Origin of the sequence: Methylocaldum sp. GT1TLB, assembly GCF_051027445.1 — a bacterium.
GTDB lineage: Bacteria > Pseudomonadota > Gammaproteobacteria > Methylococcales > Methylococcaceae > Methylocaldum.
In genome coordinates this window covers 1-57,671 of record NZ_CP194898.1, presented here as the reverse complement: position 1 = coordinate 57,671, position 57,671 = coordinate 1, and the positions used below count along the sequence as shown (strand labels likewise).

Annotated in this window: 51 protein-coding genes, 1 pseudogene and 2 CRISPR repeat arrays (1 of these 54 running past the window's edge); of the genes and pseudogenes, 41 read left to right on the top strand and 11 right to left on the bottom strand. The window is 59.4% G+C overall.

The window, feature by feature from the left end:
* From ACR2R1_RS00260 to ACR2R1_RS00250, 3 genes are all read right to left on the bottom strand, one after another.
* Positions 1-2,357, bottom strand: the 5' portion of a protein-coding gene (locus tag ACR2R1_RS00260; protein WP_434112143.1) for a discoidin domain-containing protein. The gene continues 811 nt to the left of window position 1, outside the view; the window shows 2,357 of its 3,168 coding nt (coding positions 1-2,357); its start codon is at positions 2,355-2,357; the stop codon falls past the left edge of the window.
* A gap of 42 nt (positions 2,358-2,399) precedes the next feature.
* Positions 2,400-4,115 (bottom strand): ABC transporter ATP-binding protein/permease, encoded by a 1,716-nt coding sequence (locus tag ACR2R1_RS00255; RefSeq protein WP_077729254.1) that lies wholly within the window; start codon positions 4,113-4,115, stop codon positions 2,400-2,402.
* 412 nt (positions 4,116-4,527) lie between these two features.
* Positions 4,528-4,989, bottom strand: coding sequence for a hypothetical protein (locus tag ACR2R1_RS00250; RefSeq protein WP_077729255.1), 462 nt, complete (start codon positions 4,987-4,989; stop codon positions 4,528-4,530).
* Positions 4,990-5,532: 543 nt separating this feature from the next.
* Between ACR2R1_RS00250 and rpoD the strand changes: the two genes are divergently transcribed.
* Positions 5,533-7,335 (top strand): RNA polymerase sigma factor RpoD, encoded by a 1,803-nt coding sequence (gene rpoD / locus ACR2R1_RS00245; RefSeq protein WP_280858449.1) that lies wholly within the window; start codon positions 5,533-5,535, stop codon positions 7,333-7,335.
* Between the two features lie 221 nt (positions 7,336-7,556).
* Here rpoD and ACR2R1_RS00240 read toward each other — a convergent pair whose 3' ends face one another.
* Positions 7,557-7,739, bottom strand: a complete 183-nt coding sequence (locus ACR2R1_RS00240) for a hypothetical protein (protein ID WP_434112139.1) — start codon at positions 7,737-7,739, stop codon at positions 7,557-7,559.
* Between the two features lie 54 nt (positions 7,740-7,793).
* On the opposite strand from ACR2R1_RS00240, the gene ACR2R1_RS00235 reads away from it, so the two are divergent.
* From ACR2R1_RS00235 to cas2 (ACR2R1_RS00130), 22 genes and pseudogenes are all read left to right on the top strand, one after another.
* A complete protein-coding gene (locus tag ACR2R1_RS00235) occupies positions 7,794-8,102 on the top strand; it encodes a GYD domain-containing protein (RefSeq protein ID WP_077732654.1) in 309 nt (102 codons plus the stop codon).
* A 320-nt stretch (positions 8,103-8,422) separates the two neighbouring features.
* The gene (locus tag ACR2R1_RS00230) at positions 8,423-8,878 is read left to right on the top strand and encodes an archease (RefSeq protein WP_347258395.1); all 456 of its coding nucleotides are present in this window, start codon (positions 8,423-8,425) and stop codon (positions 8,876-8,878) included.
* A 25-nt stretch (positions 8,879-8,903) separates the two neighbouring features.
* A complete protein-coding gene (locus ACR2R1_RS00225) occupies positions 8,904-10,334 on the top strand; it encodes an RtcB family protein (protein ID WP_077732655.1) in 1,431 nt (476 codons plus the stop codon).
* 445 nt (positions 10,335-10,779) lie between these two features.
* Entirely contained in the window at positions 10,780-13,605 is a 2,826-nt protein-coding gene (acnA, locus tag ACR2R1_RS00220) for an aconitate hydratase AcnA (RefSeq protein WP_434112137.1), read from the top strand.
* Between the two features lie 348 nt (positions 13,606-13,953).
* On the top strand, positions 13,954-14,916 hold the full coding sequence (cas6, locus tag ACR2R1_RS00215) for a CRISPR system precrRNA processing endoribonuclease RAMP protein Cas6 (protein ID WP_434112135.1): 963 nt from the start codon (positions 13,954-13,956) through the stop codon (positions 14,914-14,916).
* A gap of 78 nt (positions 14,917-14,994) precedes the next feature.
* Positions 14,995-16,104 (top strand): CRISPR-associated ring nuclease Csm6, encoded by a 1,110-nt coding sequence (gene csm6, locus ACR2R1_RS00210; protein WP_434112133.1) that lies wholly within the window; start codon positions 14,995-14,997, stop codon positions 16,102-16,104.
* Between the two features lie 16 nt (positions 16,105-16,120).
* Positions 16,121-18,784, top strand: a complete 2,664-nt coding sequence (cas10, locus tag ACR2R1_RS00205) for a type III-A CRISPR-associated protein Cas10/Csm1 (protein ID WP_210023805.1) — start codon at positions 16,121-16,123, stop codon at positions 18,782-18,784.
* 12 nt (positions 18,785-18,796) lie between these two features.
* Positions 18,797-19,291, top strand: coding sequence for a type III-A CRISPR-associated protein Csm2 (gene csm2 / locus ACR2R1_RS00200; protein ID WP_077732660.1), 495 nt, complete (start codon positions 18,797-18,799; stop codon positions 19,289-19,291).
* A gap of 15 nt (positions 19,292-19,306) precedes the next feature.
* Entirely contained in the window at positions 19,307-20,023 is a 717-nt protein-coding gene (gene csm3, locus ACR2R1_RS00195) for a type III-A CRISPR-associated RAMP protein Csm3 (RefSeq protein WP_077732661.1), read from the top strand.
* A gap of 16 nt (positions 20,024-20,039) precedes the next feature.
* Entirely contained in the window at positions 20,040-20,273 is a 234-nt protein-coding gene (locus ACR2R1_RS00190) for a hypothetical protein (protein WP_133716869.1), read from the top strand.
* Positions 20,273-20,671, top strand: coding sequence for a type II toxin-antitoxin system VapC family toxin (locus ACR2R1_RS00185; protein ID WP_077732663.1), 399 nt, complete (start codon positions 20,273-20,275; stop codon positions 20,669-20,671). Before ACR2R1_RS00190 ends, ACR2R1_RS00185 begins: the two co-directional genes overlap by 1 nt.
* Position 20,672: 1 nt before the next feature.
* Positions 20,673-21,644, top strand: a complete 972-nt coding sequence (gene csm4, locus ACR2R1_RS00180) for a type III-A CRISPR-associated RAMP protein Csm4 (RefSeq protein ID WP_434112130.1) — start codon at positions 20,673-20,675, stop codon at positions 21,642-21,644.
* Complete coding sequence (csm5, locus tag ACR2R1_RS00175; protein ID WP_168175549.1) at positions 21,641-23,311, top strand: type III-A CRISPR-associated RAMP protein Csm5; 1,671 nt, start codon at positions 21,641-21,643, stop codon at positions 23,309-23,311. The genes csm4 and csm5 overlap by 4 nt, the downstream gene beginning before the upstream one ends.
* A gap of 53 nt (positions 23,312-23,364) precedes the next feature.
* Complete coding sequence (locus ACR2R1_RS00170; protein WP_077732665.1) at positions 23,365-23,847, top strand: Uma2 family endonuclease; 483 nt, start codon at positions 23,365-23,367, stop codon at positions 23,845-23,847.
* 104 nt (positions 23,848-23,951) lie between these two features.
* A CRISPR array of direct repeats spans positions 23,952-25,457; the repeat unit is 36 nt; unit sequence GTTTGAATCGAGACCTTATGAAGAAGGGATTAAGAC.
* A 62-nt stretch (positions 25,458-25,519) separates the two neighbouring features.
* Positions 25,520-25,825 carry a CRISPR-associated protein Csx16 gene (csx16, locus tag ACR2R1_RS00165; protein WP_156879348.1) on the top strand — a complete coding sequence of 102 codons (306 nt, stop codon included), beginning with the start codon at positions 25,520-25,522 and terminating at the stop codon, positions 25,823-25,825.
* Positions 25,822-26,406 (top strand): hypothetical protein, encoded by a 585-nt coding sequence (locus ACR2R1_RS00160; RefSeq protein ID WP_434112127.1) that lies wholly within the window; start codon positions 25,822-25,824, stop codon positions 26,404-26,406. The genes csx16 and ACR2R1_RS00160 overlap by 4 nt, the downstream gene beginning before the upstream one ends.
* A complete protein-coding gene (locus ACR2R1_RS00155; RefSeq protein WP_434112125.1) occupies positions 26,403-28,559 on the top strand; it encodes a CRISPR-associated ring nuclease in 2,157 nt (718 codons plus the stop codon). The genes ACR2R1_RS00160 and ACR2R1_RS00155 overlap by 4 nt, the downstream gene beginning before the upstream one ends.
* Positions 28,556-29,707, top strand: a complete 1,152-nt coding sequence (locus ACR2R1_RS00150) for a Card1-like endonuclease domain-containing protein (protein WP_434112123.1) — start codon at positions 28,556-28,558, stop codon at positions 29,705-29,707. Before ACR2R1_RS00155 ends, ACR2R1_RS00150 begins: the two co-directional genes overlap by 4 nt.
* Before the next feature lie 95 nt (positions 29,708-29,802).
* Positions 29,803-31,100: direct repeats of the CRISPR family, unit length 36 nt; unit sequence GTTTGAATCGAGACCTTATGAAGAAGGGATTAAGAC.
* 889 nt (positions 31,101-31,989) lie between these two features.
* Positions 31,990-32,274 carry a CRISPR-associated endonuclease Cas2 gene (gene cas2, locus ACR2R1_RS00145; RefSeq protein WP_156879344.1) on the top strand — a complete coding sequence of 95 codons (285 nt, stop codon included), beginning with the start codon at positions 31,990-31,992 and terminating at the stop codon, positions 32,272-32,274.
* Between the two features lie 7 nt (positions 32,275-32,281).
* A pseudogene (gene cas1, locus ACR2R1_RS00140) lies at positions 32,282-33,133 on the top strand (CRISPR-associated endonuclease Cas1); the annotation flags it as partial.
* Positions 33,134-33,219: 86 nt separating this feature from the next.
* The gene (locus ACR2R1_RS00135; RefSeq protein WP_434112120.1) at positions 33,220-33,987 is read left to right on the top strand and encodes a CRISPR-associated endonuclease Cas1; all 768 of its coding nucleotides are present in this window, start codon (positions 33,220-33,222) and stop codon (positions 33,985-33,987) included.
* Complete coding sequence (gene cas2, locus ACR2R1_RS00130) at positions 33,987-34,301, top strand: CRISPR-associated endonuclease Cas2 (RefSeq protein WP_077732673.1); 315 nt, start codon at positions 33,987-33,989, stop codon at positions 34,299-34,301. Before ACR2R1_RS00135 ends, cas2 (ACR2R1_RS00130) begins: the two co-directional genes overlap by 1 nt.
* Before the next feature lie 844 nt (positions 34,302-35,145).
* On the opposite strand, the gene ACR2R1_RS00125 is transcribed toward cas2 (ACR2R1_RS00130), so the two are convergent.
* Positions 35,146-35,304 (bottom strand): hypothetical protein, encoded by a 159-nt coding sequence (locus ACR2R1_RS00125; protein ID WP_156879342.1) that lies wholly within the window; start codon positions 35,302-35,304, stop codon positions 35,146-35,148.
* Positions 35,305-35,783: 479 nt separating this feature from the next.
* Here ACR2R1_RS00125 and nifL point away from each other — a divergent pair, with 479 nt between their 5' ends.
* A complete protein-coding gene (nifL, locus tag ACR2R1_RS00120; RefSeq protein ID WP_240502432.1) occupies positions 35,784-37,379 on the top strand; it encodes a nitrogen fixation negative regulator NifL in 1,596 nt (531 codons plus the stop codon).
* Entirely contained in the window at positions 37,372-38,904 is a 1,533-nt protein-coding gene (gene nifA, locus ACR2R1_RS00115; protein ID WP_077729108.1) for a nif-specific transcriptional activator NifA, read from the top strand. The genes nifL and nifA overlap by 8 nt, the downstream gene beginning before the upstream one ends.
* Positions 38,905-39,141: 237 nt before the next feature.
* Here nifA and ACR2R1_RS00110 read toward each other — a convergent pair whose 3' ends face one another.
* From ACR2R1_RS00110 to ACR2R1_RS00085, 6 genes are all read right to left on the bottom strand, one after another.
* A complete protein-coding gene (locus ACR2R1_RS00110; RefSeq protein WP_086135394.1) occupies positions 39,142-39,672 on the bottom strand; it encodes a hypothetical protein in 531 nt (176 codons plus the stop codon).
* A gap of 524 nt (positions 39,673-40,196) precedes the next feature.
* Positions 40,197-41,162: a DUF364 domain-containing protein gene (locus ACR2R1_RS00105; RefSeq protein WP_156879341.1), complete on the bottom strand. Its 966-nt coding sequence runs from the start codon at positions 41,160-41,162 to the stop codon at positions 40,197-40,199.
* 354 nt (positions 41,163-41,516) lie between these two features.
* Positions 41,517-41,894, bottom strand: coding sequence for a hypothetical protein (locus tag ACR2R1_RS00100; RefSeq protein WP_077729105.1), 378 nt, complete (start codon positions 41,892-41,894; stop codon positions 41,517-41,519).
* A 322-nt stretch (positions 41,895-42,216) separates the two neighbouring features.
* A complete protein-coding gene (locus ACR2R1_RS00095) occupies positions 42,217-42,420 on the bottom strand; it encodes a hypothetical protein (RefSeq protein WP_077729104.1) in 204 nt (67 codons plus the stop codon).
* 618 nt (positions 42,421-43,038) lie between these two features.
* A complete protein-coding gene (locus ACR2R1_RS00090; RefSeq protein WP_133716884.1) occupies positions 43,039-43,287 on the bottom strand; it encodes a (2Fe-2S)-binding protein in 249 nt (82 codons plus the stop codon).
* A gap of 24 nt (positions 43,288-43,311) precedes the next feature.
* Positions 43,312-47,076: an FAD-dependent oxidoreductase gene (locus tag ACR2R1_RS00085; protein WP_077729102.1), complete on the bottom strand. Its 3,765-nt coding sequence runs from the start codon at positions 47,074-47,076 to the stop codon at positions 43,312-43,314.
* Between the two features lie 535 nt (positions 47,077-47,611).
* On the opposite strand from ACR2R1_RS00085, the gene ACR2R1_RS00080 reads away from it, so the two are divergent.
* The 16 genes from ACR2R1_RS00080 (at position 47,612) to ACR2R1_RS00005 (ending at position 57,361) form a co-directional block, all read left to right on the top strand.
* Complete coding sequence (locus ACR2R1_RS00080) at positions 47,612-48,823, top strand: IscS subfamily cysteine desulfurase (RefSeq protein ID WP_434114304.1); 1,212 nt, start codon at positions 47,612-47,614, stop codon at positions 48,821-48,823.
* A 37-nt stretch (positions 48,824-48,860) separates the two neighbouring features.
* Positions 48,861-49,280 carry a Fe-S cluster assembly scaffold IscU gene (iscU, locus tag ACR2R1_RS00075; protein ID WP_077729100.1) on the top strand — a complete coding sequence of 140 codons (420 nt, stop codon included), beginning with the start codon at positions 48,861-48,863 and terminating at the stop codon, positions 49,278-49,280.
* A 24-nt stretch (positions 49,281-49,304) separates the two neighbouring features.
* On the top strand, positions 49,305-49,688 hold the full coding sequence (erpA, locus tag ACR2R1_RS00070) for an iron-sulfur cluster insertion protein ErpA (protein ID WP_240502434.1): 384 nt from the start codon (positions 49,305-49,307) through the stop codon (positions 49,686-49,688).
* A 29-nt stretch (positions 49,689-49,717) separates the two neighbouring features.
* Positions 49,718-50,041, top strand: a complete 324-nt coding sequence (gene iscA / locus ACR2R1_RS00065) for an iron-sulfur cluster assembly protein IscA (protein WP_077729098.1) — start codon at positions 49,718-49,720, stop codon at positions 50,039-50,041.
* A gap of 13 nt (positions 50,042-50,054) precedes the next feature.
* Positions 50,055-50,588, top strand: a complete 534-nt coding sequence (hscB, locus tag ACR2R1_RS00060) for a Fe-S protein assembly co-chaperone HscB (RefSeq protein ID WP_156879339.1) — start codon at positions 50,055-50,057, stop codon at positions 50,586-50,588.
* A complete protein-coding gene (hscA, locus tag ACR2R1_RS00055) occupies positions 50,585-52,447 on the top strand; it encodes a Fe-S protein assembly chaperone HscA (protein WP_168175360.1) in 1,863 nt (620 codons plus the stop codon). The genes hscB and hscA overlap by 4 nt, the downstream gene beginning before the upstream one ends.
* Positions 52,448-52,707: 260 nt before the next feature.
* Positions 52,708-53,055 (top strand): ISC system 2Fe-2S type ferredoxin, encoded by a 348-nt coding sequence (gene fdx, locus ACR2R1_RS00050; protein ID WP_434101703.1) that lies wholly within the window; start codon positions 52,708-52,710, stop codon positions 53,053-53,055.
* 2 nt (positions 53,056-53,057) lie between these two features.
* Positions 53,058-54,242: a homocitrate synthase gene (gene nifV / locus ACR2R1_RS00045; protein ID WP_077729095.1), complete on the top strand. Its 1,185-nt coding sequence runs from the start codon at positions 53,058-53,060 to the stop codon at positions 54,240-54,242.
* 12 nt (positions 54,243-54,254) lie between these two features.
* Positions 54,255-54,617 carry a nitrogenase-stabilizing/protective protein NifW gene (nifW, locus tag ACR2R1_RS00040; RefSeq protein ID WP_077729094.1) on the top strand — a complete coding sequence of 121 codons (363 nt, stop codon included), beginning with the start codon at positions 54,255-54,257 and terminating at the stop codon, positions 54,615-54,617.
* 37 nt (positions 54,618-54,654) lie between these two features.
* Positions 54,655-54,981, top strand: a complete 327-nt coding sequence (locus ACR2R1_RS00035) for a (2Fe-2S) ferredoxin domain-containing protein (protein WP_077729093.1) — start codon at positions 54,655-54,657, stop codon at positions 54,979-54,981.
* 30 nt (positions 54,982-55,011) lie between these two features.
* Entirely contained in the window at positions 55,012-55,476 is a 465-nt protein-coding gene (locus ACR2R1_RS00030) for a hypothetical protein (protein WP_133716888.1), read from the top strand.
* 81 nt (positions 55,477-55,557) lie between these two features.
* Positions 55,558-55,866, top strand: a complete 309-nt coding sequence (locus tag ACR2R1_RS00025; RefSeq protein WP_077729091.1) for a 2Fe-2S iron-sulfur cluster-binding protein — start codon at positions 55,558-55,560, stop codon at positions 55,864-55,866.
* A 243-nt stretch (positions 55,867-56,109) separates the two neighbouring features.
* Positions 56,110-56,439: a Grx4 family monothiol glutaredoxin gene (gene grxD / locus ACR2R1_RS00020; protein WP_086135390.1), complete on the top strand. Its 330-nt coding sequence runs from the start codon at positions 56,110-56,112 to the stop codon at positions 56,437-56,439.
* Positions 56,440-56,444: 5 nt separating this feature from the next.
* Positions 56,445-56,726, top strand: a complete 282-nt coding sequence (locus tag ACR2R1_RS00015; RefSeq protein ID WP_133716889.1) for a BolA/IbaG family iron-sulfur metabolism protein — start codon at positions 56,445-56,447, stop codon at positions 56,724-56,726.
* Between the two features lie 42 nt (positions 56,727-56,768).
* Positions 56,769-57,005, top strand: a complete 237-nt coding sequence (locus ACR2R1_RS00010; RefSeq protein WP_077729088.1) for an FmdB family zinc ribbon protein — start codon at positions 56,769-56,771, stop codon at positions 57,003-57,005.
* Between the two features lie 47 nt (positions 57,006-57,052).
* Positions 57,053-57,361, top strand: a complete 309-nt coding sequence (locus ACR2R1_RS00005; RefSeq protein WP_077729087.1) for a hypothetical protein — start codon at positions 57,053-57,055, stop codon at positions 57,359-57,361.
* Positions 57,362-57,671: the final 310 nt, after the last annotated feature.

The window sequence follows — 57,671 nt, the reverse complement described above, 5'->3', positions numbered from 1 at the left end:
CCGACGGCGGCGGCCAATTGAGCGGCATCGTCGATGCCCCGGATTGCCCAGAAATCATCCCAGTAAGAATGGACCGGACGGGCCACATAGCCTTCGTGACTGGCCGATTCCGGTATGAGGCCGAAGAAACGAAAAGCTTCGCCTTTGGTGTAATCCTCGGTCAAACGCTGCCGCCGCAGGGCGGCTAGGTAGTCGATGGTCCGCGTTATGCGGGACCACAAGCTCTTCAGGAACTCGAGGTCGCCGGTATAGCGGTAGTAATTGGCGATTGTGTAAACGAATTGACCGGCACTGTCATGCTCGATCATGGCGTCCGGACCCCACGGGTCCAGGCAGCAGGGAATCGCTCCGTCCGCCGTCTGATAGCCAGCGTACCAGCGGATAAACTCGCGCACCTCCGCCGCATGGCCGAAGGCCAGAAGCGTAGCGGAGGTAATCGCCCCATCCCGAATCCAGGTGCGGCCGTAGCGTCGCGAACCGGGCCGCAAGGCCTGTCCGTCGCGATGAATCAGGATGTAGGCGAGATTGCTCTTCACGGTGCGGACGAAATCCTCCTCGGCCGGCGGCACCCGAAACGCGACCTGCCCCAGTTCCCTCTCCCACTTTCGAACGATCTCGGCGTATTGCCTTTCCCAGAATTGGCCGGCATCCGCGCCATGTAGAAGTCTTTTCGGGCTACCCGGATCGCCTTTTGCGGGAAGCGCAAGATAAACATCCCGCGTTTCGTCAGGCGCGAGAACGAGCGGATAACGAAGCACGCCGCTGGCCAATCCGTTCGCATCGGTTACGGCTTTCGCGGGCGGAACGGCGTCTCGAGCCAGATCCAGAGTGATCGGATAACCATCTAAGCTCGTGACGCCGGCTTGGGCGGCCGGCGTCAGCGGCACGACGAGACGGTCGTCGCCCCGGAGAACGGCATTTTCGCATCCAAGCCTGTAGATACGCGAAACGCCGCCCATGGTATGCAGGGATTGCCACGGCGGATTCGCCAGGAACGGGCGCACGGCGAGAAAAAGACTTGCTTTCACGGCCGCTCCAGTGTGGTTCTCGACTCGATAACGGGCAAGGATCGAACCTTTCGGATCATCGCTCGCCAGCGCGGTGACCGTGAGATAGAGCGGCCCTCGTTCCAAGCGCACCGAAGGAATCGGCAGATAGCCGCGTTCGAGAGAGGGCTTAGCGGTTCCGTCGGCCCAGCCATGGAGCCGTCCATCGACATAAAGAAAAGGCTCCACGGAAAACGCACCCTCGTCGACCTCGAGCATGCCGTCTTCGTTCAGAAGGGCTTCGCGTTCCGCACCTCGGCGTTCGGTTCCGGAACTGCCTATCACCGTCCAGTAGGTTTGCTCGCCTAAAAAATAACGGGGGTAAGCCCCCCTTTCGGAATCGCGGGCGATGCGTTCGAACATTCGGTTGGACGAAGAACTGAAGTCGATCGGCGCGACCTCGACGCGGCGAATTCCGAAACCCTTCCCGCGCCGGCTTTGCGCCAGGGAAAGCCGCACGAAACGGGACTCCGACTCAGGCATAGGAATGTAGTCGCGCCGGCCGTTGCCTTGGGTTACCGCATAAGCCCTGTGCCAATTTCGGCCGTCGTCGGAACGTTCGACCGAATACGCCGTGGCATAGTCCTCTGGGTGCCAATCGATGATCAATCCGCCGTACTCCCGGCGCTCGCGGAAGTCCAGAAGCAGCCACTGAGGTTCGCGGTTGCTCGCGCTATGCCATGCCGCTTCGGGGTGCTGATCCAGCAACCGCGCCGGTTCCAGCCCCGGAAGCGAACTCGACGCCGTCAAGAACGGCGATCCGGAATAAGCGCGCTGCGGCGGAAGCGGTTCGAGTCGCAGATCGTCGATCCAGAGCGTGCCGCGGCCTCCGGTTCCGCGCGCGATCACGAACTCGATAAGCCCTAGTTCCGCCAATTCTTTTTCGCCCGCCGGCCCCCAGGCAAACTCGAACCGGCGACGCTTGACGCGCAGCGTCTGCCAGGTTTTGGGGAAACGAAATTCGGGATCTCGGAAGCGCCAGACATTTTTGCCCGACCGGTCGACCAATCGGATCTCGAGAACGTTGGGCGGCGCGGTGCCGCGTAGGGCTAAAGTAACGGCGTAATTATCGGGCAGCGCAATCGGAAACGGCTTGTGGACGATGACTTCGCCGCCGCCCTTCCGGAAATCGAAGTCGATGCGTAAGGCCGATCCCTCCCGGCCCCGGTCCGGCGCCAATGATACTCGGGCTCCCTGCCCTGCGACGGTGCTCCAGCCCTCCCCCCGTCCGAACCTGTCCAACACCTGTGCGGAATCGGCCGGCGCGGTTCCGGCTGCCGCGACAAGCATCAGAAATGCAATGAGTGCCAATCCGAGTCGGAACATAGCCGCCGAGGACAAATCGCTTCCATATTATTCTTCATCCTGAATCAACCGCCATTTCCATCCACCGTCTCCGGCGAGTTCGAGGACGGCATCGTAGTTCTCCAGCTTCTCATCGGTGCCCCTTCGTCCAGTCGTCCATCGACTGAACGTGACATAAGTGATTTCGCTTTTCGAGAGCATCCTCAACAGCTGGCCGGCCTCGTCGGCCCGCATGGAAGTACTGATGCGATCCAGAAAGGCGAAACGCGGGGCGGCCAGCATGAGACGGGCAAAAGCCAATCGCTGTTGCTCCCGGAGCGAAAGCATGTGGTCCCAATCCCGCTCGACATCGAGCCCGCCGATACGCGCCAATATAGGCTCGAGATCCAAAGCGCGCAGCACGCCCAGTATTCGGTTTTCCGCGATCGATTCCTCTGTCCCGCTGCGAACGAGCAATTCCCGCAGCGTGCCCGGTGGAAGGTAGGGCCGTTCCGGAAGAAAGTAAATCTGATTGGACTCGGGTCGAACGATACGCCCCGTTCCGCTATCCCAGATACCGGCAGTGGCTCGGAACAATGCCACTTTGGCCTCCTCGCTCGGCCCGATGACCAAAACCCTGATTCCGGGCGAAATCGAGACGGTCAAATCCTTGATCAAGGGACGGCCATCGCTCGGCGACAGCACGTTCAGCCCCACATAAGCCACGTGCTCGCCTTCGCTAGTCTCGATGGCCGATCTTTCGGGCGCTCGAGCCCCGCTGATGGCCTCGGCCAACGAACCGAGCCGCGCGATCACCGCAGCGAACGAAGAAATCGATTGGAACTGCGTGACGATCAGCGAGAAGGCGCCCACCAAATGGGCGAAGGCTATCGCCGACTGAGTGATCACGCCGAACTCGACGCGCCCTTGAATGAAAAAAGGCGCCACGACGAGGGCGGGGATGATTTGGATCAGGTAGTTATAGCCCGTGGTAAAGAAATTAAGGTTCCGGTTCACCGTGATGATCCGCCGAAAATTTCCCGTCAAATCGTCAAGATGACGCAAGAGCCGGGCGCCAAGCCGCCGTTCGCGGTGCAGCAGCGCCACCGACGCGGCATTCTCCCGGACATGGATGAGATCGGCCCGGAAATTGGCTTCCTTATCGAGCTGGGCATAGTTCAATTCGACCAGCGTTCGGCCCAACACAATGGTCAGGTATGAACCGCCGGCGGCATACGCGATGGTAACGGCGAACAGGATCGGACTGATCGACCACATGACCCCTGAAAATGCCAATACGGTGAACGTGGCATTGAGGAGCATGAGTACGAAGGACAGCGTGGTTGCGGTAAATACCCTTATATCCTCGGCGATACGCTGGTCCGGATTGGTAATCTTCCCGGTTTCATCCAGACGGAAATAGGCCCTGCGCTCGAGGTAGTGGACGACCGCCAATCGCGTCAGCCACTCTCGCCACAGCAAACCGAGCCTTTCTTCGGTAAACCGGAAAATCGCCGCCACCGCCGAGGCCGCGACAAACACGCCGATCCAGAGAAGGGCCTGGCCAGTGAACGCGGACACGTTACGGTGTTCGATCGCCGTCATGAAATCCCGGCCGACGTAGCTGCTGACCACATTCAGGCCATTGACCGCGAACAGCAGGAGAATGAGCCCCGCGAACAGCCGCTTGGCCCGCCCGCCGACCTCGGAACCGGCGAAACTCTTGACCGAGCGGATAAATTGATCCCAAGTCTGCCGGTTGATCAGTACTTGTCGTCCATCCATCCGTTACGCTACCTGCTGGGGTTGGCCGCTGCCCCGGCGGCTCGAGCCGTGGGTGCCTAGTGGTTGCCGTTGAGTCGCCATGGTCATCCTTCCTTTGGTTCCGTTCGGTCCGAATCCATCCTGTCCAGGCCGGGTACCGCGACTGGCTTATCTATTAATCAGGCCCGTAAATACCCTCCTGGTCTTTCGGGCCGCCGCCCAGGCCGGTACACGCCCGGCCTGGGCTCACGCGGCTTGTCGCCGCGCCGGGGCATCCCTGCCCCGGATTAACCCGGCCTATATTTATAGGCCGGGTTAATAACGCCAGTGTGGAGCAAGGCCTTTTCCGTGGCAAGTTCGGACAAACGTGCTCCATGTTCTAGCACCGGGACCAAACGGGCGAAGATGGGGTATTCGACGATGCGCCCGCTATTCAATACGCCCAAGCTTCGATCTTGCCGTGTTTCGTGTAGACGGAGCCGGGCGACATCAGCCAGCCGGCGTGGTAAACGTGTCGGATTTCTTCCTCGGCCCCGTCTACCGTATTCTCACTCATCGGCATGCCCCATGAGGCATAAAGAGCGCATCGGCTCATGCCCTTTTGGATTCGCTTCTGCTCCACCAGTACCCATTCTTCCGGAGTAACCAAGTTTCGCCGCTCGATTTCATGCCTGTATTGATCTGCCCGGGAATTGGAAATGAACCAGGTAGCGTAAACCGCGTACCCGCGACAAACATCGAGATCGCTGAGACCGTTCAGACGGGCCGGATCGATCGCGCAACCGGAGACACCTATCATGGCCAGCACCAACGGGAGCCAACGAATGCCTATCGCATCGATCGGCCGGGCGCTCACTAGGGGCTCGCCTTCCGAGCTGAACGGTAAGGTAAGCATCTGGACGAATCTACGAGCATGGGTGCCTCGCCCGGAAAACTGAGGAAATTAAAACGACTGGCACTATTGTCTCCCCGATCGCGTCAAAGTTTATGTGTAGCCTTGTCGACGAGTCGCTATACCCGGCCACTGAACGCCCGATGAATTAGACCTTGTTTCAAATCCTCGGTTGCTGCGCGGCACTCGCGCCCCGCTCCGAACTCGCCCAATAGATACGGAACTTAAGCGCCCATGGGTAAGTCTATTGCATTGAAAAACCGACAGAACTTCTATAAAGACGGTCCTCTCCCACGGTACCGCGTTCATTCCGAAAGACTTCCCGGTCTATTGGAAAAGCAAGATCTAGCCTTATTTAAGGCCTAGCCGACCGAGCGAAGACGCTCACCCGTCGAGATAATCCGGAACGTCGGCAAGCGTGGAACCCGAATTCAATCCAACGGAACCTGTTTACAGATAGTGATCGATATTCGTCGGTTTTCTCAACGATTTCCATAAATAGACAAGTTTGAATTTTTTAGCAACATAGCTAGTACGACTACTCAGTTGATGAATCAAGAACAGCAGCAATTTCAGCTCGAAGAGCTCATCGCCAAGGGCAAAATCCAGGGCTATCTGACCTACACGGAGATCACCGACCATCTGCCCGACGACATGGCCGATCCGGATCAAATCGAAGATATCGTCGGCCTGATCGAGGATATCGGGATCGACGTGTACGAAGAGGCGCCTGACGCCGATCTGATTTCCGTGCCGGCGGTTGTCACCGAGGAGGATGAAGAGGAAACCGCAGCCGTCGCCGCAGTGCTGACCTCGGCGATCGATGCCGAACAAAAACGCACGTCCGATCCGGTACGCATATACATGCGTGAGATGGGGGCCGTGGATTTGCTCACCCGGAATGAGGAGTTGAGCATCGCCAAGCGGATCGAAGAGGGCCTGAACCAGGCGGCGCAGGAATTGGCGCGTTTTTTACCCGCCATGGACCATTTTCTCAAGGCTTTCGAAACCATCGAGCGGGGCGGCGTACGTCTGTCCGATCTGATTTCGGGTTTCGTCAGTCAGGTACCGCAGTCCGAAGAAGTTTCGCTCGACGCGGAATCGGACGCCGAGTTACCCGAGGAAACCGAAAGCAGTCCGGATTCCGTGCAAGTAAAGGAAAGACTGGCGGAATTCGCCAAGCGTTACGACACCGCGCTCAGCATGCTTCAAGAATTCGGCTACCGCCACGAGCACACGGAAAAAGCCTTCCAGGCTTTGACCGAGAGCTTCCTGGAATTCAAGAAAACGCCACAGTTTCTTAAGGAACTGACGGGAGTTTTACATAGCACCGTCGCCAAGATTCGCGAGCAGGAAAGATCGATCCAGGATATCTGCGTACACCAGGCAAAAATGCCTCGCGCGGAGTTTATCGATTCTTTCGTCGGAAACGAGACTTCTCCGGATTGGCTGCCGGAACAGTTGAAAAAGGACGCGCCTTTTGCCGAGCCGCTGGCGGCATTCGCCGACAGAATCGAACGAGCTCAAAACGAACTGGCCCGAATCGAACAAGCGACCGGACTTTCGATGGGTGACATCAAGGAGATGAACAGACGTGTCTCGATCGCTGAGAATCAGGCACAGCAAGCGAAAAAGGAGATGGTCGAGGCGAATCTGCGGCTGGTGATCTCCATTGCCAGGAAGTACACCAACCGGGGCCTACAATTTCCCGACCTGATCCAGGAAGGCAATATCGGCTTGATGAGAGCGGTGGACAAATTCGAATACCGACGCGGTTACAAGTTCTCCACTTATGCCACGTGGTGGATTCGCCAAGCGATCACGCGGGCCATCGCCGACCAGGCGCGTACCATTCGCATCCCGGTCCATATGATCGAAACGATCAACAAGCTGAACCGGATCTCGCGCCAAATGTTGCAAGAGCTGGGCCGCGACCCAACGGTGGAGGAACTGGCGGAGCGCATGGACCTGTCCGAGGACAAAGTGCGGGCGATACTCAAGATCACCCGAGAGCCCGTTTCGATGGCAACCCCCATCGGCGACGACGGGGACACCCATCTGAGCGATCTGATCGAAGACCCTTATGCCACGTCGCCGGTCGAGTCGGCGACGACTTCGGGCTTACGCGAAACAACCCGGAAAGCCCTGGCCGGTCTGCCCGAGCGGGAAGCCGAAGTCCTGCGCATGCGTTTCGGCATCGATATGAGCACCGACCATACCCTCGAGGAAGTCGGTAGACAGTTCGACATCACCCGCGAGCGCATCCGCCAGATCGAGGTGAAAGCACTGCGCAAGCTCCGTCAATCCTCGGGTTCCGAACCGCTACGCAGCTTCCTCGATTTGGGCTGATAAGGATAGTTGTCGGCAAGGGACTGCCGCCCGGCCACCGCCCCTTTCATCGGCGAGCGGTGGATTTTATCCTCGTAGCGCCGGGCGCCGGTTACGGGGATCTCCTTACTTGACAGCGTCTCGGGGCTGGCGCATTTTCTATTTTTGCCGATAGAACTTACGCAAATCCGCTGCTTGTCTCCTCTCCCTCCGAGAGAGGGTCAAAGTGAGGGAGTTGAAAATCAGGGAAGGTTTTCTTTTTTCGATTCCGCCATGCTCGCCTTCTCTGAACGTCCCTCTTCTTCCAATCGCAAACGTCGCTTCAGTAGCGACTTTTCCCAAAGGGCGAAAGGTTCAAAGGTTCCGTTCTTCTTACGGAAGAAAGAGGCAGGAATCGAAAAATGACGAGAGCGATCAAACTGCACAAGCTCTGATCGAAACGCTTTGGATTTTCCAATCTCCAGAGAAGGAGGTATACGATGGCCACTTATGTATTGCTGACTACCTTAACGTCCGAAGGCCGGCAGACTCTGCACAAGAATCCCGACCGGATAGTGGAAGTGAACAAAGAAATCGAGCAATTCGGGTGCAAAGTTCTTACCCAATATGCCCTCCTTGGGGCTCACGATTTCTTGACCATCATAGAGGCGCCAGACAATGAGACTGCCGCTCATCTTGCGGTCGATTTGGGTTCGCGCGGCTCGGTCATTCCCATGACCTTGCCAGCCATGCACATCGACGATTTCATCAAGAAGCTCAAAGGGCCGAAGCAAATGGGGCATGGTTAAGAGCCCACTGAGCAATTCGGACGGCCTGCGAACGCTCGATCGGCCCCGCCGCGCCGCCGAAACCCGTTTTGAAGGAAGGACTTCCGAGTTGTCGTGGCGTCCGAGAACCGAATTTTTTCGGCGCCACGATCAACCAAAGATTTCCGGATAATTCCATCGTTCCTAAGGGTCCCAATATAAGTTGGGCACTGTGCAGATCGATCGGCCAATCAAGAACCAGCGAAACAGGCCATTCCGCGTTCATCCGCTTTCGCAAGGCCGACGAATCTACCGGAAAGCCTTCAGGCGCGACGATTCCAAATCCCGTCAAGAGGCAAGTCATGAGCACCGAAACCGGCCAATTGCAACCCGCAACCGATGCGTCCAGTTGGGAGCATTTTCCGCACATGGCCGACATGGGCGTGCGCGGCCGAGGCGCTACGATCGAAAAAGCTTTCGCTCACGCCGCTGAAGCGCTGAACGCCGTCATCTGCGATCCCGTCCAGGTCGGAACCACGACGCCGGTCGAAATCCGTTGCGAAGCGCCCGACATAGAATCGCTGCTGGTGGACTGGCTGAATGCACTCGTTTATGAAATGGCGGTGCGCCAGATGGTATTCGGCCGCTTCGACGTCAGTATCGACGGTTCCGCCTTGCACGCCACCGCCTGGGGCGAACCCGTCGAACGGGAACGCCACCACCCCGCGGTTGAGGTCAAGGGCGCCACGTACACCGAGCTCAAAGTCTATCGGGATGAAAACGGCGTTTGGATAGCGCAATGTGTCGTAGACGTGTAAAGCATCAGTCAAGAGAGGGTCGACGATGGATATCAATCGCCTGACGCGGCTATCCGAATTCGCCTGGCGCATCGAGCCGGTGAACGGTATGCGGGTGCCGGTCATCATTTATGCCGATGAAACCTTGATCGGCGACATGGATGAAAAAGTCAGGGAGCAGGCTGTGAACGTTACCATGCTGCCGGGTATCGTCGGCGCGTGCTACGCCATGCCGGACGCCCATTGGGGTTACGGCTTTCCGATCGGCGGCGTGGCCGCGTTCGATGCCGAGCAGGGTGGCGTCGTCTCGGCCGGAGGCGTGGGTTTCGACATCTCATGCGGGGTTAGAACCCTGCATACCGGTCTTAAACGCGAACAAGTGGACCCGCTCAAAAAGGAACTCGTCGATGCTCTGTACGCCACCGTACCGGTCGGCGTCGGCAGCCGCGGCCATATCCGCCTCGATCACGCTCAAATGGACGAAATGCTGTCCGGCGGCGCCGAGTGGGCGGTTCGGCAAGGCTATGGCCGCCCCGAAGATCTGGAGAGGATCGAAGAGCGCGGCCGGATGGCGGGCGCCAAGCCGGACGCCGTGTCCGTTCACGCCAAGGAGCGACAGCGAGCGGAGATGGGGACGCTGGGTTCGGGCAACCACTATCTCGAAGTGCAGGAAGTCAGCGAGATTTACGATCCGGCCATCGCCGCATCGTTCGGCCTGGCGACAGGCGACGTGGTGGTCACCATCCACTGCGGTTCCAGAGGCTTGGGCCACCAGATCGGCACCGACTTTCTCAAGCGCATGCAGGCGGCCGCGGTGCAATACGGCATCGCCCTGCCCGACCGGGAATTGGCCTGCGCTCCGATCGAATCGCCGGTCGGTCGGGAATACCTCGGCGCGATGCGCGCCGCGATCAATTGTGCGCTGGCGAACCGGCAGATCATCACGCATCTGACCCGCAAGGTGTTTGCGGAAATCCTGCCCGAAGCCCGGCTCGATTTGCTTTACGACGTTTCGCACAACACCTGCAAAGTAGAAGAGCACCTGATACAAGGCCGGAAAAAGCGGGTCTACGTCCATCGCAAAGGCGCGACGCGGGCTTTCGGTCCGGGCCATCCGGATTTGCCGAAAGTGTTTCGCGAGACCGGACAGCCGGTTTTGATCGGCGGTTCGATGGGAACGGCGTCCTACATCCTGTCGGGCACTGCGAGCGGCGAAACCTTGTCGTTCGCCTCCGCCTGCCACGGCGCCGGGCGAGCCATGAGCCGCCACCAGGCCGTGCGCACCTGGGGCGGCCGAGAGGTGGTCGACGAACTGGCCGCGCGCGGCATCATCGTGCGCAGCCCCTCGTGGCGCGGAGTCGCCGAAGAAGCGCCGGGCGCCTACAAAGACGTGCACGACGTCGTGATAGCCGCGGATAGAGCCGGGCTCGCGCGCCTGGTGGCCAAGGTCACGCCGATGGCTTGCATCAAGGGGTAACCGGCGCTTCCCTTTTTGCAGCTGGACTAAGAGCCTATCTCAGTAGGCTCTTAGCGCGTTTTTCATCCCGGTGTACGGCTTCGTGTCGGGTGGGAGGAACGTAGGTCGGCAATCCCTTGCCGACTTATCGGCTCGGCAAAGGATTTTGTTGGAAGGGGCGTCCTGGCGCTCCCAGAACGGCCGTTTTGCGATTGGAAGGGTCGCGACTGAAGCGACCGTTTGCGATTGGAAGGGTCGCAACTGAAGCGACCGTTTGCGATTGGAAGGGTCATTCGGGCGCTCCAATCGCAAACGACCTGGCCGGGAGCGCCGGCCAGCCCCTTCCCCGGATGACCGTTTGCGATTGGGAAGGGATTGCCGACCTACCTATCGGGCCCTCTGACACCGAATCGGAAAATGCTCTAAGGCTCCACGGCTGGTAACGGCTTGAAAACGGGAGACTCGAATGAAAAACAGCTTCAGCGCCCGCTCGACGCTTCGTATCGGCGGCCGCGAATACGCGATATACCGGCTGGACGCCGCGGGCGACGTGAACCGCCTGCCGTACAGCCTCCGCATTCTGCTGGAAAACCTGCTGCGCAACGAGGACGGTGTGACCGTCACCCGCGAGGATATCGAAGCCCTAGCGGGGTGGAATCCCAAGAATCCGCCGGACCGCGAGATCGCCTTCTCGCCGGCGCGAGCCCTCCTCCAGGACTTCACCGGCGTGCCGGCCCTCGTGGACCTGGCCGCCATGCGCGACGCCATGGCCGAACTGGGCGGCGACCCGGCCAGGATCAATCCGCTCATCCCGGTCGAACTGGTCATCGACCACTCGGTCCAGGTGGACGCCTTCGGCACACCCGAGGCGTTCGAGAAAAACGTCGAGCTCGATTACCGCCGCAACGTCGAGCGCTACGCCTTTCTGCGCTGGGGCCAGCAGGCCTTCGACAACTTCAAGGTGGTACCGCCCAATACCGGCATTTGCCATCAGGTGAACCTCGAATATCTGGCGCGCGTCGTTTTCTCCACCGACGAGAATCCCGAACTCCCTCGCAACGGCGGACTCCCCCTGGCCTATCCCGACACCTGCGTCGGCACCGACTCCCACACGCCCATGGTCAACGGTTTGAGCGTGCTGGCCTGGGGCGTGGGCGGCATCGAAGCCGAGGCCGTCATGCTGGGGCAGCCCGTTTCCATGCTCATTCCCGAAGTGATCGGCTTTCGATTGGAGGGTGAGCTGCCGGCAGGCGTTACCGCGACCGATCTGGTGCTGACCATCGCCGAGATGCTCCGGAAGAAAGGCGTGGTCGGCAAATTCGTCGAATTCTACGGTCCCGGCGTCGCCGCTCTCAGGCTGGAAGACCGCGCCACCATCGGCAATATGACGCCGGAGTACGGGGCGACCTGCGCGATATTCCCGCCCGACGACGAAACCCTCCGCTATCTGCGTTTCACCGGCCGTCCCGAGGAACGGATCGCGCTGGCGGAGGCCTACCTGAAAGAACAAGGGCTCTTCCATAACCCCGACGCGCCCGAGCCCATCTTCACCGATACCCTGGCGCTGGATCTCGGCAAGGTACAGCCCAGCGTCGCGGGCCCCAAGCGTCCGCAGGACCGCATCAGCCTCCCCGACGTGAAGCGGGTCTTCCACGAAACGCTCCCGTCGCTTCTTCCGGCCGCGAAGAAACCTGCGGAATCGCACTCGCCAGAGCCTGAGCTCCGCATCGATCACGGCTCGGTGGTGATCGCCGCCATCACCAGCTGCACCAACACATCCAACCCTTCGGTCATGATCGCGGCGGGGCTTCTGGCCAAGAAGGCCTGCGAATACGGGCTAACGCGAAAACCCTGGGTGAAAACCTCATTGGCGCCGGGCTCCAAGGTCGTGACGGAATATTTCCGCCAGGCCGGTCTGACGAAATACCTCGATCAACTGGGCTTTCAGACCGTCGCCTACGGCTGCACCACCTGCATCGGCAATTCCGGGCCGCTGCCGCCCGAGATTTCGGAGCAGATCCGGGAGCGCGGGCTGGTGGCTTGTTCGGTGCTCTCCGGAAACCGCAATTTCGAGGGGCGCATCAACCCCGAAGTGCGCGCCAATTTCCTGATGTCGCCTCCGCTGGTCGTGGCGTTCGCCATCGCCGGCCGGATCGACTGGGACCCGCACCGGGAGCCGATCGGCACGGGCAAGGACGGCAGTCCCGTTTTTCTCAAGGACATTTGGCCGACCGAGGAGGAAATCAGAGAGACGATACGCACGGCCATCCGTTCCGACATGTACCGCGCGAGCTACGGTCAAGTGTACGAAGGCGACCGGCGCTGGAAATCCATGCCCATTCCTTCGGCAGACCGCTTCGCCTGGGACGAGAACTCCACCTACGTCCGCCAGCCGCCGTACTTCCAGGGAATGCAGGCAGAGGCACCGAAGAGCGTGGAAGATATCCGCGGCGCGAGGGCCATCGCCCTGCTCGGCGATTCGGTCACGACCGACCACATCTCGCCGGCCGGAAGCATCCAGAAGGACTCGCCGGCCGGAAAATACCTGATCGGGCACGGCGTGGAACCGCAAGACTTCAACTCCTACGGCTCGCGGCGAGGCAACCACGAGGTCATGGTGCGCGGCACCTTCGCCAATGTCCGCATCAAGAACCGTCTCGCGCCGGGAACCGAGGGCGGCTACAGCACCTATTTCCCGGAAAACGCCGTCATGACCATCTACGACGCGGCGGTGCGCTACCAGCAGGACGGCACGCCGCTCTGCATCCTGGCGGGAAAAGAATACGGCTCGGGCTCGTCCCGCGACTGGGCGGCTAAAGGACCTTTTTTGCAGGGGATTCGGTTCGTCCTCGCCGAGAGCTACGAGCGCATTCACCGATCCAATCTGGTCGGGATGGGCATCCTTCCCCTCCAGTTCCGGGACGGCGAGAACGTCGAATCGCTGGGCTTAGGCGGCCGCGAGACCTTCGCCGTGCTCGGGCTCGGAGAGGCCATAGCCACCCGCTTCGCCAACGGCCGCGACGTAACCGTACAGGCCACGGACGAAAACGGGCGAATCAAAGAATTCCACGCAACGATCCGCATCGATACCCCGCAGGAGATGCTGTACTACCTGAACGGCGGCATCCTCCAGTATGTTCTCCGCCAGCTCCTGGCCGGAAAAAAAGCCGAGACCATCTTCGATGCGATGACGACCGCCCCCCGGCCGGCGCCGCAAACGCCGCCGTCCGAGGGTATGGTCGACGAAGGCTCCAAAGACTCCTTCCCGGCGAGCGATCCGCCTGCTTATTGAACCGAATCCGGAGGATGCGGCGAGCAAAGCGAGCCGCCCTTCGACTTCGCTCAGGACAGGCATCATTCGCGGATGCCATCGGTGCGGCTCATGCCGGACCTCCTTGTCCGGCACCCTACGGGCTCCGTGCAAACCGGCTATCCTGCCGGTTTGTCGTTCCTCACCGCGCCCTACAGGTCGTAGGATGCGGTGAGCGAAGCGAACCGCCCTTCGACCTGGCTCAGGACAGGCATCGATCGAGGGCCGACCGGCGCGGATCGTTCGAAGACTTCGCAAGCTTGCCGAATCTTTCCTAAACTAGGCGAACGGTATGTACTGAACGCCCAGCAACAAAAACAAGAAAGCCTCATGTCCTCCGCCCGCCAACTCCCGTCGCTGCCCCTGGCAGTGTTCCGCTGTCATTTCGAAACCACCGAACCGCTCCGCCTGCCCGCCTACGCCGGCTCCGCCTGGCGCGGCGCCTTCGGCCACGCGCTCAAGCGCACCGTGTGCGTGGTTCGGGGGACGGAATGCCCTTCCTGCCTTCTCTACCGAAGCTGCGTCTACCCTTACGTCTTCGAAACCCCGCCTCCGCCCGACAGCGAAAAAATGCGCCGCTACACCACGGCGCCGCATCCCTTCGCGCTGCGCATAGACCCGCGACAAAACGGCTCGCCCTATGCATTGGGCTTGACACTGTTCGGACGCGCCGACCGTCATCTTCCCTACTTCATCCATGCCCTGGACCAGGCTGGAAAAGCAGGACTCAGTCGCGCTTCGCAAGCTTTCGAACTGATCAAAGTGGAGCAGGCCGATGCACCGGAGAATCCGATCGTCTACGAACCCGGCCAGCCCTTGAGGATGACGCCCGGCCGGACGCCGGCCATACCCGCCCTCCCCGAGCGCTTCGAAATCCGGATCGAGACCCCGCTCCGGCTGAAACGCGAGGACCATCTGGTGACGCCCGCGCAGTTCGGTTTCGGCGACCTGTTCGGGCATCTGCTGCGGCGGCTGTCCATGCTGAGCTACTTCCACACCGATACGCCGCTGGAGGTCGACTTCGCCGCCCTCGCACAGGCCTCGCGAAACGTGCCGGTGCATGAGCCCAAGCTCCGCTGGCACGACTGGACCCGCTATTCCTCGCGCCAACAAACCGCGATGCAAATGGGCGGACTGCTCGGCCGGTTCGAGCTGCGCGGCGAAGATGTCGAGACCTTCTGGCCCTATCTCTGGCTCGGCCAATGGACCCACGTCGGCAAGGGCGCCACCATGGGTCTGGGCCGCTACCGGATTCGCGCCGCAAGCTTGCCGGAAACCCTGGCCGACGCTTGACGGAGGCACACTGTAGACCGAAGGACAGGGACGCCAAGGACGGCAGCTCAACCGTTCACCCGACCGACTGCAACACAAATGACTTACCCTCGGCGAATTTTGCTCGTCATCACCGGCTTGACGCCTCAAGTCGTGACCGAAACCCTGTTTGCCTTATGGCAAGAGGCGCCCGAAACGCTTCCGACCGAGATCCACGTCATCTCCACAGCCGAAGGCGTGGAGCGGGCGCGCCTGACACTGTTCAGCGATGAGCCGGGCTGGTTTCATCGTCTGTGCAAGGACTACCGGCTGCCGCCGATCCGGTTCGGCGCGGATAGCCTGCACACCCTGACCGACGGCGACGGACGCCCCCTGACCGACATCCGTAGCGGCGAGGACAACACGGCGGCGGCCGACGGCATCACCGAGTGGGTGCGGCGGCTCACCGAGGACGACGACACCCAGTTGCACGTGTCTCTCGCAGGCGGCCGCAAAACCCTCGGCTTCTTCGCCGGCTACGCGCTGTCGTTGTACGGACGCCCGCAGGATCGTCTGTCGCACGTCCTGGTCGACGCGCCGTTCGAGTCGCACCCCGACTTTTTCTATCCTACGCCGTATTCCCATGTGATCTACGCCTATCGGTCCGACCAGAAGCCGCTCGACACCCAAAACGCCGCCGTCACCCTGGCCGACATCCCCTTCGTGCGACTCCGCCACGGCCTGCGCGAGGCGCTGCTCAAAGGCCGCAGCAGCTTCTCGGCGGCGGTGCGCGCCGCCCAAACGACCCTGGGACCCGCGCGCCTCGACATCGATCTCTCGGCACGCACCGTAACCGCCGGCGGCATCGCCATCCCCTTTCCGCCCGCCGAACTAGCCTTCTATGCCTGGCTCGCCCGGCGCGCGCAGCGGGAACTGCCGCCCCTCCCCTGCCCGCCCGACGGCGCACCGGACCGCGACTACGCCGAAGGTTTCCTGGCCGAATACCGCGCCATCATCGGCGAACTCGGCGACGATGACCGGGTGTTTGCGGGGCTCAAGCACGGCATGGACAAAAATTACTTCGAGCGGCGCAAGAGCCGGGGCAACCGGATGCTGCGGGACGCCCTGGGGGCGGGTGCCACCGCTTATCAGATCAAGGGTTTCGGCCGACGCCCCAGAACGGCGTATGGCCTGAGCCTGTCGGCCCATCAGATTGGATTTTGTGCTTGATTCAGAGGAGACCCGGATGAATTCCGAACGATTGGAAGCCTCGGCCCGCGTGGCCCTGGCAGCGTTTCTGCATGATTTGGGGAAGTTCGCGGAGCGTGCGTCACCGGATGTCGATGGCACCGTGCTGGAAACCCACCTGCAACTCTATTGCCCGCGTCACGAAAGGCCGGGCGGAGGATTCTGGTACAGCCACAAACATGCGGCCTATACCGCCCTCGCGGTCGACTGGCTGGAGAACGAAGGCTTGCCGCCGCTCAAGGGGTGGGCCATGGCGCCGTTCGCCGACTGGAAATCCCGCGACGTCGACGACTCGCTGGTCAACGCCGCCGCAAAGCATCACCAGCCGCAAACCTTCCTGCAATGGATCATCGCCACCGCCGACCGGGTGGCCTCGGGATTCGAGCGGGAGCAATTCGAGAACTACAACCGCGCCGAGGAAAAGACCTCCACCGGCAAGAACCATTACCAGGCGCGCCTGCTGAGCTTGTTCGAGCAGATCCGGCTGGAATCGGACTCCCCCGACCGATTCGCCTATCGCTATCCGTTGCGCCCCCTCAGTCCCGAAAGCCTGTTTCCGGAAAAGCGCGAGACTAGCGAACCGGACAACGATACCGCGGCGCAACGGGAATATGCCGCTCTCTGGGACGGCTTCAGGAAAAGTCTTGACGCCATACCCGAATCGCACCGCCATAGCCTGCCCTTGTGGCTGGATCATTTCGACACCCTTTGGCAGACCTACACCCACGCGATCCCGTCGGCCACGGCTTTCAACGTCAAGCCGGAAGTGCCGCTGTACGATCACTCCAAGACCACGGCAGCCCTGGCCGTGGCGCTATGGCGCTATCACGCCGATCAAGGCCACCCCCCCGCCGAACGCCTGGCGCGGCTGCGCGGCCGGGACGATTGGGACGAACCGAAATTCCTGCTGGTGCAGGGCGATTTCTTCGGCATCCAGAAATTCATCTTTGCCGGCGGCGGCGAGACCAAGAAGAACGCCGCCAAGTTGCTGCGCGGCCGTTCGTTCTATGTCTCGCTGATTACCGAATGCGCGGCGCTCAAGGTGCTGGACGAGTTGCAATTGCCCTCCACCAGCCAGATAACCAACGCTGCCGGAAAGTTCCTCATCGTCGCGCCCAATACCGATGAAACCAGAACCCGTCTCGCCGAAGTCCAGAAAACTTTCGACACGTGGTTCTTGAAACACAGCTACGGAGAAGCCGGACTCGGCCTGGCTTTCGAACCGGCCTGCTGCAACGACTTTCTCGGCGGGAAGGAAGGCGAAAGCCGCTTTGCCGCGCTCATGAAGAAGCTGCATCGAAATCTGGAGCGGACGAAATACGAGCATTTCGGTTTATGCGGCGGGAACGCTCCGAAACCCGTGTTCGAAGACTATCTCGACGATTTCGATAACGAGCTTGGCGCTTGCGCCGTCAACGACCGCGCGCCGGCGAAAGTCGAGAGGAACGACGTTCCTCTTAGCCGGCTCGCGGCGGACCAGATCCGGGCCGGCGAATTGCTGGTGAAGTGCGAAAGGCTGATTCTCAGCATCGCGAAGCTGCAGGACAACCGCACGCTGGACCTGCCGATCTTCGGCTATTACGTACACTTCACCGGCAACGAGGAAGCGTCCGGGCGCTTTGGCGGGGAAGTCAAGAACGGCAATATCCGGCGGCTGTTCGATTTTTCGCTGCCCGATCCGAACCCCGCCCGGCCGCTTTGGAACGGCTACGCGCGGCGCAACATTCGCGGCTACGTGCCGGTATTCGAAGACCTGGAATGGAAAGATCCGCGGTACGACCGGATTCAAAGCAACTTGAAAGACGAGGACGAGCCCGCCGCCGAGGATCTGAAAACCCTGCACCACATCGCCTGCGAAGACCTGGACGAACGCCGGGAATTTCGCGGCGTGACGGCTCTGCATACCCTAAAAGGCGACATCGACGACCTCGGCGCCATTTTCCAGCGAGGATTGAGGCAGCCGACCTTCGCCAAGATGGCGGCACTGTCGCGGCAGGTGAACAATTTCTTCGCCGTCTATCTGCCCTGGCTATGCCGGACGGAATACCGGAACAGCTATACAGTGTTCGCCGGCGGCGACGATTTCTTCCTGATCGGTCCTTGGAAAAGCCAGGTGGAGCTGGCCCATCGGATGCGCCGGGAATTCGGGCGCTACGTCGCGGAAAACCCGGAACTCCATTTCTCGGCCGGCCTCGCCGTGACCAAGCCGGCGGTGCCTATCCATTACCTTGCCGAAGGCAGCGAGGATGCATTGGAAGACGCCAAGAAGCACCGCCGCGGCGACGAAGAAATACCGGGCAAGAACGCCCTCACCTGCTTCGGACAAACCGTCGGATGGGAAGAGATGGACGCTCTGTGGGCATGTTATGAACGGCTGGCCGGGTTGGCGGGGGAATACCGGCTTTCCACCGCCTATCTCTATGGCTTGCTCGGGCTAGCGGATATGGCCGAAGGCATGGCGACGGACCCGTCCAAAACCCGGTGGCGCTCTTATCTGTATTACCGGACGTGGCGCATGGTGAAAAGCGAAAGGAAGCAGAGTGCGGAAGAGCAAACGGCCATGCACAACCGAATCGTCGCCGAAATCGAATCCGGCATTCGTCACTACGGGGCGGCTTACAAGATCGCCCTGCATTTGTATCTGTATCAACAACGTGACTAAAGGGGGGAAGCCATGAACTATTACGACAGAAGCAGGCCGCAGCAAGGCGGCGGCAGACAAAATCAGGATACGGGGCCGTCAAGGGAACTGGAAGAAATCCTGAAGCAGATCGACGTCGCGAACCCGAGCGGAGACTTGTTCGACGCGATCGCCGAACGCGCGGCCGAGGAAATCGCGAAATCGGCAAAAGCGGGCAAGAGAGACAAGAACAAATCCACCCAGCTCCGCCGCTTCTACGACGAGATTGTCATGTGGGACCAGCGGATACGCCAGCTGAAGGAGGACGAGCGAACCAGGATTTACGGCACCCAATACCTTCCACTCATCAAGATGCTCAACGCCAAGGCGGCCTATGCGGAGTCCCGCGAACTGATAGACCAGAATTTTCTGACGCTACTGCGGCATGGCCTGCGTCAGCTCGAACCGGATAAGCCCGAAGCATTCAAGAACTTCAAATTGTTCATGGAAGCCTTCATGGGTTTCTACAAGCTATACGGTCCGAAATAACCAGGGGAAACGCTCATGCAACTCAAAGCCATCAACCAGATCAGCGGCGAAATCAAACTCCTGACCGGCCTACGCATCGGCGCCGGCAACGAAGAAATGCACATCGGCGGGATGGACAACCCCGTCATCAAGCATCCCTATACCCAGGAACCCTACATTCCCGGCTCCAGCCTCAAGGGCAAGATGCGCAGCCTGCTGGAATGGCGCGCGGGTATCGTCGCGCTTTGCAAGGACAAGAAAGGCAATCCGGGCAAGCCGGTTTCCGTGGAACATTTGAAGGACATGAACGAGCGTCAGCGCCGAGATGCCGAAGCCATCATCCGCCTTTTCGGCATTTCCGGCGACGCCGGAGACGCGGCGGAAAAATACGGCCCGACCCGCATGGCGTTCTGGGACTGCAATCTGACCGAGGAACATCGGCAATTCGTTCGTGACAATAACTATCTCTACACCGAAGCCAAGAGCGAAAACAGCATCAACCGCATCACCGGCGTGGCCGATAATCCCCGCCAAACGGAGCGTGTTCCGGCGGGAGCGAAATTCACCTTCAGGCTTAACCTGAAGGTGCTGGACGAAAACGATACCGACCTGCTGGACCTGGTGAAAATCGGCCTCAAAATGCTGACGCTCGACGGCATCGGCGGGTCCGGTTCGCGCGGATATGGCAAGATTGAGTTCGACGGTCTAACGCTCAACGGGCAGGCATTCGATTTGCCCGAAACGCTATTTTGAATTGGAGGCGATCCGAATGAACACCGTACGCCAAATCATCGACGATGCACCGGAAACCGTCCCCGTGCCACCGGAATTTCGGCACAAGCGCGTAGAAATCACTTTTCGTCCATTGGAAGAAGGCCCTGTGGAAAAGGACGCCCACGGCTGGCCCGTCGGCTTCTTCGAAGCCACGGCCGGAGCATGGGAAGGCGAACCGTTGACGCGCGAGCCCCAGGGAGAATATGAGAAGCGCCTGGAGCTGGACTAATGTGGCTGCCCGACACCAACGTTTGGATACGCTATCTCAATCCGGCGCCGTCCCCGGTCAAGCAGCGCTTCATCGAGCACCTGCCTCAGTCCATCGTGCTCTGCGATGTCGTCAAGGCGGAACTCTATTTCGGGGCCTACAAGAGTCAAAGGCGGGAAGCCAATTTGAGCCTGCTCGAAACGCTGTTCGTCCAGTTCGTTTCGCTGCCGTTCGACGGCAACGCCGCCCGTCTTTGCGGCGAACTCCGCGCCGATCTCGCCCGAAAAGGCAAGCCTATCGGTCCCTACGACCTGCAGATTGCCGCCGTCGCCTTGGCCAACGATTTGACACTGGTCACTCACAATACCGTCGAATTCGGCCGCATCGACGGTCTTCGACTCGAAGACTGGGAGACTTGACGTGAAGCTTTACCGCATTCTGATACATCCCGGAACCGCCTTCGCCACGCCGCTCAAGGGCGACACCCTGTTCGGCCAGTGCTGCTGGGCGATCCGTAATCTTTGGGGCGAAGCCAGGCTGATCGAACTCCTGCAAGGCTACACCGATAACCAACCGTTTCTGGTGCTTTCGGACCCGGTCCCGGCGGGTTTCCTAGTCCGCCCCGCCGCGCCTCCGCATCTGCTTGGTCTCGATACGGAAAACCCCAGGGAACGCAAGCAGATCAAGGCTCGGCGCTGGCTGCCGGAGGACGTGTTGACGAAGCCGGTCGGCGCCTGGGGGCAGGAAGCACTGAGCGAAGCCGACATGATGGACCGGCTGCAACTGAAGGGGCCGTTTCTCCGCCACGAAAACCGCACTCACAACAGCCTGAACCGACTGACCGGCACCACCGGGGCCGGTGAAACCGGGTTCGCGCCGTACGATCGGGCGCTGACCTGGTATCACCCCGAGGTGCGTCTGTCGGTTTACGCGGCGCTGGATGACGACCGCTACTTCACGCTGAAGGACCTGAGCGAAGCTCTCGTGGCCATAGGCCAGCAGGGCTACGGCAAGGAAGCCTCCAGCGGACTCGGCAAGTTCGAGGTTCTGGACGCGGCGCCTTATGATGACCCGCCGCGTCCTGCCGCCCCGAACGCCTGGCTGACCCTGGCGCCCAGCGCTCCCCAAGGGCAGCAATGGAAAGCCGAGCGTTGTTACTACGAAACCTTCACCCGCTTCGGCCGCCACGGCGACCGCGCCGTGCTCGGCGGGAAGCCATTCAAGAACCCGGTGTTGATGGCCGACAGTTTCGCCATCCTCACACCCGCGATCTTCGAGCCCTCCGCCCGTATCACGGGACGGGGCATCGGCGGCGTTTCCAAAGCGATCGGCACCGCGGTCCATCAAGGCTACGCCCCAGTCTTCGGCGTGCAATGGGAGGAAGCACAGTGAGTTCTTTCTTAAACACCCAAACCGTTTACATCTCGACGCTCACCCCGGTGCATGTCGGCAGCGGCGAAGATTATTACCCCACCAATTACGTCATCGACGAGGGTTACCTGCACTATTTCGGGGAGTTGCAGTTGTTGGAAGCATTGAAACCAGCGGAGCTACATGAGCTTGCTAAATTGGCGGAAATTCGCGAAGGTCAGGCCGCCATCCGTCGGATGCAAAAGTTCATCCACGACAAACGCGCGTTACTCAAGACTTATGCGCAACATGCCATGCCGGTTTCGCCCGCCTTGGAGGGATTCTATCGAGACAGCATTGAAGGAAAAAAAGATACGAACAAACTTGCAATCCAGCGCAATACCTTCAACCTCCACACACAACGACCTTACATTCCAGGCAGTAGCCTCAAAGGGGCAATACGGACCGCGATTCTGGACACATGTCTGAAAAAGGACCGGCAGTACGCCGATCACCTAAAGAAGGCAGTGAACGACGCCGTCCATAGCTATGAAAACGCAACGGATCAGCGTGCGGCGAAACGGAACATTCAGCGCAATCTACGGCTGACAGGCCGGGATGTTCCAGGTAAGTTACTGAAATACAGTCATGTCACCGAAGACCCTTTACGACTGCTCAAGATCGGAGATGCGCCATATAACCATTCGGACGGATTGAATGGGCTGGAAATCAGATACGCGGTCAATCGAAAGAAAGGACGCTCAAAGAAAAAGTCGATGGCCGAAGAGCGGGATTTATACACCTTGCTTGAATGCCTCGGTGCCCATCGCAGTCGCAGCTTTCACACCGAATTGACTCTTTTGTCGAGCCGGGAATTGAGTCGCTGGCAAGACAAGCTTCCCTTCGAAAGCCTCTCAGACTTGGCTGATCTCTGTAATAGCTACTATTTCCCGCGCTTGTGCGCGGAACTCGATGTGCTGCAAGACCTGCAGTATGTCGATACCGATTGGGTCACTTCTTTGAGAAAGCTGCTTTCCGGCGAACTGCGCGAAGCGCTGAACCGTCGACAGGCATTTCTGCTCCGTGTCGGCAAACACTCGGGAGCCGAGCACACCACATTAGACAGCGTGCGCTGTATCGAAATCATGCAGAAGCAAGGTCAACCGCCTAAGTATCTCGACCACGCCACCACGCTATGGCTTGCCGTCGACGCCAAGGACCAGACCGGCGCCATGCTCCCCTTCGGCTGGATACTGGTCGAACTCGACGATGCCGGCCTGCGCGAAACGCACGCCTTCCTCCGACGTAACGCGCAAGCGGCCTACGATCGACTGGAACAGGAACAAAAGCGGAAATCCGAGGCCGAGCGGCTGCGGGCCGAACGATGCCGAGCCGAAGCCGACGCGCGGCGGCAAGCCGCCGAAGAGACCGCAAGAGCGGAAGCCCAAGCCGCCCGTTTCGCGGCCATGTCGGAAAACCAGCAGCGGACCGAAGCCCTGCGTGGCGAAATGACTGCGGCCAATAAGGGCAAAGGTCCCGGCAGCCAGTTGTACGACCGCTTACGGAATCTGATCCAGGAGGCGGCGAGTTGGGACGAATCCGACCGCCAGGCCCTGCGCCCCGTAGCCGTCGAGATATTCGACTGGCTCGGCATCCGCAAGGACGACGGCAAGCGCAAGAAACTGTTGCGCAGTCTCATGGCGCCATGATGAGCTTGCACTGAATCCGTCTATCGGTTTCTTCCGTCAGCGGAGAACACGTTATGAACTGGCAAGACATCTGCGATAACCCGTTATTCAAGGACCTTCCCTTCAAATTCGAAACCGACCGCTGGGGGCATATCGTCATGAGTCCGGCCACCGACAAACGTTCCCGGCTCCAAGGCGAGATTTTGAACCTGCTGAGGCAACATCTTCCCCACGGACGGGTATTGTCCGAGTGCAGCGTACAAACCGCCGAGGGCGTAAAAGTGGCCGACGCGGTTTGGGCCAGCGCGGAGTTTTTCGCCCACCGCGGTTTGGCCAATCCTTCCCCGGAAGCCCCTGAAATCGTGGTCGAAGTGCTTTCGCCGTCAAACGGCCGGGCCGAAACGGAGGAAAAGAAGGAACTTTATTTCGCCCGTGGCGTGCGCGCATTCTGGGTGTGCCGGGAAGACGGCGAAATGCTGTTCTACAACAACCACGCCCGGCTCGAACACAGCACCCTGGCGCCCGAATTTCCGACCCGTGTCGAGTTGCCCGCATGACGCTCCGAAAATCGCAATCACTCGACGCTAACTTTTCGGTAAGCCGATTTTTCTGCAAACCCCTTTGTAAACCATTGACTTTGGAGGTGTTTTAGACACGAGCCGTTTGAATCGAGACCTTATGAAGAAGGGATTAAGACATTGATTTTAAATGAGTTTATAATCTTCTCTTTAGTTTGAATCGAGACCTTATGAAGAAGGGATTAAGACTCCTGATTCTTGTCAATCAAGCGTCGATTCCAAGTTTGAATCGAGACCTTATGAAGAAGGGATTAAGACTGTCTATCCCACACAAAATCGCACATCTCCGCGTTTGAATCGAGACCTTATGAAGAAGGGATTAAGACCTGTTGGTTAGCGTGATCGTGTTCATTTTCGTCTGTTTGAATCGAGACCTTATGAAGAAGGGATTAAGACGCAGATAGACTACAAATTCTTGTCTGTCTTTGGGTTTGAATCGAGACCTTATGAAGAAGGGATTAAGACAAGCCAAATGATCGTGTTTCAAAATTTGAGCTTGTTTGAATCGAGACCTTATGAAGAAGGGATTAAGACCGTATTCGACTTTTGGGGCTGTAATGTCGACTACGTTTGAATCGAGACCTTATGAAGAAGGGATTAAGACGCGGGTTCCGTGGAAGCTGTTGGTTAGCGTGATCGGTTTGAATCGAGACCTTATGAAGAAGGGATTAAGACGTAATGAGTCTTCACATACATTGACCAGAAGGAAAGTTTGAATCGAGACCTTATGAAGAAGGGATTAAGACTTTCCGAGCGCTCGTAGCCATCTCAATTCTCCTTTGGTTTGAATCGAGACCTTATGAAGAAGGGATTAAGACGTGGTTTGGTTAGCGGACAGTTCCGCAGCGGCAGTGTTTGAATCGAGACCTTATGAAGAAGGGATTAAGACGCCTCATTGAATTCATACTCTGCGACTTTACAAAGTTTGAATCGAGACCTTATGAAGAAGGGATTAAGACTAGGTCCTCTAGACATAAACGCCGCTTCGAATTCCGTTTGAATCGAGACCTTATGAAGAAGGGATTAAGACCCGGCACTTCCACGGATAACTTTGAATCCTCTCGTTTGAATCGAGACCTTATGAAGAAGGGATTAAGACGTTTGTTTTGCATGGTACTTGTATTCCGCGCCGCGTTTGAATCGAGACCTTATGAAGAAGGGATTAAGACGGGCGGAACCGATCCGGGTTATACACACAGCCAGGTTTGAATCGAGACCTTATGAAGAAGGGATTAAGACGGGGCCATCTTTCGCAACCCCAGCCGTGTCTGCACGTTTGAATCGAGACCTTATGAAGAAGGGATTAAGACTGTAATCGCCTGACTAACCCATACCCACTAAAAAGTTTGAATCGAGACCTTATGAAGAAGGGATTAAGACATTGTGCATTCATGATTTTCACCTTTTTTTCGAGTTTGAATCGAGACCTTATGAAGAAGGGATTAAGACGGTCAGCGATGGACAATTTCCGCGCTGCATCCATGTTTGAATCGAGACCTTATGAAGAAGGGATTAAGACGCCGCTGTAGAGCGGCAGTTATTCGTAAAAGTCGGTTTAAATCGAGACCTTATGAAGAAGGGTTATCCACGAACTAAACAGCCATGAGGAAAAGAAGAACCGGAGAGCATTTCCGATGAGAATGTATTACCTATGACAACTTACTTCGTTACCCGCCATGCGGGCGCCATCGAATGGGCGCGCGAAAGCGGCATCGCGGTGGATTGGCAATTGGCGCACATGGACATGGCCGTGGTGAAAGCCGGGGATCGGGTCATCGGCACCCTGCCCGTCCATTTGGCCGCGGAGGTATGTGCCCGAGGCGCCCGCTATCTTCATCTGGCGCTCGAAATACCCCCGGATTGGCGGGGACGCGAGTTGTCGGCTCAGGATCTTAGGCGTTTCGGCGCCCGCATCGTGGAATACCGCGTCATCGCGGCTGAAGGCGAAAACCCATGAGCGCACGTGTCCTGGTCATCCCGCGGAACGAGTGTCCGTCTTTACCGGAGGCTGATGCCTGGGCGCGAACCACCTGGACGTGGCCCCGGAACTGGTCATGGCGGCGTCGCTCCGAGGCCGAGGACGACGAGCGGTTTTTGCAGATCATTCCTTACGCGCTGCTCCGGAACGCTCGCGGCGAGATCTGGTGTTATGCCAGGAGCGGCGGCGATTCGCGGCTGCGGGACCGGCTGAGCGCAGGCGTCGGCGGGCATATCGAGGACATCGACGCGGCGGAATCGATCGAGCGGATGGCTGATCGCGCGCTTCGCCGCGAATTACGGGAAGAGCTGCTTTGGCAGCCGGACACGGCCATCCCGGAACCGGTCGCCTGGATCTACGAGGGTCTTTCGGCAATCGGCCGCGTGCACATCGGCTTGCTGTATCTCCTTTCCTGGCCGGAAAATGCGCCGCCAAAACCGGCCGAGGGCCAAGGCCTGAGCGGTATCGGCTTTATTCCGGCGGGGCGGATCGCGGATGACGCGCGCTTCGAATTGTGGAGCCGTCTCGCCGCCGGATTTTCGATCCGGAATTCCGTATGAAAGCGAATATTCTGCTATGTACGCTCGGCGCCTCCTGGGCAGTAATTCCGGAGGTTTACGGTTTTCTCGCGCCGGACCGTTTGCCGCTCTACCGTTATCATCCACGATGCGCTGATTTCACGCGGCAACGCGAGGACTATCGACTGGAGGCGCCCGACGAAATCTGGGTCTGTACCACGCTGGGAGACCTGCCGCGGCAAGGACTTGCGTATCTCCGCGATTGGCGCGCGCGGCTGGAGCATCCGCCGATCCTCCGGATATGGCAGGCGGCAGGAACCGACCAGCTCGCCAGCCAGCCCGAGTGCGACCGATTCCGCGAACTCCTGCTGCGCGCCTGCCTCCTGGCGCACGAGCGCGCCGGGGACGGTCAGGTGGTTCTGTCGCTGGCCGGCGGGCGGAAAACCATGAGCGCCGATCTCCAATGGGCGGGCTCCGTGCTCGGCTGTGACGCGCTGATCCATGTGGTCGGGCAAGACCCCCTGCCGGAGCTTTTGAAAACGGGAACAGCCGAACTCTTCACCCGCGAATTGCCCGCCGAGGTTGCATCCGCGATCGTGCCGCTCATTGCGGGAGCGGGCCGGCGCAGCGAACTCCTGGATGTCGAGCTCGACGGACGGCGCGCCGTCGCCAGCCGCGATTTTCCGCTTCCCCTGGCCTCACACGGAGCCTCGTTGACATGGACGCCGGCCGCCGGCCACGGGCTTTGCGAGGAGATCCGGTCGCGCGAAAAGGCCGGGAGCCAACTGCTGGGAAATTACCTGAGAGCGCTCGGCGAGACGGAACACCACGAGAACTGGCGCAGCCTTTACCGCCTGCCGCCGCGCGTGATCGAGACCTTGCGGAAGCGGCCGCTGAATGCCGAGTTGGCCGGTTGGCTCAACGGCCTGCCAAAAGCGGACTTGCACCGGCACATCGGCGGCTGTCTCGATCTCGATGCCCAGCGCGAGGTCGGCCGCTCGGTTTGGGAGGCCTTGAGCCCTCCCGAGCGCGAGCGCGCCCTCGGCCATATTGCGCCGCTCCTGCGGCAAGCCATCTGGCCCTGGAATTGGCCGGACCGACTGAAGACCTCGGCCATTCCGAGGCCGCATTGGACCGCGGCGCTGCTCGTACACGCCGACGCCCCCCAATTGACCGGCAACCTGTTCGACGCCACCGAGCCGAGATTCGATCTGAAATCGCGACCCCGTGGCTTCAAGGCCTATGAACGGCCCGGCGAACTGTCCGGCTCGGCGATCCTGTCGCATCCCGCCGCCATTCAACCCTATGCGGCTCATCTCGTAGGTCAGGCGCACGACGAAGGGCTGGCCTATGTCGAGCTGCGCGGCAGCCCGCACAAATACGGCGATGGGCTGGCCTTTCTTCATCGGTTGACCGACGCCCTGCAAACCGCCGCGGCAAGCTTGCCGGCCGATTCGCGGGCCTTGTTCCGATTCATACTCATTGCCGACCGGCGCCAGCCCGAACGTCTTGCGGAGGTAATTGATCTGGCGGTACGAGCGAAGGAGCAATTGCCAAATTTCGTAGTTGGGCTCGACATGGCGGGCGATGAGACGCAACCGATTTCGGCGGATGTCGCACAGGCTTTCGCCCGTGCTTTCGAAATCTGTCTGCCGCTGACGATTCATGCCGGCGAGGGGGAGACGGCGGAAAAGATTTGGACCGCGGCCTATCACCTTCACGCCGACCGGATCGGGCATGGCCTGACGATTGGCGATCATCCGAAACTCGCCCAGCGCTTCCGCGACCGCGGCATCTGTATCGAGCTTTGTCCCAGCTCCAACCGGGAAGTCGTCGGCTATCGCGACGCCGCTTTCCCTGAAACGGCGCACTGCCCCGATTACCCGCTGTGGCGACTCTGGCAAGCCGGGCTCCCTTTGACGCTCTGCACGGATAATCCGGGCATTAGCCGCACCACCATGACCGGCGAATATTTGACCGCCGCGCGCATGGTCGGCGATTGCTTTAGCTGCTGGGATGCCTTGGCCATGATCAAGCAAGCATTCGTCCATGCGTTTCTGCCGAGCCAGGAAAAAGAAGCGTTGCTGAAACGGATGGACGCTTTGGTTTACCGGCACGTCCTTGCCCAATTTTCGCCTCGAGAAGGTTTCAACCCGCGCCATCTCAGTTTTTCGGAAGACCCGCTAACGCCATGAAGATACAAACCCATGTAATCCTAGTCTCCGGACAGCCGACGCCCAACATCACGCCGGCGCTCGATCCGGAGATCAAACCCAAGCACATCATCATGTTGGTAAGCCCCGACATGGCCCGGCGGGCCGACTGGCTCCGGGCCGTTCTGCAGCCGGCCGGCGTCACGGTGAGCCAGATCAGGATCGAGAATGCCTACGATATCGAGGCCATTCGGGAGCAGCTGCTGACCTTGGTGTCGGAACACGAGCACGATAAGCTCGCCCTGAACGTCACCGGGGGCACCAAGCCCATGGCCATCGCCGCCTACGAGGTGTTCCGCGCGGCCGGTCAACCAATCTTCTACGTCCATCCCGAACAGGACCGGCTGATATGGATGCATCCCGCCGGCCGGCCGCCGAGGGAGCTAGCCAACCGCATCAAGCTCAAGGGATTCTTTCAGGCCCACGGGGCTCAATTGAGCGAACGGCCCGCCCATTTCGGCATGCCCGAACGGTTGAAGGTATTGGCCGAAGGGCTGGTCCGGCACATCGACAAATATCAGAACGCTCTCCGAATTTTGAACTGGGCGGCGATGTCTGCGGAACAGAACGAATCGCTGGTCTCCGACCAACTCAGACCGGGCCAGATCGAGCGCGAAGACTTCGAGGCCCTCCTCGGCTGGTTTGAGAACGCAGATGTCGTTATGGCGAGGCAAGGCCGCCTCCATTTCGCCGACGAGCCGGCCCGCTTCTTCGCCAACGGCGGATGGCTGGAACAGTACGCGTACAGTCTGGTCCAGAGCCTCAAAAGCGAACTCAAAGCGATACAGGACATCGGCCGAGGGCTGGAAGTCGAGCGGCAAAACGGCGCCGAGCGGATTCGCAATGAACTGGACGTTGCCTTTCTCGCGGAAAACCGGCTGTACATCGTCGAGTGCAAAACCCGCCAGTTCAGGGACGATATCGAGACCGGCGGTGCGGGCGCCGATGCAATCTATCGGCTCGACGCGCTTTCCAACCTCCTGGGCGGTCTCCAGGCAAAGGCCATGCTGGTCAGTTATCAGCCCCTGTCCACCGCCATTCAAGATCGCGCCCGCGCCTATGGGATACTGACCTGCGCCGGACCGGAATTGAAAACCTTGAAGGAAACCTTACGCCGATGGATAGGTTGAACCGCCCGGTACCGAATGCTAACTTTTCGGCAAGCCGATTTTTCTGCAACCCCCTTTGTAAACCATTGACTTTGGAGGTGTTTTAGACACGAGCCGTTTGAATCGAGACCTTATGAAGAAGGGATTAAGACGACCCAACCTCTTTGCAGTACAACAATCCGAATCGTTTGAATCGAGACCTTATGAAGAAGGGATTAAGACCTAAGTCGGCAGGGTAGTTGCAAGTGCGGATTTGTTTGAATCGAGACCTTATGAAGAAGGGATTAAGACCAGGCCGGATTCCTCATTATTGAGGAATTCGTGTTTGAATCGAGACCTTATGAAGAAGGGATTAAGACTCTACGACGACGACCGGTACCGTGATGTTTTTCTGTTTGAATCGAGACCTTATGAAGAAGGGATTAAGACATCTCCCTGGTAGACAATCCCGGCCTTTTCTTTTCGGTTTGAATCGAGACCTTATGAAGAAGGGATTAAGACCTCCGGTGGTTGCCCGGATAAGCTCCGGGCGGGCTGTTTGAATCGAGACCTTATGAAGAAGGGATTAAGACGTTTTTCTCGCGGTCGGCTAGATAGTGCTGGCCGTCGTTTGAATCGAGACCTTATGAAGAAGGGATTAAGACCGTCCGTGGGCGGTGGGTTGTTAATTAATCTTTTGTTTGAATCGAGACCTTATGAAGAAGGGATTAAGACCGAACTGGCCGGGCGCTGTAATGCTTGTGCGGTTTGAATCGAGACCTTATGAAGAAGGGATTAAGACTGGCCGGACTCATCAGACACCAGACCGTTCCGTCGTTTGAATCGAGACCTTATGAAGAAGGGATTAAGACATATCTGATTTGCGGGGTTTCGTATATTTGGCCTGGTTTGAATCGAGACCTTATGAAGAAGGGATTAAGACCTACTGCGTGAGACGGGGTGCGGCGCACTAGAAAGTTTGAATCGAGACCTTATGAAGAAGGGATTAAGACGGCATGGCTTGCGCGTTCCATTGCCGTCTTGATGGGTTTGAATCGAGACCTTATGAAGAAGGGATTAAGACTGAACTTATCCCCCTTTATAGGTACTATTACGTAGTTTGAATCGAGACCTTATGAAGAAGGGATTAAGACAGTGTGGGGTGTCCTTAGAATATACGGGTGACACGTTTGAATCGAGACCTTATGAAGAAGGGATTAAGACATGGCGACTTCGGGAATGGCGTCGGGATGACCGGTTTGAATCGAGACCTTATGAAGAAGGGATTAAGACCTTGGAGCTCGAACCAGGCTTCGGCTTGGTTATCCGTTTGAATCGAGACCTTATGAAGAAGGGATTAAGACAGTCTTCCTCGAATCCAGTATAGCCTTCGAGTTTGGTTTGAATCGAGACCTTATGAAGAAGGGATTAAGACTTTTGTCGGTTCCGGACCGGGAAGCTCGGCATGAACGGCTAGGTTCGCGACAGATGCGCTTCCCTTCGGTCAGCACATCCTACAAACGGATGGGCCGGGCGAAGGGTTGTCGAGCTGCGGAGGGTCCTTCGCCCTTTTGGTGGATTGCGGAAACCGGGATGTCGTAGGGTGGGTTAGGCGCATTCCGGCGCCGGCTGGCCATCGATCGCCGCGCTTCACATGCGCCGTAACCCACCAACGCTCGGCAACCTTGCCGCTCGCTTCGGCGGGTTGCATGCCTTGAGCGGAAGCGCGCCTAATTCACCCAGCACGGATATATGGGCTTCTAACGGGTTGCGCTGGTCACCTCGCCTGCCGCAAACGATCGTTTTAACCTAAAAACGGCAGTTAGACCGTACAAAATCCCGTTCACCCTTCTATACATCAGAACGTAGGTCGGCAATCTCTTCCCAATCGCAAACGGTCACTTTAGTCGCGACCCTTCCAACAAAGCCCTTCGCCGAGCCGATACGTCGGCAAGGGATTGCCGACCTACATATCCGAATCCTTTACACCGATTCGGAAAACGCTCTAACCGCAAACTCGGCCGATGCGCTTCGTGCCTCAGACTCACGAAGGCCGGATACGCTTCGATTAATCCGGCTTACATTCCGGTCGAGGAACCCGTGTGCGGGGCGACGCCCGGCTGCAAAATAGTCTCCCGCTCAAGAGCGCTTTTTAGCCGGCGCCCTCGCCCGTGCTGCCGCCACACGATGGGAAAAATGCCCTAGCCCCTCCCCTATTTTGATCAAGCCGCCTCGTCGCGGACTTTGGCGCGCGAAAACCGATCGATCAGCCCGCAAGCTTGTGAAATGCCCCGCCTTCGACATGCGGCATTACAGTAGCGGCCATGAGCAAACGGTCGCTTTACATCGCCGCCTACGACATCTCCGACGACGCCCGCCTGCGCAAGGCGCTTTTCGTGCTGCGCAACTATTCCACCGGCGGGCAGAAATCCGTGTTCGAGTGTTTCCTGACCGAGGCCGAGAAACGCCAATTGATCGACGAGGTCCGGGAGGTCATCGACGAGGAAGCCGACCGATTTCTGCTCTTGCGGCTGGATCCCCGGATGAAGGTTCGCGTGCTCGGCATCGCGGTTCCTCCGGCGGACCCGGAGTTCTTCTACGTCGGCTGAGGATCGAATGGGCACGCTTTACCTGGACAGAAAAGACATCGAATTACGCCGCGAGGGCCGGCATCTCTGCCTTTACGAGGGAGGCAACCGGAGCGCGACGATTCCCCTGAACGTGGTCGAGCGGGTGGTCGTCCGCGGACAGGCGACGCTCAGCACCGGCGTGCTGGGACTGCTCGCCGAGGAAGGCGTCGGCCTTCTGGTCCTGAGCGGCCGGCAGGGACGCACCGCGGCGATTCTGCACGGAAACCGACACGGCGACACCGCCCGGCGCATCGCGCAATACCGTTGGCACCACGATGACGAGTACCGGCTGCCCTGGGCGCGCCGATTGGTGGCGCTCAAATTGAAAGCCCAGGCCCGGCTGCTGCGCTCGGCGCTAAACGTCCGGCCCGATTGCCGCAAGCCGCTTACGGATGGCATCGCGCGAATTGATCGTGCCTTGGCAAACATTGAGGACGCGCCGCGGCTGGAACGGCTACAAGGGATCGAAGGCGCGGCCGCGGCGGCTTATTTCGCGGGGTTCACGCAACTGTTTCCGGCCAGTCTCGACTTTACCGGACGCAATCGCCGGCCGCCGAAGGACCCGGTCAACGCGGCCCTGTCGCTAGGATATACGCTGCTCCATTTCGAGGCCGTCAACGCCTGCCATGCCGCTGGGCTGGACCCTTACGTCGGCTTCTATCACGAACCGGCCTATTACCGCGAATCCTTGGGGGCCGACCTGATAGAGCCGCTGCGGCCGAGGGTGGATCGCTGGGTATGGCGGCTGTTCGCCGAGCGAACCCTGCGCGCCGATTCGTTCGCGACCGAAGCCGACCGCTGTCTCTTGAAAAAGAACGGCCGGGAAGTTTTCTATGCCCGCTACGAAAGCTTCGTCCGTCCCCTGCGTGGCCTGTTGCACCGCTACGGCCTGTTGATCGCGCACCGTCTGACCGAGGAGGCGCCGTGAGACCGCTGTATCTGCAAGGCGCGGGAACCACGATCAAGCGTGATGGCCCCGCTCTGCGCGTCATCCGCGCCGGCGCCGCGGAGCGCTGGTTTCCGTTGCGGCGGATCTCGCAAGTAGTCTCGGCGGCGCACATCGATTGGTCCGTCGACGCCTTGCTGGCCTGCGCGGAAAACCGCATCACCGTCAGCTTCATCGACGACGAGGGCGCGGTGCTGGCGAGATTGATAGGAAGGCCCGGAGAACGCTACGAGCTTCGACAGCGCCTGCTAGATTTTTTGCTGCGCCCGGATTGGCAGGATCTATATCTTCAATGGAACGGCGCTATGGAGCGCATGGCGGTGCGCAGCGTGATTCGCCGCACCGGCCTTGGCTTCGACCGTCCGCCCTCGGCGAAAGAGCTGCGCCAACTGTTCCAGGACGGTGCGCGGGGCATGGATCAACTCCCCGCCTACGAGCGTATCGGACGCGAGGTGTACGGGCTGCTGACCGGCCTGGTGACCAGGCATTTGGCCGACGCCGGGATTACCGCCGAATTGGAGCCCATGGGCGAGCTCAATCCTGTGATCGGCTTGAGTTCCATCCTGTTCTGGGATTTCCAGCTGGCACGGATGGCCTGGCTCGAAGACCGGCTCCGCGAGAACCGGCTCGGCATCCCGGACCGTATCGAAATCGTCGGTTTTTTCGAGGCCCGTCGGAAACGCACGGAACATTTGACCCTCGGCCTGCTCAACCGGCTGCACCGCTGGCTGATCGAGCTTGTGTGATGCCGCTCAATCAAGCTCAAACCTACCTGGTGTGCTACGACATCGCCGATCCGAAGCGTCTGGGGCGGGTTCACCGCTTGCTCCGGGAGCAAGGCATCCCGGTGCAATACTCGGTGTTTACCGCCCAGCTGACGACCAAGGAACTGGGCCGAATCATTGCGGGCCTGGTCGAACGCATCGACGAGCGCGCCGACGACGTGCGGATCTATCCCTTGCCGAACCGTCCGGAAACCACCAGCCTGGGGCTTCAATACTTCCCGGACGGCGTGCTCTTGATCGAAAAAGGCAAGGACTTGCTGAGAGCGCTTCGTTAGAGCGTTTTCATCTCGCTCTACGGCAAAACAGGCCTGGCCGGAGTCGTTGGCGCCTTCGGCCAGGGTAGATCGACTCAAGCTTTCGTAGGTCGGCAATCCTTTGCCGACGAGCCCGCTCGCCCAACTGCACCGTCGGGAAGGGGGGCTTCGGCGCTCCAATCGCAAACGGCCATCCCAGGAGCGCTGGGATGACCCTTCCAATCGCAAACGGCCATCCCAGGAGCGCTGGGATGACCCTTCCAATCGCAAACGGCCTGGCCGGGAGCGCCGGCCAGCTCCTTCCCGAAGACGCCGTTTGTGATTGGAAGGGGCCGATTAAAGGCCCGTTTGCGATTGGAAGGGTCGCGACTAAAGCGACCGTTTGCGATTGGAAAGGATTCCCGACCGACAGGGTGATACGGTCGTAGATCAGCAATCCCTTGCCGATGGACCGGTTGGCTTAACTGCACCGTCGGCAAAGGATTGCCGACCTACGCGCTGCACTCGCGTTCCACACAATTTTATGGAATGTACTTAGAACGGCATCGCCATGGTTTAGGCAACTTGACAGGTGCGGCTCATGCCGGACCATCCTTGTCCGGCACCAATCCTCCGGGAGAGGATTGGGACGCGGAGCGCCCGCGAGGGTGAAAAACAAGGATGTTTTTCATCAATCCTGCCGGTTTGTCGTTCCTCATCGCACCCTACAGTTTGTCGGCCGTAGGATGTGGTGACCGGAGGGAACCGCCCTTCGACCGGGCTCAGGACAGGCATCATTCGGGGACGCGATCGGTGCGGTTCGTTCCTCACCGCACCCTACGGGCGTAGGATGCGGTAACCGAAGGGAACCGCGTCATTCGAGGTACTACGCGATGCTCCAGGCGGTTTTCCCCGGAATCGGCGGTCTCGGGACGATGTAGAACGGAAGCTCGGTGGATTCGAGCGTCTCTTCGGCGCGCTCGGCCTGGGAACGGGGCGTTTCCGGGGGATTGGACTCTGCTTTGGTAGTCGATTCGCTGTTCATGTTCGGCCTCTCTGCTTGGGTTTTAAGGCGGCCTGGCTTACCCGGTGTCGGTACGGACTCGGCGCGACATGGCCGAGAAACGCCTACTTCGGTAAGCGGTTGGTCTTCGCGAAATTTCTAGCAACCCTCGCGCCACCTCGGCCATAAATACGTAACTAATTGATAGTTATAGAATTTCACGCGACCGAGTGCAGTCTTTCCTCAGCGGAATGCTTACAACGCTTATGCGCATCGTGAGTTTTCCGACAATAGGGATAGAGAGCCGGGAACGCTCCGAACGATCAGGACGCACCGAAAACGCCGCGCGAGCGGCACCCATGCCCACTTTTGTCGCGTTTGCGACAAAACAGTGCAAGAAAGCTTGAAGCGTCGGCCGAGCCGATCGCCTGTGTAAAAAAACGATAAGGGTCTCAGGAGCACTTCTTATCGATGGCATAAGCCTTGCTTAATCGATGAAAAATTGCACCGAAGAGGCGCTCGTGTCCAAACAATCTTCCAATAACCCGCCGCCCGAGCCGTTGGGGAAGTCCGTACTGGCCGACAATCGCATGCTGGCTCTGTTCGCGGAAACCGTGGAACAAGCGCCGGTGGCCATTTCGATCACGGACGACAAGGCCAATATTCTGTACGTGAATCAGGCGTTCACGCGTGTTACCGGGTATGCACCAGAAGAGAGCATCGGCCGAAACGAGTCCATGCTGTCCGACAAGAACACGCCGAAGGCTGTATACGACGAGCTTTGGAACCGCATCAAGTCGCAGCAGACCTGGCAAGGCTATCTGCTCAACCGTCACAAGGACGGCCGCCGCTATCTGGCCGATCTCACCATCGCCCCCATTCTGAACGACCGGCACGAGACCACCCACTACATCGGCATGCACCGAGACATCACGGAAATGTACCGGCTGGAGCAAAGGGTCAATCAGCAGAAAGTGCTCATCGAGACGGTGGTCGATTCGATTCCGGTCGCGACCGTGCTTTTGGACGAATCCGACCGTGTGGTGCTGGACAACAAGATGTACAAGACCCTGTCCAGCGATCTGGGCCTCAGCGACCCGGCCAGGACGTTCATCGATATCCTGCGGGAAGACATGGCGGAAGAATGGGAGCGGATGAAAAAGAAAAAATCCGGCTTTCATAACCGCGAAGTCCGTTTCGACCGCGGCGGGCATCACGCGCCCCGCTGGTATGCCTGCGCCGGCAGCTGGTTCTGCCAGGAAGACGACCGTGTCGAGGCGTTCTTTCACGAAAATAGCCACACTTATCTGCTGCTCACCCTGACCGACATCACCCAACAAAAAAAGCACGCCGAGGAAATCCGCATCAATGCGCTCAAGGCATTGATGGCGGAGGAAGAGAAAACCCAGCGTCTTCGCGAAACGCTGTCGGGAGCCATTCACCATATACAGGGCCCCATCAATCTGCTCAAAGCGGCCAAGACCATGCTGACGCGGCGTGGGCTCGATGACCGCAACATCGCGCTGGTCGACATTCTGGATCAGATCCGCTTGGCCGGCGAACAGTCCGTCGCCCACATGAAGCGATGCATACCGGAAAGCAACACCTCGGCCATGACGCCAGTCAATCTGAACCAGTTGCTGCACGAAACCATCGTGCTATTGACCGAACGGCTCCTCGCCAGCGGCATCGTCGTCGAGTGGAAGCCGACCCCGGTGCTGCCCGCGTTGATGGGCCAGGAGAGCCACCTCCGCACCATGTTCAAGCAGATTATCGAAAATGCCATCGAAGCAATGAACCAGAGCGGCATCGTCACCCGCGAACTGCGCATTTCCACGTGGTCCGACAAACATTTGCTGCATGTCTCCATCGAGGATACCGGCCCCGGCATTCCCGACGAACTGCGCATCAAGGTCTTCGAACCGTTTTTCTCCACCAAGAACGACGGCCATGGCGGGCATTCGGGCACCGGTTTGACCATGGCCCAGGAAGTTATCAATCAACACCTTGGACTGATCCGGATCGATCCCAGCTATCGGGACGGATGCCGAGTGCGTATCCAATTCAATATCCACAACATGATGTTCGTACCGGAGAAGGCTTCCGACCATGGATGAGCGTACTCAACTGATCGAGCGCGAACTGGACGCCCTTTACCAGGTCAGCCAAGTACTCAATCGACCTTTGGGGCTGAAGGAAAAACTGGAAGCCATTCTCGAGATATTGCAGGAGTGCGCCGACATGCGCTCCGGAATGCTGGCTCTCAGGGAACAGGAAAGCGACGCGTTCGAGGTCTGCTCGGTGCTGCGCAGCGACGGCGTCGAAACCCGAAAGCCGGTCCGCTACGAACCGGGGGAAGGACTCATCGGCACGATCCTGGATGCGGGGCGCACCATCGTGGTGGAACGCATCGCCGACGAGCCGCGTTTCCTGGGCAAGCTGGGCCTGTACGATCCGACGCTGCCGTTTATCGGATCGCCTATCCGCGTCGGCGACGACGAGGTCGTCGGCGTGTTGGCGGCACAGCCGGTGGACGCGAAATTGCTCGACGCCCGCGCACGGTTCCTGGAAATGGTCGCCAATCTGATTGCGCAAAGCGTGGGCCTTTTGCGCAGCATGGAGCAAAAGCAGCTCGATCTGGTCGCGGAGCGCGATCAGTTGAAACAGAGCCTCCGCAGGAATTACGGCTTCGACAACATCGTCGGCCGCACTCCGGCCATGCTGCGGGTTTTCGAACTGGTCCGGCAGGTCGCGAAATGGAACACCACCGTCTTGATTCGCGGCGAATCCGGCACCGGCAAGGAGGCGATCGCCAACGCCATTCACTACAACTCGGCCTGCGCCGGCGGCCCTTTCGTCAAACTCAATTGCGCCGCTCTTCCGGACAACCTGCTGGAATCGGAACTGTTCGGCCACGAGAAGGGCGCGTTCTCCGGCGCCATCAGCCAGCGCAAGGGACGTTTCGAACTGGCCAACCACGGCACGATCTTCCTGGACGAGATCGGCGAAACTTCCCCCACGTTTCAAGCCAAGCTGCTGCGCATCATTCAGGAAGGCGAGTTCGACCGCGTCGGCGGTACCCAGACGCTCAAGGTGCAGGTTCGCATCATCGCCGCCACCAACCGCAATCTCGAGGAAGAAGTCGAGGCCGGCCGTTTTCGGGAAGACCTCTACTATCGCCTCAACGTCATGCCGATTTTCATGCCGGCGCTGCGGGAACGGCTCGAGGACATTCCGGACCTTGCCGATTTCCTGCTCAAGCGAATCTCCCAGCAACAGGGCGGAAGACCGTTGATCATCAAGGAAAGCGCCATCCGGCTCCTGATGCGTCACGACTGGCCGGGCAACGTCAGAGAATTGGAAAACTGTCTGGAGCGGGCCGCCATCATGAGCCCGGACGGGATCATCGACCGCGACGTCATTGCCATGACCGGTCTGGAGGACGATGAAATCTCGGTTACCGGACCGGCTGCCAGAACGCCGGAGTTCAACCTAGAGGGGATGGACGAAAGAGAACAAGTCATCGCCGCGCTGGAGCAAACCGGCTGGGTGCAAGCCAAGGCCGCCCGCCTGCTGAACATGACTCCGCGCCAGATCGCCTATCGGGTAAGAACCCTGAACATCAAGATGAAGCGGATTTAGGATTCGCCGGCAAAAGGATTGCCGCCCTATGTTCGAAAGATGCCTGTCCTGAGCCGAGTCGCAGGGCGGCTCCCTTCGGTCACCGCATCCTACGTTTCTTATTCAGCCCATGCCGGCTCGGCAGGTTGGGAATCCCTTCCCGACGCAAAGGATTTTCCGACACGACGAATCGTCGGCAAAAGGATTGCCGAATACGGCGCATTCCGCGCGGAATACCGTTAATGCGGATGAAATGCTCTAGCTTCGCGCGTTCCGCCTGTGTTCCTCGTAACGCGAAATCAACCTGTCCATGAGAGCCTCGTTGCCTAGGCAAGCTTCCAGCTCGCTCGCGATCAAATGGTCGTAATGGCGGCGCAGCACGCTATCGGTCGGACGTGGAAAGGTGGTCGTCTCGATCATGTATTTAATATGGTTTATATGATGTCGCCTGAGCACCGAATCCTCCGGAATACTATGGCGAGGCCGCCTGGCTACCGATGCTCTCGGCGCATCCATCCGCATCGCGTTCGCCGGCGTTTTCGGCGAATCGACCCGCATTTCTCTTGCCGGTGCTTTCGGCGAGTCAGCCCGCGTTTCGTTCTCCGGCGCTTTCCGTAAATCCACCGGCATTTTGTCCACAACGATGGCGCGTTTACTTCGGCTACGCACGAGCAAATACACGATAAGCAGAATGATTAATAAAATGGCGATCGCTGCGATGATTAATACAGGTCGAAACTCGTCGTTCGCCAAATTTTGGAAAAGATCTTTAAGTTCAAATTGATCCACAATTACCTCCTCCCGCTCTATGAGTTGATTATGTCGTTTCCAAGGCGATACGTTTCGGCATCCGCCATCGCCGAGAAATAACGTAGTCGCCCGGCACCAATCTGTTATTGTGTTTTATACCTTTATTTACCCGGATACCATTGCGTCCAGAGCGTTTTCCGAATCGGTGTAAGGGATTCGGATATGTAGGTCGGCAATCCCTTGCCGACGTATCGGCTCGGCGAAGGGCTTTGTCGGCAAGGGATTGCCGACCTACGTTCTCCCCTCCTGCCACGAACCCGTACACCGGGATGGAAAACGCTCTAGCCGTTCGTGTCCAGGTACCCACACTCGTACTGAAATGTCCAGGGCGGTAACAGATTAAACGCTAAGTAGAAAATGGCCCAGTCCCCTTTTCATGGGCCATCGGCCGAAGGCCATCCCTCGTCCCCAAATAAAGTTAACTTACTGTTTGTGAGGAAAATAAAACGAAATCCTTACCTCGGCAAGTAAGGGTTTGACTAAAGCCCCGTCTGCGGTTCGGCCTATCGATCGCGATGCTCGTCCCACAGCCGCTTGAAACAGGTGTCGAGCCGGGATAATCGGGTGTTGGAGGCTTCGAGACGATCGTAATCGGGGAAGCGCTGGGAATTTCCAGCGTCATACCACGCGGTCATATCCCGTTTCAGACTTTCCTTCTCCTGTACGGTGCGGGCGATGAGCTGGCGCGTCCATTCCTGGGTGGCGGCGGGCGTGAGCGGCGCTACGCGGTAGCGCAAGCCTGTTTCGAAGATCCTCACGCCGCCGCCTTCCGCCACGGTTCGGCGCAGGGATTCATGGTCGGACATTTCGACGCCGGCCAGATAATCGATGCCGAAATGGTAGAACTCCGGCAGCCACGGCGTAGTCGGCCCCATCAGCACGCTGACGGCGTTGCGGGACAGCTCGGCCAAGCGCGGGAAAGTCTTGTTGGGAATCGAACTCGCCGTGATGAATACCCATTCCGCCTCGGGTAGCAGGTACTCGCAGGCTGCATCGGGCAGGTCGCCCGGCACCGGCTGGCGCTCCAGTACGGTGAGGTCCAGCCCGTGCTCGGCGGCAAATCGATCCAGCCCCGGATAGCGGCCGATCACGACGACGCGCCGTCCTTTCATTTCGGACAAGAAGTGTTCGAAAACCGCTAGATTGTTCCCGCCTTCCGGGTGGGGCGCCAGCGTAACGCCGGGCGGCGGAAGTTGCAGGCGATTGATGCCGGCATTAACGGCCGCCATGCCGATCGTCGCCCGATAGGGATCGAAGTCGCGAACCCACGCTACCAGTCCGGAGAGGGATTTTCCGCTCAGGGTCCCGGCCCAGGGCAGCGTCCGGGTGGGGATGCCGGGACTCATTGCCAATCCGACGGCGTCGGCCTCGCAATAGGTCCATACCAGCCCGATCAATACCTCCCGAACCGGCGATGGACTGGAGGCGTAATCCTGTAACAGATCGTAGATTTCGTAAGGATTGTTCATGGTCTGCCTGATGGGCGTTGGAGGATCTTTCGACGAGGACGCTGCACTTTACTGGCCCAGCGGCCGGGCTTCGCTTGATCAAACGGTTTGATCAGGACCATCCGCGCCTCGGCTCGACGGCAAACGGGGTTTGTCCGATTCCAGTTCCGGCCGAATGGCCGCTGTCATCGATCCGGTACCCATCCTACAACGCAGCGGTAAAAATCCGAGGATGCGGTTTCGGTGGTTTGTGCTGTGCGAATCACCCTACGCACTGAGTTTCAACGGTAGCCTGTATGGGATGAGCCGCGCCTGCGAAGCCTTTTTTGATCGGGAACCGCGTATATCAAAATGGCTCTTTGCGACGAGGCGTAATCAATCCCCTAGCGCAGGCAACAGCTTAGGTTCCGATTTGATGACATCATCACGCCCCCAGGCGACCACGCCCTCTACGAACCAGCGCGGGTCTTTAGGGTGTGGCAAAACGACATCGTATTCGGCGAAGAAGGTGCCATCGGCATGAAACTTCATCTCGCCGACCCGGTGTCCGTTCGGATGGTGCCAATAGGCACAAAGGGTATCCTTGCCGCTGAAAGGATCGCGGCTGGTTTCGAAGCGGGCCTCGCTGAAAACCGGTTTCATCGTGATCTGTTCCGGCAGAAACCCCAATCCGTGAATTTCCGTGATCAGCCGCGCGCAAATAGCTTCGCCCAAAAGCTGATGGGCTTTCATCATCGGCTCGGTAGTATTCATGTCAGGGCCCCGGCGATTCAACCAAGGCTCGGTTCGGCGGTTCCGCGAAGCGGAGTCCCGGGTTTCGGCTCCTTGCTAGGCTCGGAAACCGTTTTGTGAAGCAGTCGGGTGAAGTTTATGGTCGATTTCATGCCTGATCCCATCGGCTTTGGTCCGCCAGGAATCAAGCAATGGCAATGCCACTTCTAGCTTGTTGATTTCTAAAAGGCTACTCGCCTTTCACCTGTCGGAAAGGCTACAAGAAACGATTTTCAGGTCGCTAAAACAACAAATCCCAGCCGAAGGGACTGGGATTTGGTCGACGTTGATAAGAACCAAGGCATTACATCTGCTCGCATAGCGTGTTCGGCTTTTTGCTCAGATTCGGCAGGACTTTGCGACTTAAACCGAGCCCCACGGCGATCAGCAAGAGCACGATCAGCGGGAATTCAACTACGGCAGCTGCCACCGCCATCAAAACAAAAAAACTTACCGCCACGAACAGCAATACGAATGGGACGATCCCAATAAGCAACAAAATATGCATAACCACCTCCATCATTTAAATTACGGAAATAATCATAACCAAAACTTCGGGGCTGTGCTGGCTATTTTCGTACCTAAATAGGAAATAATCGCTTTTTTCTTTTAGCATAATGCCATCCTATGGAAACAATATAGATCGGCTTATGCTGCGACGGATTCGATACAGGACGGTCCGTTATCCACTGCCAGAATGTAACAATCTCGTCGTGCGCCGGTTTCTGCCGACATGCCGATCCTAAGCCTTTGATTCAAGGTCAGGTCGCTGACGCGCCCGAACAATCAATGACATAGCAATTTGTCATCAAACTTGAACAGAACCTGACCAAGCTGACGAATACCCCGAAGGAATGGGCGACCGCGCTGTCCATCCCCAAGCTTATCCACAGGGTTGTCCACGGGAATTGTGGATAGTCGAGCACGAACTTAGATCTGGAACTTACGGCCGCAAACCCGAAAACCAAATGAAAAAAAGACCGCGAAACGGCGACCTAACAACCGTTCCGCGGCAAAACATGGCGAATACCAAAACGTTCTCTAAGCTGGGACGACTTTGCTTCCCGCTGCAAACGGCCGTCCCCGAATACCGAACCAACCTGCCGAACGCTAAAGCCGGCGGTTCTTACAAGCGGAGCTCCTGACCGCCGCTTGCCCGGCTTCCGTAACCCGCCGCCTCGCCCGCCCGCACCCTCGGGATGCCGCCGCTCTCCGATTGGGCGAGGCGCAATAGATCTCGAATCTCGCGATTGCACTTGCCGCAGGCGGTGCCGACGTTGAGGCAGTCGGTGATCTCCTTGCGCGTGCACGCCCCCGAGCGTATCGCCTCGCAGATTTGGCTTTCGGTAACCGCTTTGCAGATACAGATATACATGGAGATGCCTCAAATCATCGTCGTTCAATCGCGCGGCATCGGATTGGCCTCGAAGAGATAGTCGAGCCATAAATTGGACACTTTCTCCAGAGTCGTGTTCTGCCGCAAACGGGCGTTCAGGTGCGGGAAATCGACCTGGTCCAGATCCTGGTCCTGATTGAAACAGGTGTAGACGAAACGCTCCTTGCCGGTCTCCGGGTCCGTCTGCTTGCACATGCACTGGGCGCACACGCCCTTCATCATGCATTGCATGGGCGAGTTGATGGACCCGATGGCCACGTGGTTTTCCTTGAGATAGGGCTGCAATACTCCGAACCGAGCCGCTTTGACCGCCGCCATCATGCGGTCCGAACCGATCGCGATGATGCGGTCGGCGGCATCGAGCGGAATGGGAATCTCCCCCAAGGCTCCGCTGGCGTAGGCGACCATAGCCTCCACGATGTTGCCGACGAAGGATTTGTCCTGCGGACGGGTGGTGGAGATCGGAGTACCGCCCTTGCCCTTGTCGACGGACCACACGATCACGTCGGAAGCGTCCTCGATTTCCTTGACCTTGAAGACATCCTGGGCGCTCCGGTAGCCGGCGAAATACAGAACCCGGTTGCCGTTCTCGCGGAGCGCCTTGCCGATGGAGAACAGCACGGCATTGCCGAGGCCGCCGCCGAGCAGGAGCACGGTTTCGCCCTCGGGTATCTCGGTGGGCGCGCCGGTCGGTCCCATCAGCACGACCGGGTCGCCGGGTTTCCAGGTGGCGCAGAGGCGCGAGGAGGTGCCCATTTCCAGGGCGATGACGCCGACCATGCCTTTCTCCCGGTCCACCCAGGCGCCGGTGAGAGCGATGCCTTCCGTTGCCAGCGAGGTGCCGTTCAGCCGAGGCGCGTAGAATTCGAAGTTCTGCACCCGGTAGAACTGCCCCGGCTGAAATTTGCGGGCGGCCATGGGCGCCTCGATGACGATCTCGACGATGGTGGGCGTCAGCCGCTTGACCTCCACGACCCTGGCCGTCAGCAGTTCGTCCAATTGCGCCTGAAACGCCGCGAGTTCCGCGTCCCGCTCGGATTGCGCCGCGGCATCGAGGCGGCTGAGTTCTTCCGCGAACAGCTTGACCACGTAAGGGTACCCGTCCTTGGCGCTGGCCATGGCCTTGACCACGTTGCCGGCGTATACCGGGTGATTGTCGCCGTAATAGGTGATGTACTTTCCGTCCTTTCCATAGGAGGTGAAGGGGGCCGGGACCAATTCTTTCGGCATGCCCCAGCCGTTCTTGGCTTCCATTTGCGGCGAGCCGTTCTCGCTCCACGCAGGTTCGAAGCGCTGGAAGAAATTGCCGTCGAGCTGGAACGTGCCGGGGAATTCGTTTTCGTAGATGGTGTTCGGCGAGGTGCCGGCGGCGACCAGGAGGGTACGCATGGGCACCACTGGCTGTTCGCCCGAATCGACCCAGCGTCCGTCGTCGCGCTTGACGAGCTTTTCGAAACGCACGGCCTGCAAATAACCGTACTCGTCGGTGATCGCCTCTTGCGGGTTCATGCCTTCGGCGAACACCAAACCCTCTTCCATCGCCTTGATGATTTCCTCGTGGTTCTGGCGATAGGCCGGCGAATCGTTCATGCCCTTGCGGTAGAACAGCGTCACGCCGCCCCATTGCCGGATGAGCGGCTCGAAATCGGGCGTTTCCCCGGTTGCTTCGGCGCGCCAGCGCTCGGCGCGAACGGCGCGGCCATGGTCCAGGAATTCATCCAAAATGGCCAACTCTTCACCGTCGAAACGCGAACGAACCTGGGTGTCTCCGTACCGGGCGACGAGGCGCTCGTAACGGTCGAGCGTCTTTTCCACCTGCACCGGGTAATATGCCAGGAGCTCGGTTACGGCGTCGGTCGCGGTGAGGCCGCCGCCGATCACGCCGGCCGGCAGCCGCACTTGAAGATTGGAGAGCGAAGACTGTTTCGCCGCCCCGGAGAGTTGCAATGCCATGAGAAAATCCGAAGCCTTGCGGATGCCGCGGGCGAGATTGTTCTTGAGGCCGATCATGGTCGGCTTGCCCGCCCCGCTGGCGATGGCGATATGGTCGAAGCCCAGTTCCCAGGCGTCGTCTATGGACAGCGTGCTGCCCAGGCGTACCCCGCCGTAGATGCTGAAGTTTCGGCGCCGGGCCAGGGTCAGATAAACCACCTTGAGGAAGTTCTTGTCCCAGCGCACGGTGATGCCGTATTCGGCGACGCCGCCGAAGCCCATCAGGACGCGCTCGTCGAGGTTCTCGTACAGCATGTGGAAATCGTCCACCGCTTCGGGAATCCCCGCATCCTTTCCGGTCAGCTCTTCCGGCAAAGGCTCGATCTTCAGGGCATCGATGGCCACTACCCCGAAACCTTCGTTGAGTAGATAGTGGGAAAGCGTATAGCCGGCCGGTCCCAAGCCCACCACCAGTACCTTCTTCCCGTTATAAGGCAAGGCGTAGGGCCTTTTGAGATTCAGCGGATTCCAGCGGGTCAGGAGGCTGTAGATCTCGAAGCCGTACGGCATGAACAGCACGTCCGTGAGAATGTTGGTTTCCACTTGCGGAATGTTGACCGGCTCGGTGACGCGCTGGAACACGCAGGCCTTCATGCATTCGTTGCAGATGCGATGGCCGGTGCCGGGGGCCATGGGGTTGTCCGCCACGATCATGGCCAGGGCGGCGATGTTGTCTCCCTGCCGCTTCAGGGCGAAGGCTTCCGAAATGCGTTCCTCCAAAGGACAGCCGATCTGCGTCACATCCAGCGGATTGTGGCGGAACTCGCCCTCTTTGGTGCGCTGCCCCTTGGAGCAGTAATCGTTGTTGCGCTCGTGACAGATGACGCAGCGATCCACTTCGTAATTCGCTTCGCGCGCCGAGGCGCGTAGGTCGGTCAAGGCGAACCCGTCGCGCCGGCGACGTTTATCCAGAGGACCCGCCAGCACCTCGAAGCCCTTGCGCGGTTCGGCATGGCATTCGACCAGATGCTCGTAATCGATGCGCTCCGGCTGTTTCAGGGAGACCCAATCCGTGACCTTCGCGCGGATGGTGGGATGGTGCAGGGCCGCGTAGCTCCAGCGTTCCACCCAATCGAGCAGCCGCTGGACGAAAGCCGGGTGCTCGGCCTCCGCTAGCGCCGCGGCGAAACGTAGGCGGGCGCCGTCGTCGGCTTTGAGACTTTGGCGCAACTCGGCTGCATCGGCGTCGGCATCACCTTGATACGATGCCGTTTCTCCCTTGGCCTGCGCCTGATAATGCTTCGCCAGCGCATCCAGCCGCATCGCGACCACAGCGAGCGCCTGCTCGGGATCGAGATCCGGCGCGCCATCCTCGAGGCTTATCCGCTTCAAGTCTTCGATCGCGGAATCGAGTTCATCGAGATCGAAGCCGGCCAGCGCTTCGGCGTCGAACTTTTGCGCGGCGCGTTTGACCACCGAATTCTTGTAGGCGAAAACGGTTTCGAACTCACGGGCCGCAGCGGCGCATTGAGTCTCGCGCTCTCCTTCCACGTTGAACAGGCGCGCGACGAAGCGCCCGAGGTAAGGCGCCGTGCTGAGCAACGCGTTCGCGACCTCGGCGGGAGGCAGCTTGCCGTCCTTATCCTCGCGGCAAGCAATGTAGGCGCGATGAACCTCCGGGTCTTCCGCCGCCAGAGTCTCATCGAAGACATCGTAAAGTTCCTTAAGACGCTCCGGGTCGTACAAGTCCCGGTAGTCGAAACCCGGAACGCCCAAGGTAAAGTCGCGTCGGGCGAATGGCTCGCCGACCGTGGCGCAGCGCTGCGTAAGATTCATGATCGAATTTACCCCTTGACTCGTACGGTATTTGGGTCCGTCTCAAGCAGAAGGCATGCCATCGATCGTTTTTCATCTAAAGCCTACCAAGAATAGGGTTTTTTGACCGATATTCGGATCGAAGCCGCTTGTTATCTTTGTTACGAAATCCGGCCGGTTTGAATGTTTTTGTAGTGAACGTGACAAACAGGCGAGCCTCCGCTCGAACCGATGCCTCGGAATCGGGAGAGCCGCCGAGCGAAAGTCCAGACAAGGCTTGGATTTCATTGGCCTCGATACTGCGTTTCGGTACCGAAGAAGAACCTGCGAATGTCGGGCAAGCCCCTTGCATCGAACCATTCGGGCCGACTTTGTTGAAAACCCGACAAATCCCTCCGCCACGCTCGGCGAAATTTTAATTTATAACTCAAAGCCTTACGAACATTCATTGCATTGGTACGGGCCTTGCTTGGTCCTAGGTAACCCGGCAAAACCGACCGCTCGGGGCGAGCGGCCCGGCTTTTTGTTGAAAGCGAACCCGGAGAAACCAATGTCCATGAAACTACCGATTTATCTCGACTATTCGGCGACGACCCCGGTTGATCCGCGCGTGGCGGAAAAAATGATTCCCTTTCTGACCGAAGAGTTCGGCAATCCGGCCAGCCGCTCCCATAGCTTCGGCTGGACCGCCGAAAAGGCGGTGGAAGACGCCCGGGCCGAGGTAGCGAAGCTGGTCAACGCCGATCCCAAGGAAATCGTTTGGACCTCCGGCGCGACCGAGTCGGACAACCTGGCGATCAAAGGCGCGGCTTATTTTTACCAGACCAAGGGCCGCCATCTCATCACCGTCAAGACCGAACACAAGGCGGTGCTCGATACCATGCGGGAACTGGAAGCCCAGGGTTTCGAGGTAACCTACCTCGACCCCATGCCCAACGGCCTCCTCGATCTGGACGCATTCCGAGCGGCGATACGTCCCGACACCATCGTCGCCTCGGTGATGCACGTCAACAACGAGATCGGCGTGATTCAGGACATCGCCGCCATCGGCGCCATCTGCCGCGAGAAGGGCGTGATCTTCCACGTCGACGCGGCGCAATCCACCGGCAAGGTCGAAATCGACCTCTCCAAGCTGCCGGTCGACCTGATGTCGTTTTCCGCTCACAAGACCTACGGCCCCAAGGGGATCGGCGCGCTCTACGTGCGGCGCCAGCCGCGGGTGCGCCTGAAGGCGATGATGCACGGCGGCGGCCACGAGCGGGGTCTGCGTTCCGGCACCCTGGCCACCCACCAGATCGTCGGCATGGGCGAAGCGTTCCGTCTGGCCCGCGAGGATATGGCGGAGGAAACGAAGCGCATAGGCCGCCTTCGGGACAAGCTGCTCGCTGCCGTAAAGAATATCGAGGAGGTTTATATCAACGGCGACCTCGAACAGCGGATACCGCATAACCTCAACATCAGCTTCAACTACGTGGAAGGCGAATCCCTGATGATGGCGCTCAAGGATCTCGCCGTATCCAGCGGTTCCGCCTGCACCTCCGCCAGCCTCGAACCCTCCTACGTTCTCCGGGCGCTCGGACGCAGCGACGAGCTGGCGCACAGTTCCATCCGGTTCACCCTTGGCCGCTACACCACCGAGGAGGAAGTGGATTTCGCGATCTCCCTGATCAAGGAAAAAGTCGATCGACTGCGCGACCTGTCTCCGTTGTGGGAGATGTACAAGGAAGGCATCGATCTCAACTCGGTTCAATGGGCCGCCGCGCATTAAGCGGATATCGTCAATCATTCACCAATTGGAGACCACCATGGCGTACAACGAAAAAGTTATCGATCACTACGAAAATCCCCGCAACGTCGGCTCCTTCGGCAAAGAGGAAGAAGGCGTAGGCACCGGCGTGGTCGGCGCGCCCGCTTGCGGCGACGTGATGAAACTGCAAATCAAGGTCAACGACGAAGGCGTGATCGAAGACGCGAAGTTCAAAACCTACGGCTGCGGCTCGGCAATCGCCTCCAGCTCATTGGTGACCGAGTGGGTCAAGGGCAAGACCGTCGAGGAGGCGCTGGCCATCAAGAACACCGAGATCGCCGAGGCCCTGGCCCTGCCGCCGGTAAAAATCCACTGCTCGGTTCTCGCCGAGGATGCGATCAAGGCCGCCGTCAACGATTACCGGGCGAAAAGCGGCACGGACGAAGCCGGCTACGACGTCTGCAAATCCGCTGCGTAAAACGAGGAGAGCATTATGAGTGCCATGGTTGACATTCAGGACCTGACCCCTCCCCCTTCTCCCGTCATCTTCAGCAGCAACGCGGCCGCCAAGGTCAGCGAACTGATCGCCGAAGAAGGCAATCCCGACCTGAAGCTTAGGGTCTATGTCTCCGGGGGCGGCTGTTCCGGCTTTCAGTACGGTTTTTCCTTCGAGGAAGTCATCGCCGATGACGACACCACGGTCGAAACCGACGGGGTGATCCTCATGGTCGACCCCGCCAGCCTGCAATATCTGGCCGGCGCCGAGATCGATTATCAGGAAGGGCTGGAAGGATCGCGCTTCGTGATCAAGAACCCCAACGCCGCTTCGACGTGCAGCTGCGGCAGCTCGTTCTCGGTCGGCGGCTCCGGCTGCTCGTCCCAGTAAATCTTCGGCGACAAACGGGAGTTCAGATTATGGCAGTAACCTTGACCGAAAAAGCGGCGCGCCAGGTGCAGAAACACCTGGCCGCCCGCGGCACGGGTCTGGGGCTTAGGGTGGCCGTCAAAACCTCCGGGTGTTCCGGCCTCGCTTACGCCCTGGAGTTCGTCGACGAATCCGCTCCGGAAGATTGCACTTTTGAAAGTTTCGGCGTCACTTTGCTGGTCGACCCGAAAAGCTTGGCCTATCTCGACGGAACCGAGCTGGATTACGTGCGCGAAGGCCTGAACGAGGGTTTCAAGTTCAACAATCCCAACGTTAAGGCCGAGTGCGGTTGCGGCGAGAGTTTCAACGTTTGATCAAGGTGTGACCATGACCCCGGAGGCGACCCGCAATTATTTCGAGTTGTTCCAACTGCCGCCCCTGTTCCAGCTCGATCTGGACCAGCTCGATCGTCAGTATCGGGAGATGCAGGCCCGCGTGCATCCCGACAAGGCGGCGCACCTGAGCGACACGGAAAAGCGTCTGTTCCTGCAATGGGCGACGCTCGCCAACGAGGCCTACAGCACCTTGAAACGCCCCTTGGACCGGGCGCGCTATCTGCTCCGGATTCACGGCGTCGACACGCGGGAAGAAGACAATACGGCAATGCCGGCGGAGTTTCTGCTGGAACAAATCGAGTGGCGCGAGGCGCTGCATGCCGCGATGGCCCTCAAGAGCCTTACGGCACTCGATAGCCTGGCAGCGCGCCTGAGAATGGAGATGAACAGCTTGCTGGGCTCGCTCGCCACTCTGCTCGATGTGGAACGGCGTCATCCGGCGGCGGCGGACGTGGTCCGCCAGCTCGCCTTTCTCGAGAAGCTCGGTCGCGATATCGATCAAGCCCAAACCGAATTGGAGGAATGATGCTGCTGCAAATTTCCGAACCCGGCATCAAAGCCCCTAAACCGCGGCGTATTGCGGTGGGGATCGACCTCGGCACCACCCATTCTCTGGTCGCCACGGTCAACGATCAGGGCCCGCAGGTACTCGAAGACGGACAGGGCCGCGTCCTGCTGCCTTCGGTGGTGCACTACCGTGCCGATCGCGCGGTGGATGTCGGCCATGACGCCATGGCGTGGCAGAACGATGATCCCGAGAACACTTTCGTATCGGTGAAACGCTTTATGGGCCGCGGCCGCGACGATCTGCCGGAACGGCACGGCGCCCCTTATCGATTTGCCGATACGCCCGGCATGGTGCAGTTCGAAACTCAGGCAGGAACGGTGAGTCCGGTCCAGGTTTCGGCGGAAATTCTCAAAGCCCTGCGCGAGCGGGCAATCCAGGCCCTGGGCGACGAAATCGCCGGCGCGGTGATCACGGTCCCCGCCTATTTCGACGATGCCCAGCGCCAAGCGACCAAGGATGCCGCGAAACTCGCCGGCCTCGAAGTGTTCCGCCTGTTGAACGAGCCCACCGCGGCCGCCGTGGCGTATGGACTCGATCAGGCCGCCGAAGGCGTCTACGCGGTTTATGATCTCGGCGGCGGCACCTTCGATATTTCAATACTCAAACTCACCCGGGGCGTCTTCGAAGTGCTGGCGACCAACGGCGATCCGGCGCTGGGCGGGGACGATTTCGACCGGGCCGTTTATGACTGGCTGCTCAGGGAAACCGCCACCCCGGCCCCGACTGCCGGCGACGCGCGCAGGCTGCTGACCGCGGCACGTGCGGCCAAGGAACGCCTCTCCGAACAATCCACAGCGCAAATTTCCACGCCGCTGTCCAACGGCTCCGTGGTGAAGTGCAGCCTGTCGCGGGAAACCTTCGATGCGCTGACCGAAGATCTGGTAAAGCGAAGCATGGCGCCGGTCCGCAAGGCGCTCCGCGATGCCGGCCTGTCGATCGGCGACATCAAGGGCGTCGTCCTGGTGGGCGGAGCCACCCGCATGCCCTGCATCCGCAAGGCCGTGGCGGATTTCTTTCAGCAGCAGCCGCTCGTAGATCTGGACCCGGACAAGGTGGTAGCCATCGGCGCCGCCCTGCAGGCCAACGCCCTGGCGGGGAACCGCGGCGACGACGACTGGCTGTTGCTCGACGTGATTCCGCTCTCGCTGGGCATCGAGACCATGGGCGGACTGACCGAAAAGATCATTCCCAGGAACTCCACCCTGCCGCTGGCGCGCGCCCAGGAATTCACCACCTGGAAGGACGGGCAGACCGCCATGAGCATCCATGTGGTACAGGGCGAACGCGAACTGGTCAGCGAATGCCGCTCGCTGGCGCGCTTCGAGCTGCGCGGCATCCCTCCGATGGTGGCGGGCGCGGCCCGGGTCCGGGTGACATTCCAGGTGGACGCCGACGGTCTCTTGAGCGTATCGGCCGCCGAGCAGACCAGTGGGGTCGAGGCCAAGATCGAGGTCAAGCCGTCCTATGGTCTGAACGATGCCGATATCACCCGTATGATCGAGGACTCTTACAAACACGCTCAGGACGACATCGAGGCGCGGCGCCTGCGCGAACAGAAAGTCGAGGCGCTCCGCCTGCTCGAGGCGACCGAAGCGGCCTTGGCCGAAGATTCCGAACTTCTGTCCGCGGACGAGCTCGCGATCATTACCGAGGGGATGCAGGTCCTAAAACAAGCCGTCGACGGCACCGATTGGGAGGCAATCAAGAAAGCCGCCGATGCACTCAACGAGGCGAGCACCGAGTTCGCCGGACGGCGCATGGACCACAGCATCAAGAAGGCATTGGCCGGACAGAAACTCGAAGAATTGGACGCATGACTATGAACACGCGGCAATTCTCATTTTTCCTAAAAACCCGCGTTTTCGTAGGGTGGGTTAGACGCAGCCGATCGATGTCCATGAAGCCTCACGCGCGTCGTAACCCACCGTTCGAGGTGCGACGCCGGCATGGAGGGTTAGGGCGCGCGGGGAGGTCGGTGCGAAATGGAAACGCCGCGTCTGTGCGCGCCTAATTTACTCTACATAAAGGAAGAAGAGATGAGCACACGCACCGACAACTGCCACGTCAGAGGTAGTACATGACCATGCCGAACATCACCATCCTCCCTCATTCCGAACTCTGCCCGGAAGGTGCGGTCGTACCTGCCCGCAGAGGACAGACCATCTGCGAAGCGCTGCTCGACGCCGGCATCGAAATCGAGCACGCCTGCGAACACGCCTGCGCCTGCTCGACCTGCCACGTCATCGTGCGGGAAGGCTACTCGACGCTGGATAGCGCCGACGAGAACGAGGAAGACATGCTGGACCGCGCCTGGGGGCTTGAGCCTCATTCCAGGCTGGCTTGCCAGGCTTTCGTCACCGGCGCCGATCTGACCATCGAGATTCCGCGCTACAGCCGCAATCTGGCGAAGGAAAAGAAGGCCTGACGATGGAATCCAGGAAGGTCGTCATCAACGATACCACTCTGCGCGACGGCGAACAGACCGCCGGGGTCGCCTTCAACTGGGAGGAGAAGCTCGCCATCGCTAGCGCCCTGGCCGCCGCCGGTGTTCCCGAAATGGAAGTCGGCATCCCGACGATGGGACCGGAAGAACGCGAGATCATCGCCGCCATTGCGGCGCTCGACCTGCCCTCGCGGCTGATGGTCTGGGGCCGGATGTGCGAGGCCGATCTGGAAGCGGCTACCGGCTGCGGGGCGCATCTGGTCAATTTGTCGATTCCGGTATCGGATATCCAGTTGCGCCATAAGGTCGGCCGCGATCGCGACTGGGCTATCGCGACGATAAGCCGTGTCGTGCCACGCGCGCTGGCTACCGGCATGGATGTTTGCGTGGGCGCCGAGGACGCCTCGCGCGCCGACCCCGAATTTCTGCTGCGGGTCGCGGAAACCGCCCAGCGGGCGGGTGCGAGGCGCATCCGCTTTGCCGACACCCTGGGGATACTCGACCCGATTGCCACCTTCGAACGTATCCGGCGGCTGGTCGACGCCGTGGATCTCGAAGTCGAGATGCATGCCCACAACGATTTCGGCCTCGCCACCGCCAATACCCTGGTTGCGATCCAGGCGGGCGCCAGCCATGTCAACACCACGGTCAACGGCCTCGGCGAACGCGCCGGCAATGCCGCCCTCGAAGAGACGGTCATGGCCCTGCACCAGTTGTATCAGTTGCCCACCGGCATCGATGTCAGCCGATTCGGAGCGATTTCCGAGCTCGTCGCCAAAGCGTCGGGACGTCCGGTAGCGCCCAACAAGAGCATCGTCGGCGAGGCCGTGTTTACCCACGAGGCGGGCATACACGTCGATGGCATCCTCAAGAACGTACTCAATTATCAGGGCGTAAATCCCAAGGATCTCGGGCGCGAACACCGCCTGGTGCTTGGCAAGCATTCGGGAACGCACGGCGTCATCCAGCGCTTTCGCGACCTCGGGATAGAGCTGACCGAAATCGCCGCCGCTCAGCTTCTGCGCAGAATCCGCCTGCATGCGAATCAAACCAAGCGCGCGCCGAGCACGGCCGAGCTCATGAGTTTTTATCGGGAAACGGCGGCGTCGGAACCCATCCCCGCCCTGCCCGGCCTGCCCGATGCGCTTACGATCCGAAATCAACCTTAGAAAGGCATCTCCATGAATCCGGTACTGCAACGCATAGAAGGTTTCTCCGCGGCCGAGGAGTTCTTCGATTTTTTCGGCATTCCGTATCAAGCCGACGTCGTGAACGTCAACCGCCTGCACATCCTGAAGCGCTTCAACCAATACCTTGCCAGATCGCCGATCCCGGACGACCTGGACGAAGCTTCGGCCTGGAACATCTGCAAGGAATATCTGACCCGCGCACATGATGATTTCGTGACCTCGAACGCGGCCCAGGAAAAAGTGTTCAAGGTCTTTCAGGATCAGGACGGCAAGAGCATTTCGCTGGAGAGCATGAAGGCCAGCCTTTCGACCCGGAAACGAGAGGCTAGCGACGGCAAGCCCGGCACCATCTAAAAACGAATCCGTTTGATCTTGCTACGAGGAATAAAGAATGGCTAAACCCGAAAAACACGTGTTCGTCTGCGCCCAATCGAGACCTCCCGGACATCCGCGCGGATCTTGCGCGCAATTAGGCTGCGCGGCGGTGCTCCAGACCTTCGCCCAGCAATTCGAGGCCGGCCAGCTCCACGGAAAATTCCAGCTGACCAGCACCGGCTGTCTCGGCGCGTGCGACTTGGGGCCCACCGTCATCGTTTACCCCGATGCCGTGATGTACACCAAGGTCAAGCCGGAAGACGTGGGCGAGATCGTCAGCGAGCACCTGCAAAAAGGCGAACCCGTGGAACGCCTGTTAGCACCCGCGGCGGTTTGGTCTTGAGGAATCCCGATCGTGGAGCGCGGAACAGCCATGCGTGAAGTCTTTTATGCCGGCGACGTGCCGCCCAAGGTCGGCGGCCTGCTCGAGGAAGCCATGAGTGCCTACACCGACACGGCGCGAGCCGAAGCGCTGTTGCAGCAGGCGCGGCAAGAGGCGCCCGAAGCTCTGCCGGTGTACTTCTCGCTCTACAAATTCTATTTCTACAAGGGCCGGCTGGCGGACGCCGAGGAAGCGGCGCGCTCGGCCTTGAAAACCGCCGCGCGTCAAGGCGGCTTTCCGGAAAGCTATGCGAGCCTGACCCCGGAAACTGCGGACTGGACCCTGCACAACAGTCCCCAGCATTTCTACCTTTTTTCGCTCAAGGCGCTGGCCTTCATCCGCTTGCGCCAGGGCGATGCTCGCGGCTGCGAGGAAATACTCGGTAAATTGAGGGAACTGGACTCCGCCGACACGGTCGGCGGCTCGGTGATCGGCTCCCTCGCCGCGGGATTGTAATCCGTCATGGAAGATCCGACCCACTCAATCTCCGTGACGTATTGAATTTTCAATCCACAAAAAACAAGACGAGGTAATCACATGTCGACTCTGACCATAATGCCATCCGGAAAAACCGTCGAGGTCCAGGAAGGGATGAGCCTTTTGGAGGCGATACTGGCGGCCGGCGAAGAAATCATGCACAAGTGCGGCGGCAACGCCGAGTGCGGCAGCTGCCACATCTTCGTGCAAGCCGGCAAAAAGGGGGTATCCAGGACCGCTGCTCCGGAGCACGCGAAACTGGACACGATCGTGGGCGTGGGCTCCAAATCCCGCCTGGCGTGCCAAGCCAAGGTTCTGGGGACGGAAGACATCACCGTCGAGTTGCTGGGCTTTGCGTCCGGATTTTGAGATCCGGCCGTCATAATCGTGGCGGGTGCGACAAATTCGCACCTGCCGGCAGACCTAATTCCAAATTCCAAATCGCTTTCAATTAAGGAATTCATTTTTGTAGGGTGGGTTAGGCCGCAAGGCCGTAACCCACCGAGCAACCTCGAATCGGTGGGTTACGCTTCGCTAACCCACCCTACGATTAATGTTCACTCGAATGCCCAACGGAATAAGCCGATTGATTAACTAATGAGAGGATCAGCAATGAGCATCGAAAATACCATCCGCGAACAGATCGCGACCCATCCGGTCCTCCTCTACATGAAAGGGGTACCCGATATGCCGCAATGCGGTTTTTCCGCCAAGGCCGTTGCGGCACTTCAGTCCACCGGCGTTCCCTTCGCTTACGTCAATGTGCTCCAGGCGCCTTCGATCCGGGAGAAGCTGCCCAGCATCTCGGAGTGGCCCACCTTTCCCCAATTGTTCGTGAACGGCGAACTCGTCGGCGGCAGCGATATCGTTGCGGAAATCGCGCAGAAGGGCGAGCTCAAGCCCATGCTGGAAAAAGCCGTCGCCGGCAAAAAAGCGGACTGATCGCCATGGAGATCGCGGAAGTCCGTAGCCTGATCGAAACCGGCCTGCCCGATTGCCAACTCTCGGTTGAAGGCGAAGGCTGTAATTTCTCGATCGTGATCATCGGGGAGGCTTTCGAAGGCTTATCGCCGGTCCGGCGTCAGCAAAAAGTTCTGGCAACCGTCAAAGAACCCCTGGCAAGCGGCGCGTTGCACGCCATCAGCATGAAGGTCTATACGCCTTCCGAATGGCAGCGGGAACAGCAAGGCGGAACGGGCGCCGCGCCTAACGCTCCGTCTACGGAGTGAGGCTGCGGGATGGTTTTTGATTGACTGACGAGAGATCGATCTATGCCGATTTACGACTTTCATTGCAAGCAATGTGACAAAACCTTCGAATTACTGGTGAGCCTGTCCGCCGTTCCGTCCTGTCCGGAGTGCGGGGCACAGACCTTGGAAAAACTACCTTCACTGACGGCCCCTCAAGGCAAAACGGCCGGCCTGGTGTCGAAGGCCCGAGCGCAAGCCGCGCGGGAAGGCCATTTCAGCAACTACTCCGCTTCCGAGCGTCCGCGCATCAAGTCGTAGCGATAAGTCATCGATACAGAAATTCCGAATCTCAGGATAAAACCGCCATGGCTACTTATATCAAAACCACAGAAGACGGCCGCAAGGTTGAGGTCATCGGTATGGCCATCTGTCTCGAAGGCAAGAAGGAGGCCGACCGACTGATTCCGATCCACGAGCACCCGAACTGGGCAGCCATACTAAAGGCCGTGCCGGACGCCACCCATATCGCAGGCCGCTTGCCGCTGACGGCGGAAGAAGCCGCCACCGCCCAAGCCGCGCTGGACGAGGCGAAGGCCGCTTACGAATCCAGCCCGCTAGGAATCGCGGAACGCATACGCATGGCACAAAGAAACGCTATCGCAAACCGGGATTGAGATTTTGTAGGTCAGCAATTCCTTGCCGACGAATGTACTCGATGGGCACGCTATGCTTTGCCCATCCTGCGGCTATAAATCATCTGACCCGCATAGGATGCGGGCTCCAACGATGTGATAGAAGAGTCGCGGAAGATACAACGGAATCACTCCATTACGGCGGATTGTTTGGCTGGATTCTCAGTCTTGCGGCCGGTTCCTTTCGGTTGATCGGAAAAGCGCCAGACGGGAAAATGGCGGAACGCTCATGCCGGCATATCATGCGAGCACGTCGCGGCAGCGACGAACTGGCGTTGGCGGGCGGACCGAC

What these genes read in the sequence shown, in the direction of transcription:
- ACR2R1_RS00095 (WP_077729104.1), bottom strand. Translation starts at nt 42,420, where the DNA reads ATGCATATTTTGTTGCTTATTGGGATCGTCCCATTCGTATTGCTGTTC.
- csm2 (WP_077732660.1), top strand. Translation starts at nt 18,797, where the DNA reads ATGAACTATTACGACAGAAGCAGGCCGCAGCAAGGCGGCGGCAGACAA.
- ACR2R1_RS00230 (WP_347258395.1), top strand. Translation starts at nt 8,423, where the DNA reads ATGAGCACCGAAACCGGCCAATTGCAACCCGCAACCGATGCGTCCAGT.
- ACR2R1_RS00080 (WP_434114304.1), top strand. Translation starts at nt 47,612, where the DNA reads ATGAAACTACCGATTTATCTCGACTATTCGGCGACGACCCCGGTTGAT.
- fdx (WP_434101703.1), top strand. Translation starts at nt 52,708, where the DNA reads ATGACCATGCCGAACATCACCATCCTCCCTCATTCCGAACTCTGCCCG.
- ACR2R1_RS00155 (WP_434112125.1), top strand. Translation starts at nt 26,403, where the DNA reads ATGAAAGCGAATATTCTGCTATGTACGCTCGGCGCCTCCTGGGCAGTA.
- ACR2R1_RS00125 (WP_156879342.1), bottom strand. Translation starts at nt 35,304, where the DNA reads ATGAACAGCGAATCGACTACCAAAGCAGAGTCCAATCCCCCGGAAACG.
- ACR2R1_RS00150 (WP_434112123.1), top strand. Translation starts at nt 28,556, where the DNA reads ATGAAGATACAAACCCATGTAATCCTAGTCTCCGGACAGCCGACGCCC.
- csm3 (WP_077732661.1), top strand. Translation starts at nt 19,307, where the DNA reads ATGCAACTCAAAGCCATCAACCAGATCAGCGGCGAAATCAAACTCCTG.
- ACR2R1_RS00160 (WP_434112127.1), top strand. Translation starts at nt 25,822, where the DNA reads ATGAGCGCACGTGTCCTGGTCATCCCGCGGAACGAGTGTCCGTCTTTA.
- ACR2R1_RS00035 (WP_077729093.1), top strand. Translation starts at nt 54,655, where the DNA reads ATGGCTAAACCCGAAAAACACGTGTTCGTCTGCGCCCAATCGAGACCT.
- ACR2R1_RS00250 (WP_077729255.1), bottom strand. Translation starts at nt 4,989, where the DNA reads ATGCTTACCTTACCGTTCAGCTCGGAAGGCGAGCCCCTAGTGAGCGCC.
- nifV (WP_077729095.1), top strand. Translation starts at nt 53,058, where the DNA reads ATGGAATCCAGGAAGGTCGTCATCAACGATACCACTCTGCGCGACGGC.
- ACR2R1_RS00100 (WP_077729105.1), bottom strand. Translation starts at nt 41,894, where the DNA reads ATGAATACTACCGAGCCGATGATGAAAGCCCATCAGCTTTTGGGCGAA.
- nifA (WP_077729108.1), top strand. Translation starts at nt 37,372, where the DNA reads ATGGATGAGCGTACTCAACTGATCGAGCGCGAACTGGACGCCCTTTAC.
- ACR2R1_RS00225 (WP_077732655.1), top strand. Translation starts at nt 8,904, where the DNA reads ATGGATATCAATCGCCTGACGCGGCTATCCGAATTCGCCTGGCGCATC.
- ACR2R1_RS00190 (WP_133716869.1), top strand. Translation starts at nt 20,040, where the DNA reads ATGAACACCGTACGCCAAATCATCGACGATGCACCGGAAACCGTCCCC.
- cas2 (WP_156879344.1), top strand. Translation starts at nt 31,990, where the DNA reads ATGAGCAAACGGTCGCTTTACATCGCCGCCTACGACATCTCCGACGAC.
- cas6 (WP_434112135.1), top strand. Translation starts at nt 13,954, where the DNA reads ATGTCCTCCGCCCGCCAACTCCCGTCGCTGCCCCTGGCAGTGTTCCGC.
- ACR2R1_RS00105 (WP_156879341.1), bottom strand. Translation starts at nt 41,162, where the DNA reads ATGAACAATCCTTACGAAATCTACGATCTGTTACAGGATTACGCCTCC.
- iscU (WP_077729100.1), top strand. Translation starts at nt 48,861, where the DNA reads ATGGCGTACAACGAAAAAGTTATCGATCACTACGAAAATCCCCGCAAC.
- hscA (WP_168175360.1), top strand. Translation starts at nt 50,585, where the DNA reads ATGATGCTGCTGCAAATTTCCGAACCCGGCATCAAAGCCCCTAAACCG.
- grxD (WP_086135390.1), top strand. Translation starts at nt 56,110, where the DNA reads ATGAGCATCGAAAATACCATCCGCGAACAGATCGCGACCCATCCGGTC.
- erpA (WP_240502434.1), top strand. Translation starts at nt 49,305, where the DNA reads ATGGTTGACATTCAGGACCTGACCCCTCCCCCTTCTCCCGTCATCTTC.
- acnA (WP_434112137.1), top strand. Translation starts at nt 10,780, where the DNA reads ATGAAAAACAGCTTCAGCGCCCGCTCGACGCTTCGTATCGGCGGCCGC.
- cas2 (WP_077732673.1), top strand. Translation starts at nt 33,987, where the DNA reads ATGCCGCTCAATCAAGCTCAAACCTACCTGGTGTGCTACGACATCGCC.
- hscB (WP_156879339.1), top strand. Translation starts at nt 50,055, where the DNA reads ATGACCCCGGAGGCGACCCGCAATTATTTCGAGTTGTTCCAACTGCCG.
- ACR2R1_RS00030 (WP_133716888.1), top strand. Translation starts at nt 55,012, where the DNA reads ATGCGTGAAGTCTTTTATGCCGGCGACGTGCCGCCCAAGGTCGGCGGC.
- ACR2R1_RS00025 (WP_077729091.1), top strand. Translation starts at nt 55,558, where the DNA reads ATGTCGACTCTGACCATAATGCCATCCGGAAAAACCGTCGAGGTCCAG.
- ACR2R1_RS00090 (WP_133716884.1), bottom strand. Translation starts at nt 43,287, where the DNA reads ATGTATATCTGTATCTGCAAAGCGGTTACCGAAAGCCAAATCTGCGAG.
- ACR2R1_RS00235 (WP_077732654.1), top strand. Translation starts at nt 7,794, where the DNA reads ATGGCCACTTATGTATTGCTGACTACCTTAACGTCCGAAGGCCGGCAG.
- ACR2R1_RS00005 (WP_077729087.1), top strand. Translation starts at nt 57,053, where the DNA reads ATGGCTACTTATATCAAAACCACAGAAGACGGCCGCAAGGTTGAGGTC.
- ACR2R1_RS00015 (WP_133716889.1), top strand. Translation starts at nt 56,445, where the DNA reads ATGGAGATCGCGGAAGTCCGTAGCCTGATCGAAACCGGCCTGCCCGAT.
- ACR2R1_RS00185 (WP_077732663.1), top strand. Translation starts at nt 20,273, where the DNA reads ATGTGGCTGCCCGACACCAACGTTTGGATACGCTATCTCAATCCGGCG.
- ACR2R1_RS00085 (WP_077729102.1), bottom strand. Translation starts at nt 47,076, where the DNA reads ATGAATCTTACGCAGCGCTGCGCCACGGTCGGCGAGCCATTCGCCCGA.
- ACR2R1_RS00170 (WP_077732665.1), top strand. Translation starts at nt 23,365, where the DNA reads ATGAACTGGCAAGACATCTGCGATAACCCGTTATTCAAGGACCTTCCC.
- csm6 (WP_434112133.1), top strand. Translation starts at nt 14,995, where the DNA reads ATGACTTACCCTCGGCGAATTTTGCTCGTCATCACCGGCTTGACGCCT.
- nifW (WP_077729094.1), top strand. Translation starts at nt 54,255, where the DNA reads ATGAATCCGGTACTGCAACGCATAGAAGGTTTCTCCGCGGCCGAGGAG.
- ACR2R1_RS00255 (WP_077729254.1), bottom strand. Translation starts at nt 4,115, where the DNA reads ATGGATGGACGACAAGTACTGATCAACCGGCAGACTTGGGATCAATTT.
- cas10 (WP_210023805.1), top strand. Translation starts at nt 16,121, where the DNA reads ATGAATTCCGAACGATTGGAAGCCTCGGCCCGCGTGGCCCTGGCAGCG.
- ACR2R1_RS00010 (WP_077729088.1), top strand. Translation starts at nt 56,769, where the DNA reads ATGCCGATTTACGACTTTCATTGCAAGCAATGTGACAAAACCTTCGAA.
- iscA (WP_077729098.1), top strand. Translation starts at nt 49,718, where the DNA reads ATGGCAGTAACCTTGACCGAAAAAGCGGCGCGCCAGGTGCAGAAACAC.
- csx16 (WP_156879348.1), top strand. Translation starts at nt 25,520, where the DNA reads ATGACAACTTACTTCGTTACCCGCCATGCGGGCGCCATCGAATGGGCG.